Source organism: Nocardia nova NBRC 15556 (genome assembly GCF_001613005.1).
In the GTDB taxonomy this organism is placed as follows: Bacteria; Actinomycetota; Actinomycetes; order Mycobacteriales; family Mycobacteriaceae; genus Nocardia; species Nocardia nova.
This window is the reverse complement of the sequence record NZ_BDBN01000062.1, coordinates 1-57,671: the sequence shown is the minus strand read 5'-3', so window position 1 is coordinate 57,671 and position 57,671 is coordinate 1. Positions and strand designations below refer to the sequence as shown.

The following is a 57,671-nucleotide window of genomic DNA, read 5'->3' as shown; positions in this document are numbered from 1 at the left end:
ACCCATTATTTGCACCTGTCTGCCGGGGCTACGACCATCGGCGTATCGGCGCCCCCTTGCGGACCGGGGTACCGGATGGCCAAACCACATACGAAGAAGTTCACGAAGTTGCCGTAACTGCTTGCACGAGAGATCTTTTGGTACGCGTGCGGCAGTCCGCTGAGCAACGCGTTCAAACTGTCGGTCTCAGCGTTGAGATTGGCCGCCGTACGCCCCAGTTGTGTGATATCGGCGGCCAGCGGCGCGCGCGCTTCGGCGAGAACGCTGCTGAGTGTGGAAGTCGCACCGTCGAGCTGGTCCACCGCGCCGGTGACCGTCGCCTGGTCCTCGTTAAGACCGCTGACCAACTTCTGCAGATTGGTCACCGCGGCGGACAGATCCTGCCCGCGTTGGTCGGCGGTGTTCATCACCGCGCCGAGGTTGGTGATGATCGCCCCGATCGCCCGGTCCTTATCGGCGAGCGTGCCGCTCAGCGTCGCGACCTGCCGCACGATATCGGCGATCTTGTCCGACCGGCCGTTGATGACCTCGACCAGCGAGGCGGTCAGCCGGTTGGCGGCATCGGGATCCAATCCTTGTAGCAGGGGGCGGAATCCGTTGACCAGCTGATCCATTTGCAGTCCCGCGCCGGTCCGGCTCACGGGGATCACGGCACCGGCCGCCAGCGCCGGCGCCGACGGTGAACTGTCGGTCAGCTCCAGATAGCGGTCGGAGATGAGGTTCTTGTACCGGATCTGCAGCTTCGTCGCGGTGGTCAGCGGCCGCTGGGAATCCACGTCGAATTTCACCAGCGCTTCCCGCGGTCCGGTCAATTCGACCGAATGGACCTTCCCTACCGGGATTCCGGCCACCTTCACATCGTCGCCCACCTTCAGACCCGACGCGTCCGTGAATACGGCGCTGTACGAGGTCGCCGGAGTGAATCGGATATTGCCGACGGTGGAGGCGACGAGAAAACCGGCGAGGGTCGTGACGACGACGAATACGAGAAGCTTGATCAGTGGTCCACGTATGGTCATTTCGTCCGTCCAAGCAGTAGTTCGGCGATATTCGCGGCCGAGGGAGAAGGATGGGCGGGGGTCTCATAGGCTCGGCTGCCGTCGTCGAAATCGGTGTGGCCCGGATCGGCCCCCGTCACTCCGTCATGGGATCCGTAGCAACTCGGCGGATTCGACACCCCACCGATATGTGGCAAATTCTGTTGCGTATAGGGCGGGTCGCCCATGGGGACCGTTCCCAGAATGTTGAGGCCCGGCCGGGCACCGCCCAGCGTGCGCTTCAAATAGGCGTCGGACTGCACGAGCCCCGACAGCAGGCACTGGTACTCCGGCGAGTAGTCGGCCAGCACGCCGGTCACCGGATCGAGCGCGTCGACGGCTCCGGGCAACGGCCTGCCGGCGGCATCGAAGAAGGTGGTTCCGACATTGCCCAGTCCGGTGAAACTCATCAGGAATGCCGCCAGCATCGACTGCTTGTCGGTCAGTGTCTGCCCGGTCACGCTCGCGTTGTCCAAGACCGCGAGCAGGTCGGGCGCCAGTCCGGACAGGGTGTCGGCATTGTCGGCCAGTTTGGGAATGTCGCGCTGCAATGTCGGCATGGTGCCGTTGAATTCACGCAGGTACGCCGACAGGGTTTGCAGGCTCTCGCCGAGTCCGCCTCCGCGACTACGCACCGCGGTCGCGCTCTGCGTCAGCACGGTGTCGACCTGTGCGGGGTCGACCTGTTGCAGAACACCCATCAGTTTGCCGAGGACGTCCTGGAATTCGACGGTCACCTGCCGCGCATCGATGACCGCGCCGTCGGCCAGCCGTTTCGGCGACGGATCGGTGGGACGGACCAGGGAAACGTATTTGCGGCCGAACAATGTCGAGGTGCTGAGATCGGCACCCACGTTCGCGGGTATCCATTTCAGTTGGTCCGACCGGACCGCCATGTCGATGGTGGCACTGCTGTCGTGAAAGGACACTGCGGTCACGCGACCGACTACCTTGCCGCTCATTTCCACCTGGGAGCCGACGTCCATCATCAAGCCGGTCCTGCCGGTTCGGATGGACACCTTCGCCGTGGAGGTGAACGCGTCCTTGTACACCGCGACCGCCAATGCCGTCAGTGCCAGCAGGAGGGCGATCATCGCGACACCGACGCCGGCGTCGTGCACGCGGGATCGGTTGGGTGTGTTCGTCATATCGTCGTCACCCCGAAATGTGCGCGCCGGAACTGGGACCGCCGAATACTGCGATGCCCACCAACAGGTCGATCACCATCACCGCGATCAGCGAGGTCCGGACCGCCCGACCCACGGCGACGCCGACGCCGGCCGGACCGCCCGAGGCGTGAAATCCGTAGTAGCAGGTGACGCACATGACCACGATCGCCATGACGATGACCTTGAACAGCGACCACCAGACATCCGCCGGAATCAGGAATTCCTTGAAGTAGTGGTCGTAGGTTCCGCTGGTCTGGTCGGTGAAGACGAGGGTTACGGCGCGGGTGGAGAAATATCCCATGATCAGCGCGATCGCGTACAGCGGGATCACTGCGATGACACCGGCGATCAGTCGCGTGGTCACCAGGAACGAAATCGGCGGCACCGACATCACTTCCAGTGCGTCGATTTCCTCACTGACCCGCATCGCGCCCAGTTCGGCGGTGAATCCGGCGCCGACGGTGGCGATCAGGGTGAACGCGGTCATCAGCGGTACCGCTTCGCGGGTGTTGAAGAATGCGGAGACGAATCCGGAAAGCGCCCCGATGCCGATCCGGCCCAGCGACGTATCGCCCTGCTGACCGACCTCGTACGCGCCGGCCATCGCCATGAACCCGAGAATGACCATCGTGCCGCCGACCCGCGCCAGCGCGCCAGTCCCCATACTCACCGCGGCAATGAGTTTCAGCACTTCGCCCCGGTATTGCCGGAATGTATGGGGGGCGTAGGAGATGCTGCGCCCGTAGAACTTCAGTTGCCCGCCGAGATCGGCGAGACTGTCGACCGGTGCGTTCGCGACACCGGCAATTTTGGTTGCCACCCGAGCCTCCTACGCCTGCAGGGAAATAGTCGTGATGATCGAATTCGTGAGGAAGAGCAGGACGAAACTCACGACAACGGTTTGGTTGACTGCCTCGCCGACACCTTTGGATCCGCCCTTCGCCCGCATTCCGAGGTGACAACCGACCAGGCCGGCCAGCAGGCCGAAAACACCGGCCTTGATCTCGCCGACGACGAAGTCGCCGAGACCGGTCAGCAGCGACAGGCTGTTCACGAACTGTCCGGGCGTGGCGCCCTGGACGTAGACGCTGACGACGTAACCTCCGGTGATGCCGACCGCGGTGACCACGCCGTTCAGGAACACAGCCACCACCGCGGCCGCCGCGACGCGTGGAACCACCAGTCGCGCAATGGGATCGATGCCCAGCACCTCGATAGCGTCAAGCTCCTCGCGGATCTTCCGCGAGCCCAGGTCCGCGCAGATCGCAGTCGCGCCGGCGCCCGCGACGACCAGTACCGTCGTCATGGGGCCCATTTCCCGGATCACGCCGACACCGGCGCCACTGCCGCTGAGGTCGATGCCGCCGATCTGATCCAGAATGAGATTGATCTCGAAAATGATCATCGCGCAGAACGGAATCGCCATCAATATCGATGGCGCGATCGAGATCCGGCAGATGAACCACGCCTGATGAATGAATTCGCGCCACTGCACCGGCCGCTGGAACATACACCGGAATGTTTCCCAGGCGGTGGCATAGAATTCGCCGAGCGCGGTGGCACCGCCCTTCATAAAGCGCAGCACTTCGGCGGCGAATTTGTTTCTGCCGCGCGAAGGTGCACGGCCATCTATTACGGCCATTTCTTCCTCACGTATCGGATAGGCGGGCGATCGAACGCGGCAACCGACCGAGGCCGAGCACGGCCGGGTGGTGGATCGTCGTCGAACGACCGACGTCCACCACCCCGGCTCACACGCGTGACTTCGATCGACCCGGAACTCGGCCCTCGAGGGACCGAGCACACCGTGTCGATCAGAGATAGATCGACTTCGTTTCCAGATAGGCGGACAGCGCCTCGGGACCGAGTTCGCGTCCGAGCCCACTGGCCTTCACGCCGCCGAAAGGCGCGGTCGGATCGGGCAGATAGTTGTTGATGCCGATGGTGCCGGACTTCACGCGTCGCGCGACTTCGACGCCGCGGTCGTGATCGCCGGTCCAGACGCTGCCACCCAGCCCGTAGGCACTGTCGTTCGCGATCCGGATCGCGTCGTCGTCGCCCTCGTAGGGGATCAGCGACAGCACCGGGCCGAAGATCTCCTCCTGGGCGATCGCCGAGCGATTGTCCACATCGGCGAAGATCGTGGGCTGCACGAACCAGCCGCGATCGAGCCCCTCGGGCCGGCCACCACCGACGGTCACGCGTGCCCCGTCGCCGATGCCCTTCGCGATGTAGGACTCCACGCGTTCGCGTTGCCGGGCGCTCGCCATCGGCCCGATCTGAGTCTGCGGGTCGAGTGAATCGCCGACCTGCAGCGAACCCGCCAAAGCGGTGAATACGTCGACGATTTCCTGATACCGCGATTTCGGTGCGAGCACCCGGGTGCCCAGGAAGCAGGTCTGCCCGTTGTTGAGCAGGGTGGCGCCGAACAGTTGCTCACCGACCGCGGCCAGATCCAGGTTCGCGTCGTCGAGGATGATCGCGGCCGACTTTCCACCGAGCTCCAGGGTCACCGGCCGCAGTAGCCGCCCGCAAGCCTCGGCGATACTGCGCCCCGCAGCCGTCGAACCGGTGAACGCCACCTTGTCGATATCCGGGTGCTCCACCAGGTAGGCACCGACTTCCCGGCCGCCCGGCACGATATTGATCACGCCCGCCGGGATGCCCGCCTCCTCGACCGCCTCCGCAAGCACATAACTGTCGAAAACGGTCTCCGGTGACGGCTTGATGACGAAGGTGCATCCGGCGGCCAATCCGGGCGCGTATTTGAACGCGGCCAGCGCCTGCGGGAAATTCCACGGGACGATGGCGCCCACGACACCGATCGGGGCGCGGCCCACGAGGGTCGATCCGCCGAGCAGCCCGGGGCGGGTCTCCTCGAACGATGCCTCCCGCAGCATGCCCGCGTAGTAGCGCAGCAGCAGCTGCGGGAATACCGCCTCCAACTTCTCCGACACCGCGACCGGCATGCCGTTCTGCGAACTGACTGCCTGGACCATGTCCGGTACGCGCTTGTCGAGGGCGTCGGCCAGGCGATCCATGGCGTCGGCCCGCTGCGCCGGCGCCCAATGCGACCATCCACGGGGATCATCGAATGCCGCCCGTGCCGCGGCGATGGCGGCGTCGATATCGCTGGGTGCGCCGTCGGGAACCTGGCCGATCACCTGCTCGGTGTTGGGCGAGATCACCGAGATCTTCCCCGACGACGCCGGGGTGCGCCACGTACCGCCGACGTAGAAACGATCGCGTTCAATAGTCATGATGTAATCCTTTGCGCGCTTTGATATTTCGGATCAACGGGTGGTCAGGACGACCTTGACGGCCTCGCCGCGATGCTGCGCTTCGACCGCCTCGTTGATCTGCGCCAGCGGCATGGTGGTGATCAGCTTCTCGAACGGGAACCTGCCCTGGCGGTGCAGGTCGAGCAGCTGCGGAATGAAGGTGTGCGGATCGGCATCGCCCTCGGTGATGCCGCGGACCGAGAGGCCCTGAATCAAGAGCGGGATGAGTGGGACCGGTAGCGCTGCCTCCGGGTTGGAGGGCACGCCGATCAGCCCCAAGGCGCCTCGAGCGCCCAGTGACAACACCAACTGCACCAGCACGTCCGGGATCGCGGTCGTGTCGATCGCATAGTCGGCGCCTTCGGGCACGATGGCGCGGACCTGCTCCGCCACCGGGCCGGCGCTCGGATCGATCGCGTGGGTGGCACCGAGATCGAGAGCGAGCTCGCGCCGGCTTTCATGGGGTTCGACGACGATGATGACGCGGGCTTCCCGCACCACCGCCGCGAGCACGGCCGACAGGCCCACAGCCCCGCCGCCTGCCACCACCAGCGAGGAACCGGCCTGCACGTCGAGTGAATTCATGACCGCGCCCGCACCGGTCTGGATCCCGCAGCCGAGCGGTCCGACGATCTCCACGGGGGCGTCGGCCGGCAACTTCACCACATTGCGCTCATGCGCCACCGCGTGCGTCGCCAGCGAGGACTGGCCGAAGAAGTTGGAACCCAACGTCTTTCCGTCTTGCGCCAACGCGGAGGAACCGTCCGGCCGCACGCCGCCGAAGTTGTATGCCATGAAGTTCACGCAGTAGGCCGGCGCTCCGCGGTCGCACTGCGCGCAGGAACCGCAGCTGTTGAAACTGACGGCGACCGCATCGCCGACAGCGACCGAGCTGACTTCCGCGCCGACCGCGACCACGGTTCCGCTGCCTTCGTGTCCGACAACACCGGGAAGCGGGAACGGCAGGTGGCCTTCCCGGATGGCGAGATCGGTATGACAGATGCCGACGCCGACGATCTCGACGACCACCTCGTCGGCAGCGGGGGCACCGAGTTCGACTGTCTCGACGCTGAATTTTTCGCCTACCCCACCCAGCACAGCGGCCTTGATTTCCATGTCCTACTCCCTGACGATGTCGATGTTCGGACCGATGTTAGGAAGCACACAGTGGGAAAAACCGCAGTTCAGACGGTAAATCACTCGAATACCCCCCGCCGCTCCCCCTTCAGGGGGAGAATCCGTGCATCGGGTCGGATTCCGCCCAGCAAATGTGAACAGCACGTGTGTTTGACGTCACAGCTGGGTTGTTTTATGGTCTAACCATTCAGTGGTTATAGGGTCATCGCCGACCCGAGGGGTGCGCAAGGAGGCCTCTGTGGTTCCAACTGCATCTTGGACTTCGGCCGTGGACGGACCGTTCGCCGAAGCGATGAGGGATGTATTCCAGCACGCGAACGATCTCATCGGAGCGGAATCCGCTGTCGGTGCCTCGGCCCCACCCGACGCACCGCTCACCTCCCTGCGCACGCGCCTGCTGGACCTGATCACCAGCAGCGAAACCAGCTCCCCTCGTCGCACCGAGGCCTGCGAAGTGCTGTCGACGCTGTACCGGTTACACCATGCCGAGCTGGAAACCGCTCTGGCGCAACAACTGTCCTCGCTCTCCGAGATCCGTGACAGCATCGGCGCGCTGGCCGGATTGTCGCCTCGGCAGCTGATCGACACGGTGCCCGCGCAGATGTGCCGCGACCTGTCGTTGGGCCGGGCGATGGTCTCGACAATCAGTGGTTCGGTCTGGCTGCCCCAGCACCTGCACATCGAAGAGCGCACCGCCGAGTCCGTCGCGTTCGAGCAGTTCGTGGACGGTGCGCGAATTCCCCTGTCGGACGCACCACTCGAGACGGAACTGCTGGTCCGGCGGCGAACCGTCGCTCTGGTCCCCGACCCGGCCTCGGACAAGCGGACATACAAGCAGATCGTCGACGCCGCCCAGACCCGCGCCTATGTCGCGGCCCCGATTACGGTGCGGGGCAGAACCATCGGGATGCTGCACGCGGACCGTCCCGACGATCCGAACAGTCTGTCCGACGACGGACTCGAATTGCTCGGCGCGTTCGCCGAATGTCTGTCGACGGTGTTCGAGAGTGCGTGCCTGGCCGACCACATGGCCAAACAGTTCAAACGTGCCGCCGACACCTATGCCGAGGTGGTGGCCATGTTCGACAGTTCCGACGACACCTTCGCGTGGACCTCACCCTTGCCGCCCGCCGCCGCGCCCCGGCCGGCACGGCGGCCGCATCCGGCACCCACGGGCACCGCGTCGCTGACCTTCCGGGAGCGCGAGGTCCTCACTCACTTGGCAACCGGTGCCACGAATATGCAGATCGCCCGTAACCTCACGGTTTCCGAGGCGACCGTCAAGTCGCACCTGAAGCAGATCTCGAAGAAGCTCGGAACCTCGAGTCGCGCGGCCGCGGTCGCGGCCTATGCCCGTATGACGCAGGAACCGTGCGGAATCGCACAATGAATGCCGGCTCGGCACACCGGGTACTGGACACCCTCCTGGCGCTGGACGGCGAGTTGCGCCGGACCCTGCGCCTGGGGCAGCAGCCGGATGTGCCGACGCTGGACGCGGCGATCGTCATGTCCGAGAAGACAATCGACGTCGCGCTGTCGGCTCGGCCGGAACCGGATTCGAGCGCCGATATCGCGCGCGCGAGCTTGATCGCGGCAGTCCTCGACGCCCAGGCCCAGGTTCAGGAGCTCATCCTGCAGACACGGTCGCGGCGGATACCGGCACTCGCACGAGTGGTCACCCGCATGCGTAGTGCCGCCTCGGTCGAAGCGCTGATTCGCCAGACCTGCTCGGAACTCACCGGCACGCTGGAATTCCGGCGCGCGAGCTACTCGGTGGTCGACGGTACCGATTGTATCCTGCGCTATGCGCATCCGCATGCCGAATCACCACTACCCGACGGCACCCGGCACCGGAAACCCACTGCGGCAGAGAGGGATTGCATCGCGCAGCGCCGGTCGGTACTGGTCGACGCCGGCGCTCCCGGACACCGCCGCGACCACATAGCCGAGATAGTGGGCGCCACGCGGTATGTGGTGGCGCCGGTGATCGTCGGTGGTGAGGTCTGTGCGCTGCTCCACGCCGCCCGGGAGCTGCCCTGGGCCGTCGACCGAACCGATATCCAGCTGCTCGATATCGTCGCCGCGACGTTCGCGGTGATTCACGAGCGTGAGGTGCGATCCGATCGGATGCAACGACAGCGGCAGAACATCCTCGCCGCCGTGCGGCAGCTGGCCACCGAGACCGACTCGTTCGCCGGTCTGGACGTGGACCTCGGACTCGACGGAGCCTCGATACGTCCGGGCAGCGCCGCACAGCCGCTACGAGCGGCAGTACACGAATTGCTGACACCCCGTGAGGCCGAGGTGCTGGGCCTGATCGTCGACGGCGCGTCGAACAACGAGATCGCCGAACAATTGGTGATCACCGTGGAAACCGTCAAGTCGCACGTCAAGCAGGTACTGCGCAAACTCGGCGCGGTCAACCGATCGGAAGCCATTTCGCTGTATCTCGAGGAGCAGCGCCGGGCCGGAAAAACGCCCTAACCATCGAATAGCCGGCTGTCTTCCACAATCCCTCGAACTGCCCCTGTCACCACCCGTCAGGGGGATGTCACGACGGCGGAGCCGCACCAGAATCGTTTCCTGAGGGGATCAATTGTCGGCATATCGCCGAATTGTTGCGGAAACGAATGTAGAAGGGCGGCTCACGATGTCGGACCCGATCACCGTGATTTCCACCATCGTCTCGGTCGCGACCGGCGCGGTCGACAACTCCGGATTGCCGGGCCCGGCCGCGAACTCCGCCCACGCGGCGGTCGAATCCACGGGCGAGGCGGCCAAATCCCTCACGGTGCAAATGGACAACGCGATCGCCCGCCTTCCTGAGCCTGCCCAGCAGGCGGCGCGGCAAACTGTCGATGACGCGTCCGAACGGGTGGCAAACCTGCTGCCCGCGAAACCTGATATCGGGGACGGCGACGTAGTCCCCGGAACGGCGACACAGCCCGGCCACGACGGCGAGGCGACAGTGCAATCACCTCCGCGAGCCGACGTCGATTCGACACCTCGATACTCCACCGCCCCAGAGAGTTTCGCGATCGTCCCGGTGAGCCCGGCCGCGGCGGTCCCCGCGCCCTTCACCGGTGACATCGCCGTCTTCGTCCCGTGGTTCCGGCAGGCCGGCGCCCTGTGCTCGGGTATTCAGGCGCCTACGCTGGCAGCGTTGTATCAGGCCGAGAACGGGTTTCGTTACGGACCGAGTGCTCCGATCTCCCCCGCCGGGGCCATGGGCCCCGGGCAATTCATGCCCGCCACGTGGGCGAAATACGGCCGGGACGTGCACGGTGACGGGGTCCCCGACATCTTCGACGTCGGGGATTCGGTGATGGCCTCGGGTCATCTGCTCTGCGACACCTACCAGCAGATCGAGGGCTGGAAACACGCGGGCGTAGTCTCCGGCGACACCCTCGCGCTCACCCTCGCCGCGTACAACGCGGGTGCCGGAGCTGTTCTGCGGTCCGGCGGAATGCCCAGCGGCAGCCCCGCCTACGAGCTCGAGACGAAACCGTACGTCGCGCGAATCCTGTCCGCTCGCAAGCAATTCGAGTGGTTGTCGGCGAACGACTACAACTTGCCTGCCGCTGATCATCGACCTCCGGAAGACCTCGGCCGACGAATCATCGCGCAGGCATTGAAATATTTGGGACTGCCTTATGTGTGGGGCGGAGGCGACAGCACCGGCCCGTCCTCTGGAGGTTTCGATTGCTCAGGACTGACCTCTTTCGCTGTGCACGCCGCGACCAGCGGCGCGGTGACATTGCCGCGAACCTCTCAGAACCAGTGGCACGTCGGCACCGAAATTCCCTTGTCACAGGCAGTTCCCGGTGATCTGCTCTTCGGAAATTTCGAAGCGGACGGGGACAATCCTGGGCACGTGGCCATCTACCTCGGCAACGGCCGAATGGTTCACGCACCGACAACTGGCGATGTTGTCCGAATCAGCCCGGTTATGACGGGCATGCGCGCCCGCCACATCGGCACCGCGCACTCGGCGTCCAACTGAAAGCTGCTTCGCGCCGGGGCTTTCCCGATGGGTGCCCCGGCGCGGTGACCGCCTCCGCCAGCGCGACCGGATCGGGCCCGCGTCCGAGCACCATGGTCCCGCCCGACAACATCGCGGGCAGCACGGTCGCATTGTGGCCGCAGTGGTAGAGGATCGGCAGGAATGTGGAGTCTCAGATCGACCTCGTCGGTCGATCGGCGATCCATTCGGCGAATGCGCGACTGCCCTGCGGCACCGGACCACCGATTGGGATGGTGACGCCCGCGCGCAGGCCGGCCCGATCGAACACCTCCGAGACCCGGTCGGCGAACTCGGCTCGGCGGCCGTGCAACGTGGTGACATCGACATCCATTGCGCTCACACCAGCTTCCGATCGATCCAGGCCAGCAGATCGGCGAAGACCTCGTCGCGGTTGATCTCGTTGAAGATCTCGTGGCGAGCGCCGTACCACACCTTCAGCGTGATGTCGGTCAGACCGGCCTGCTCGTATCGCTGCCCCAAGGCGTTCACCAATGCGAGTTCGCCGTTCACCGGATCCTTGTCGCCCACCGCGATATACAGCGGCAGATCCGAGCGGATCGAGGCGACGCGTTCCGCGGCGGCGACCGCCACCGCCCCGCCGACCATGCCCTTCATTCCCGCGATATCGAGCCCGAACCCGCACAGCGGATCGGCGAGATAGGCGTCCACCTGCGCCTCGTCGCGGCTGATCCAATCGAATTCCGTTCGCGGCGAGGGAATTCCCGCGTTGAACATCGACAGGTCGACCGGTGCGTCGAGATCCAGCGGGAGCAGGTCCAGCGCGGCGGTGCCCGACAGCGCCACCGCATCGACCTCGGCGCTGTGCTCGGGCAGGAATTGCTGGGTGGCGAACGAGCCGAGGCTGTGCGCGATGAGCACCAACTTCAGTCCCGGATTCGCGTCACGGGCGTTGCGCCCCATCCGGCCGACGTCGGCCACCAGCTCGGTCCAGCCGTCGGCGCCGATGACTCCGGGTTCCTGACCGTCGAGCAGCGTCGCGCCGTGGCCGCGATGATCGTGCGCGTAGACGACGAAGCCGCGGGCGGCCAGCACCTCGGCCAACGGCGTGTAGCGCAACGCGTGCTCACCCACGCCGTGCACGATCTGGGCGATCGCCCGAGGGGTCCCCTGCGGGTCCCAGCGATAGGCGGCGACGGTCAGCCCGCCGCTGCTGGGAAAAGCGACACGGGTGGGCTGCTGAGACATGTGCACTCCTCTCGAGCCGAGCACTCGGCTCGGTATTCCTGGCAGCCGCGCACGCGACCGGGATGAAAACGTCTGACCGACAACCGATATCGGTCAGCGGTCGTAGGGCGCCGCATACGCCGGCAGCGGCTTCTCGGCGGGAACCCAATTCCTGGTATCGAGCAGTCCGAACATCAAGGCCGACACCGTATTGGTGAACTTCGTGTAGCCCGCCGGGTCGAATCCGGGCAGTGTCGCCTGCGCGCACACCCCACGGTCCACCCGGCTCGGATCGGCGGGGCCGGGATGGCCGAGCGCGTCCAGGACCAGGGCGTAGGCCACCGGATCGAAGACCAGCATGCCGTGATCGGCCAGATGGCCGGGGCACACCTGCTGAACCATGATCGTCGGTCCACCGCGCATCGAACCGGCCTGTGGCTGCGGCAACACAAGTTCGTCCTGCATGGTCTGGATGGAGGTGAACGCAGGTCCGTCGGGCACGGGAGCATTGGCGAAGGCCCGCGTCACATGCGAGCGAGTGCCCATTTGCCAGGCGATCGGCGCACACGCGCCGCCCGCGCACAGACTGTCTGCCACCGCACTGCCACCCAGCGGCCCGGCGATCGGGATCACGTCGGAGGTAACGGCGGCGACCTCCGGCCAGAATTTCGCGATCCACGCCGCCATCGCACCGCCCTGGCTGTGCCCCACGATGCCGATCGGCCGGCCGGAGACCCGATGAGCCTGCAGCGCCGCATAGGCCGCGTACTCGGCCGAGATCGCGAAATCGCCCAGCGCCCCATCCGGTAGCGCGACCGTGCACCACCCGTAACCCGCTGCGGGAAGCGCCTTTTCATAATTCCAGGACCAGATCTCGTCGGGCGTGCCACCGGTGCCGGGAATCAGCAGCACAGTCGGCCGCCCGGACTGGGCACCGGAGTCGCACTGGACTGCGGCGGCCAACTCGTCCTGGGCGACGGTGAACTCGTGCGCCGCCACCGCGGGGAACCCGGCCCCCGGTTCGTCGGCCGAACCCGGCGAAGTGGTCACCCAGAGCATTCCGAGCCCCGCGGCCACAGTGGCGATGACACGAGCCACACGCATATTCACTCCACACTCGTCGGTCGGACCGGCGACGACCTTCGATCGAGCTCAGAACGCCTCGCCCGCCGTGACCGCCGTCACATATTTGTCCTACTATATGTATGGTCAGACCGAACAGTCAACGTTTTGCGTGAAGCCGGTTCCGAGGCCCGGAACAACCGCTGGCAAACCGGCGCGCCCATCGCCACAGTGGGGAAATATCCGATCTGAGGAGAACCGCCGTGGTTGATGTCCCCGCGGCGTCATCGGCTACCGAGTCGATGACGCTCTGCCACCGAGTCGAGCAATTCCTGTATTACGAAGCGGCGCTGCTGGATTCGTGGCGGCTGCCCGAATGGCTCGAGTTGTTCGCCCCCGACGGCCGCTATCTGGTTCCGGCCACCGACAAACCGGACGGTGATCCGAACCGGGACCTGTTTCTGGTGCAGGACGATCGGTTCCTGCTCGAACAGCGGGTCAATTCGCTCATGCGGCGCGCCGCGCATGCCGAGTACCCGCATTCGCGCACCCGGCGCACGATTTCGAATGTGCGGGTGACCGGCCGCGACGGAGACGAGCTGAGCATCGCGGCCAATTTCACGGTCCACCGGGTGCGGTCCGGCGCGCTCGATACCTATGTCGGCCATTACGAGCACGTGGTCGAACCGGCCGGCGACGGATTCCTGTTCCGGATCCGCCGCTGCGTGCTCGACCTCGACGCCCTGCGGCCCCATGGGAAAGTGAGCATCATCCTGTGAATCGCTTGCAGGGAAAGGTGGCCATCGTCACCGGGACCAGCCCGAACATCGGCGGGACGCTCGCGCGCGGGCTGGCCGCGCAGGGGGCTCGGGTGCTGTGCACCGATCTCGCGGCCGAGGTCGCCGAAGGCTGTGCGGCCGAGATCGTCGCGGCGGGCGGCGACGCCGCGGCCATCGCCGGTGATGTGACCGATCCGGACCACGCCGACGCGGCGGTGGCCGCTGCCGTCGAACGCTGGGGAAAGGTCGACATCCTGGTCGGCAACGCCGTGTTCTTCCACCAGCAGGGCTTGCTGACGATGGGGTATGCGGATTTCCGCCGTCAACTCGACGTCATCCTGGGCGGCTCGTTTCTGTTCACCAGGGCCGTCGCGAAATCGATGATCGAGACGAAAACCGCGGGCAGCATCATCCTCGTGTTGTCGACCGCCGCGTGGCAGGGCCAGCCCGGCAATATCGGCTACTCCACCGGGAAGAGCGGTCTGATCAACTTCACCCGTTCGACGGCCATGGAACTCGCGCCGCACGGGATTCGGGTCAACGGCTTCACCCCGACCGCGACCGCGCCGAACCATCCCGCCGCGCGCGAACAACTCGACGAATTGCTCAGCGCCCCAGGCGAATACCGGATGGACTTCACCGGCCAGCTGCCGCTGTCGAGACTGCCCACCCCGGATGATTACGTCGGCGCCGTGGTCTACCTCGCCTCCGACGAGAGCTCGATGGTCACCGGTACGAATATCACCGTGGACGGCGGCGCGACGGCGAAGTACTGGCCGTGGACACCGCACCCTATCTGAGGACCCCATGAACGAGCCGGTGTTGATTCAGCCCGCCACGTCGCCCCTGTTCGGAGCCACGAAACCGATGCCCGCACTGGAGATTTCACTCGGTGGCACGCCGCGCGGCCTGGTAGTGCTGATCTGCGAGCGAGGTACGTTGAACCGCGACGGCCCCGGACTGATGAACCGGCTCGCCGAACACGGGTACGAATCGCTCGCGGTCGAGGCCGGGAGCGTCGATGCTTCGGACCTGGATGTGCTGATGGCCCGAGCCGACGACCGTGACTGGATCGACGAGCAGATCGGGCTGGTCGGTGTGGGTCACGGCGGTTCGGCGGTGTTCGAGGCCGCGGCGCAGCGCGAACTCGCCGCGGCGGTCAGTATCAGCCCCGCTGCCGACGGGCCGGGTCTGCTCGACTTCGACGACGTGGTGCGTACGCCGTGGCTCGGCTTGTTCGGGGACGCCGATCCGAGCGTGAGCGCCGATGATCGTCGGGCACTGGCGTCACGACTCGCCTCGCGGTCGCAGATCTACACCGAGGTCGTCTCCTATCCGGGCGTGGGACGGGACTTCTATCGGTGCGGTGACGATGGACCCGGCTACGCGGCGTACTACGACAGCTGGCAGCGCACGGTCGAATGGCTCGACGCCCGGGTGGCCCCGCGACCGACAGCTCGCGCCCGCCGCTGGCAACGGCGCCGACTGGAAAACGGTATCGAGTAGGACCACACGTAGGGTCTTGCGCCCGAGAGTGAATCGGTAGTGATAAGAGGCGGCCGGAGGAAATTCCCTCGGCCGCCTCTCGTTTCACAACGCCGATGCGGCGTTTTCCGGGGTACGCCTGGGCGCCCGGAATGCCTCGCCGAGCGGATCCTGCTCCTCCGGGGGCAACACCTCGCCGGTAATCAGCTCGTTCCACCGGCGCCACCACGCCCGCATCTGCAATTCGTCGGTACTGGAATTGACCCGCTTGTTCATCCCGCGCGAGATGTCGGAAAATCCGAGTTCCTTACGGGCGCCGTATCCGACCTGACAGGTTTCGAGCGCTTCGACGTCGTCCGGCGAGGCCAGCCCGCCCGGCCCCCAGAAGGTCAGGAAGTTGTCCAGACGCTGCTTGCGCAGTTCGTCACCTTCCTCCGGCGGCGCCAATTCCCAGGCGGTGACCTCCATGTAGTCCGGGCTGATCGGATCGATCTTGCGGACCAGCACACCCATCACCAGATCGATCACGACCAGGTTCGGGAAAATGACCATATTGCGGTTGCCGCGCATTCGGTCCACCCAGCCGTCCCCATATAGTTCCCTCAACCGGTCGAATCGAGCGGCACGCTCCGCGGCGCCCGCATCCGAGAGCGGCCGCCCGAAAAGCCCCTCGGTGGTGGGCGCACCAGCCATGACGGCATGACCGTTGCCCAGGTCGACCCCCCGGGATTCGCCGAGGGCGTTCGGATCGAGCTCACCACGGGCAGCGAGCACCATCTCGAAGTAGCGCTGATGTGTCGAGACCGCGTGGTAGCCGTCGATGCTGTTCTCCACCAGCAACTTCCAGTTCGCCTTCACCGAATACTCGTGGGTTCCCGCCAGCACCCGCATCCCCTGTTCGGATTGATCGCAGACCAGGTCGAGGTATTCAGCCGCGGCGCCGAGATAGGTTCGCAGGTCGATGATGCCGGGATCGAAGCTGACGAAGACGAAGCCGCGGTAGGAATCGACTTTGGGGGGTGCGGCGAGATCGGGCCTCTGGAAATCCTCGCCGTAGGAATCGTCACCGGGCATCGAGACCATATTTCCGGCCGTGCTGAAGCTCCAGCCGTGATAGAAGCAGGTGAGGAAGCGGGCATTGCCCCGCCGCTCGCGGCACAGCATCGCACCGCGGTGCGGGCACGAATTGATCCAGACCCGGATTTCCCCCTTGTTGTCGCGGGCGAAGAGCAGAGGACGTCCCGCGACCGTCCGCGTCGTGAAGTCGTTCTTCTTGCTCAGTTCCGACTCGTGGCCCACATACAGCCAGCTGCGTTCGAATATGCGGTCCCGCTCCTTGGCGAAGACTTCGGGATCGACCATCACCCGCCGATCGACGCGGAACCTGGGCATCTCCCGGTCATCGATCACGTACTCAGACACCACAGAACTCCTTCGGTCTCCCGGACACGGATATCGAAGAACCGTGCACCCATCGAGGCGGAAACGCACGAGCCGGTTCCGATCGACGGAACCGAAGCGACGCCGGAAGGGCGAGGTTTCCAGCGAGTGAAACCGCCCCTGGGCACATTCCCGACGACGCCCCAGACTTCGGTCGACGATCAGGTCGCAGCCAGGCGGCCGAAAGACATGTCTGTGAGGCGCATATGGAAAGCACCCGGACGACCGAGCGGCGATTCGTCTGCACGGTGGACCACCTGGACAGGGGCGAATCGATGACTGTCGCGGGCGATGTCCCGATAGCCCTGTTCCGCAACGACGACGGCGACTTCTACGCCACCGCCGACACCTGCACTCATGAGGACTGGTCCCTCGGCGAGGACAGCGATCTCGAGGGTAACGAGGTGGTCTGCCCACTTCATATGGCCCGCTTCGACATTCGGGACGGCCGGCCGCTGTGCTTCCCCGCCACCGTCGCCCTGGCGACCTTCGAGGTGGAGGTCGCGGACGGAAACGTCTACATCCTGTCCTGAACTCGAGCACGACGAGGAAAACATGCGAATCGTGGTAGTCGGCGCCTCGGTCGCCGGAGTACGAACCGTGCAAGCATTGCGCGCCCGTGGGTATCGCGGCGCGATCACGGTCATCGGCGAGGAACGGCATCTTCCCTACGACAAACCGCCGCTCTCGAAGGAGATGCTCGATGGATCCGCGGATGTCGTGCCGCCACCGCTGCTGACACCGGCCGATATCGACACTCTCGATGTCGAACTGCGGCTGGGCGTGCGCGCGACCGGCCTGGACCCCGTGCGCCGGACGGTGGCGACCGCAGCGGGCGCGGAGATCGGTTACGACACCTTGATCATCGCCACCGGCGTGCGGCCGCGGAGTCTGCCCGGCGCCGAATCACGTGACAATGTCCACACCCTGCGGACCGCCGACGACGCGGTCGCCCTGCGCCGGGAATTGGTGCCCGGCAGGCGGGGCGTGATCATCGGTGCCGGCTTCATCGGCGCCGAGGTCGCCTCCGCGGCGCGAGCCCACGGGGTGGAGGTAACCCTTGTGGAAGCGCAGTCGACACCGCACGCACAGCAATTCGGGCCCGACATCGGGCGCGCCATGGCCCAGCTCCACGCGTCCCACGGCGTCGATCTCCGGTTCGGAACCGGGTTCGCCGAATTCATCGGCTCACCTCGGGTGCAGGCGGTGCGGCTCACCGATGGGACCGAACTCGCGGCCGACTTCGTCGTGGTGGGCATCGGTGCGCGGCCGGCCACCGACTGGCTCACGACGTCCGGACTGCCGGTCGAGGACGGGATCTGCTGCGACGAATCCCTCTGTGTGCCAGGCTTTCCCGACATCTACGCGGTCGGTGATATCGCTCGCCGCCGGCACCCGTTCTATGGCGAGGCGCTGCGCATCGAGCACTGGACCAACGCCAACGACCACGCCTCGATCGTGGCCGCGGCGATCCTCGGCGAACCGCTGCCTCGCGCCACCCTGCCCTACGTCTGGTCCGACCAGTATGGCAACCGCATCCAGATCATCGGGCGTCCCGCCCTGGGCACTGCCCGGATCCTGCGCGGCGACCTGATATCCGGCGATCTGGTCGCCGGATACGCCGATACCGACGGCGTCCTCGTCGGGGCGCTTGTCGTGGACAACCCCCGGCTGCTGGGCGGGTTCCGCCGGGCGATCACCGGCAGACAACACATCGATGAGTACGAGCAGACCGCCGCGACCGCGTCCCGGCGGACGAAACAACCGAGGTGAGGTAGTGGCAGAAGTAATAGGTGTGGGCCTGACCCACTATCCGCTGCTGGCGGGCACGGACGAGCATATGGCCGATCTGCTCAAAAGTGCCCTGAAAGATCCGGACATCCCGCCGGAGGTGAAAGATCGGGCGTCCTGGTCCGAACTCGCGCGCCGGGAATGGGGCGAGGATGGAGGCACCGCGGCCGCCGCCGGCCATCGACGCCATCTGCTCGCCGACCTCGAACGGTGCCGGGCCGCGATCGATGATTTCGATCCGGACGTCCTCATCGTCTGGGGCGACGACCAGTACGAGAACTTCCGCGAAGAAGTGATTCCCTCCTTCTGTGTGCTCGCCTATCCGGATACGGTGGTGCATCCCTTCGGGGTTCTCGACATGCTGCGCGTGCCCAATGTCTGGGGGCTGCCGTCCGACACGTCTTTCGTCATGCGCGGCGCGCCGGAATTCGCCAAGGCCGCGGCGAGCGCGGTACTCGGCAGCGGTGTCGACGTCGCCTATTCGTATCAGCCGCGGACCGGCATCCACTTCCCGCACGCATTCGGCAACACGCAGCTGTTTCTCGACTACGACGAGGTCGGCGTGCGATTCCCCTATCCGATCGTGCCGATGGCGGTGAATTGCTACGGCGAACATGTCATCGCCCGCAAGGGCGGGATCGCGCGCTTCGCCGATATCAACGTCGGAGAGAACCTCGACCCGCCAGGGCCGACACCGGCTCGCTGCTTCGAATTCGGCCGCGCCGTCGGGCGTTTCGCGCGGCAGAGCGACCAGCGGATCGCACTGGTCGCCTCATCGAGTTGGTCGCATGCGTTCCTGCACGACAAGGGCTGGCATCTGCGCCCGGATACGGAGTCCGACCAGGAGCTCTATCGGGGCATGTGCGCGGGCGATTACGACCTCTGGAACGCGCGCACCAGCAGGCAGATCATCGAATCGGGCCAGCACGAGATGCTCAACTGGTACTGCCTGCTCGGCGCCGTCTGCGAACTGGATATGCGGCTGGACTGGTCGGATCTGGTCGTCACCGAGATCTTCAACTCCAACAAGGCCTTCGCCGTCTTCCGCTGAAGCGGCCCGGCTGGGTTACGCACCTCGGTGCGGTCAGATCTCCCTGGGAAACCAGCGCTCCCGCCCGCCCCCCAACCCCGCATCGACATCGCTGCCGATCTGCGCGGCGGTCGCGCGCAACGCACCCGCCAGGTTGGGGGGCGGGGCGAACTCCACGGGAAAACCGACCGAGATCGCGCCCACAGCGAAACCGTTCATACAGATCGGCGCGGCCAGGCAGGCCAGACCCAGCTGGGCTTCCTCACATTCCCGGGCCACACCGTCGGCGCGAATCTGCCGCAGTTCATCTATCAGCACCTCCACCGCGGTGATCGACCTCGGCGTCAACGCCGGCAGCGGACGCGGCAGAAAGTCGCGCAGATCGTCGAGATTCTCATGCGCCAGCAGCGCTTTACCCAGCGCGGTGCAATGCGCCGGAAGCCGCGCGCCGACCGAGGTGATCGACGTCGGCGACTCCGATACCGACAGCTTTTCGAGATAGACCACGTCGTACTGCCGCAGCACCGCCATATGCACGGTGTGCCCGCACCAGCGATGCAGTTTCGTCAGATACGGCATGGCCAGATCTCGCATATAGCCGGCGGGTGTGGACGCACACAGCTGCAGCATGTCCAAACCGATCTTGTACCCACCGCGATGGTGCTCCACCACGCCGAGTTCGACGAGCCGCGCCAGCAAGCGGTGAACCGTCGACTTCGGCAACCCGGAGGCACGCGCCAGTTCGCTCAGGTTCATGACCCGGGCATACGGGTTGAATGCGCGCAGCAGGTCGAACGCCTTCGACAGAATCGAGGGCGGATCGCCCGCACCGGATTCGCGCGGTGGTGTATCGGCAGACGTCATTGTGTACCTCGAGCCTCGGGTGAGGCGATTCGATTTCCTGTGTACTCCCTATCGTGACTGTCGTCACCCCGCGGGCGATCGCCCGGTTCCGGCCCCCGGAACCGGCCATACCCGCCGCGCACGCATCCGATTAGTTTCCGAACCGCCAGGACAGCCTCCCGCCCCAGGATTCGGATACGACGTGGACCTGACCACCAAGCACACGATTTCGACCGCCGGTGTCGATACACACGCCCATTACTTCGGTCTCGACATGACCGAACGCCTGCCCGGTCTCCGCGATCCGCGCTGGCCCACGCTGCACCGAGATGCCCGTGGCGGTGGCTCGGTCATGCTGGGAGACAAACTGTTTCGAAGGGTTCGCTCGGTGTTGTGGGATGTCGACGAACGCATCGGCGAACTCGACGCCGCGAGTATCGGGGTGCAGCTCATCTCGCCGGTACCGGTGATGCTGGCCTACTGGGCCGACCAGACCGTGGGTGTGGCCTGCGCTCGGGCCACCAACGACTCGATCGCCGCCGCTGTCGCCCGATCCGGAGGGTCGCTCGCCGGGCTGGGCACCGTGCCGTTACCGCATACGGCGGCGGCCGTCGCGGAGCTCGAGCGTGTGATGGTCGAACTCGGCCTGTCCGGCGTCGAGATCGGCACCCGGATCGCCGGCCAGGATCTGGACTCCCCCGGCTTCCTGCCCTTCTTCGAGGCCGCCGAGTCGCTGGGTGCGGCGGTGTTCGTGCATCCGACCGACGGCGGGGGTGGGGTGATCCACCGTGGCGGGCAACCGTACGACTTCGGGCTCGGCATGATCACCGATACGGCCGTCGCCGCGACGGCCCTGATATTCGGTGGTGTACTCGAACGCTTCCCGAAGCTGCGTGTAGCGCTGGCGCACGGGTGCGGAACGTTTCCGTGGGCATATCCCCGCCTTCGTCTGGGTGCGAAGATCTGGCTCGACGCGGATGAGGACCGGGTTCAGGAGCTGGTCCGCTCGCTCTGGGTCGATTCGCTGGTCTTCGATCCCGCGCACCTGAGCCTGCTGGTCGAGCGGTTCGGCTCCGATCACGTCATGCTCGGTACCGATTACCCGTTCATTCCCGGCCAGCTCGAGGGGGCCGCCGGCTTCCTGCGCTCCGCGCAAACCATGGCAGCGATCGACGCGCCGACCGCGCATGCCATCCACGCCGCGAACGGTTCCGCATTCCTGCGGGCGCCGACCGGAATTGCCACTTGCACAACAGTATTCGACGCCAGTGGGTGTCCGTATGAATGACGTGCAGGTGGTGGTTGCAGGAGCGGATCTCACCGGATTGACCACCGCCTTGGGATTGGCGCGCGCGGGTATCGACGTGATGGTCGCCGACACCGGGTGCGACGACATCGCGGCGGCGCACTGCGCCCACGACTGGTCGGTCCTCCCGGGCCTCGACCGGCTCGGAGTCCTCGACGATGCCTTGCGAACCGGATTCACATCCGCACGCTGGTGCCTGCGGGTGTTGCGCACCGGCGAGCGGCTCGACTTCGACCTCGGCGCCTTGGCACCCGTCACGCCTTTTCCGTTCACCCTGCACATAGACCAGGCCGCGCTGTGCCGGATTCTGGTACGGCATCTGGCCGGGCAGCCCAGCGTCCGAGTGCTGCGCGATGTCCGGCTGTCGGAAATCACTCGATTCGGCGACGGCGTAGAGCTCGCCTTCGACGATGCCACGGGCGCGCACCGGTTGCGCGCCGACTGGGTGGTGGGATCCGACGGCACGCGCAGCGCGGTCCGCCGCGGACTGGGGCTGGGATTTCCCGGATACACCTGGCCGGAGCGCTGTGTCACGGCACTGGTCGAGGCGGACTTGGCACGGCAGGGATACGCCGCCACCACTCTCCAAGTGGACGCCCGCTACGGCGCGGTCGTGCAGCGCGCCGACGACAACTGCTGGCGCTATACCTTCGCCGAACCATCGACACTGCCGGAAGCCGGTGTCGCCGACCGGCTTTCGGATGCCCTCCGCAACATCCTGGGCGATGCCCCCGCCCGCATCCTCGAAAACCGTTGCGCGCGCATGCATCAGCGCACCGCGCCGACCTACCGGCTCGGTCGCGTTCTGCTCGCGGGCGAGGCCGCCCACGTCACCAACCGCATCACCGGTCTCAGCCCGATCACCGCATTCTTCGACGCCTTCCACCTGATCGACGCACTGAGGGCGGTGGTCACCGGACAGGCCGGGGACGGCGTACTCGACGAGTACGCGCGCGACCGCAAGCGCGTCTTCGACGACCACGCCGCACCCATGAGCGCCGCGCGCCACCACCTCATCTCACAGATCAGCGACCGCCGGGAGCTGGAGACAGAACTGGCGTACTACCGCCGCGCGGCCGCCCACCCCGACGACCTCCGGGATCTGATGCTGCTCAGCAGGGACCTCGAGGGCCGCTCACCGATGAAGGAGACAACGAACTGATGACCGCGACAACGACACTCGAAACCGGCCGGTTCATCGACGTCGACGGAGTATCGACGCACTATCACGACGCCGGGGACGGGAAAACCGTTCTGCTGCTGCATGGTTCGGGCCCGGGGGTGTCCGCGTGGGCGAATTGGCACCACGCCCTGCCGGCGCTGGCCCGCTCGTCGCGAGTCGTCGCGCTCGACCTGGTCGGCTTCGGCCTGACCGAACGCCCCGCGGATGTGCGCTACTCGCTGCGCACCTGGACCGACCACGCGTGGAAATTCCTGGACGCGCTCGGCATCGAGAAGACCTCGGTGGTCGGGAATTCGCTCGGCGGCCGCATCGCGATGCAGATGGCCGAGGACGACCAGAGCCGCCTGGACCGCCTCGTCCTCATGGGCTCACCGGGCGTCGGCATGACGATGACCGAAGGGCTCGAGGCACTGCGCGGCTACGAACCGTCACATCAGGCGATGCGGGACCTGCTGCGCGACTACTTCGCGGTCGACAAGTCGATGATCACCGACGAGCTCGTCCGGATCCGATACGAAGCCAGCGCCGCGCCGGGCGCACACGAGGCCTACCGCACGATGTTCTTCCACCCCGACCACGCCGGAAGTCAACTCGGTATCACCGAGGAGCAGGTCCGCGCCATCACCGTTCCCACCCTGCTGATCCACGGCCGCGAGGATCGCGTCGTGCCCGTCGATGTCTCGTGGAACATGGTGCACCTGCTGCCCGACGCCGATCTGCACGTGTTCTCCCGATGCGGTCACTGGACCCAGATCGAACGCGCCGACGAGTTCAACCGCCTCGTGGCCGATTTCGTCTGAGCCGGCCGTCAGTCTGTGACCGGCGTCAACGACGACGCCGGGACCAGGCGCCCCGAGGCGATATCGTCCTGGACACGGAACTTTTGAATCTTGCCCGAGGGCGTCATCGGAAGTTCGGTGGTGAAGTACCACAGCGATGGCGTCTTGTGTGCGGCGATTCGTTCGCGGCACCAGAGCTTCAAATCCGCGACGTCCGGCGGATTGTCCGGATCCTCGGCGCGCAGCACCGCCCCGATCTGCTCACCCCACTTCTCGTCGGGCACACCCACGACGACGGCTTCGACCAGCGCCGGATGCTGAAAGAGCAGTTCCTCGATTTCGCGCGGGTAAATGTTGAGGCCGCCGCGGATGATCATGTCCTTGAGGCGGCCGGTGATTCGCAGGAATCCCCGGCCGTCCATGGTGCCCAGATCGCCCATGTGCAGCCAGCCCTCGGCGTCGATCGCGGCGGCGGTCTCCTGGGGCATATCGGAGTAGCCGAGCATGTTCTGGTAACCGCGGCAACAGATTTCGCCCGACTCACCGATCGCGACAACGTCGCCGGAGACCGGATCGATGATCTTGACCTCGAGTTCCGGCAGCGGCTGGCCCACCGTGCCGGCCTGGTCGACCGGATCGTCGGTGATGCGGGTCTGGCTGATCACGCCATGCATCTCGCTTTGCCCGAACAGGATCGTGAAGCAGCAGCCGAGCCGGGCGATCACGCGCTCGACGAGAGCTTGCGGGACGGCGGCGGCACCGGACATGATCGTGTGCACACTGGACAGATCGCGCTTGCCGAAATCCGGATGTTCCAGCAGCGCGATGAGCATCGTCGGAACCATCAAAGAGTGTGTGCCCCGGTAGGTTTCGAGCATCTCGAGCATGAGCGCGGCATCGAATCCGGGCAGCACCACATATGTCCCGTGCGCGGCGAACGTACCGAGTTCGGTGACTCCCCCGCCTCCGATGTGATACATCGGCATCGCGTTGACGCACACCACCGGTCCCGCCCCTCCGGCGCGTTCGAAGACGAAGGTCGCCTCGTTGACGATGCCCTTGTGGTGCAGCAGCGCACCCTTGGGGAACCCGGTCGTGCCGGAGGTGTATTGGATCTGCACCGGGTCGGTGGGTGACACGGCGGGAAGTTCCGCGGCCGGATCGGCGGTGGCGAGAAATTCCTGCCACTGGCCGGTCTGCACCACCTTGCGAAGGTCGGGCAGGGCTGCGGCGATGTCGCCGAAGACGCTGCGCAGGTCCGTCCCGCGATAGCTCTCACGGAAGAACAGCCCGGCGGCACGCGATTGCCGCAGGATGTATTCGAGCTCGTGCGCCCGGTAGGCGGGGTTGATGCCGACCACCACCATCCCGGACATCGCGATCGCCTGCTGCAGGATCACCCAGTCCGCACTGTTGGGGGCCCAGACCGCGATCCGCTCGCCGGGGGCGAAATGCGTGATCAGCGCCCGGGCGACGGCCTCGACGTCGGTGAGCAGTTCGCGGTACGTCCACTCTCGGCGACCGGCCGGATCGGGGGTGCCGTCGACGAGTGCCATTCGGTCGGGCACCGTGGCCGCGGCCTCGCGAAGCAGATCACCGAGCGTGATGTCGCGAACGCCCGTGCTTGTCGAAGCCGGCCAGAAGGATTGTGTGAGGGTCATCGTGCGATCCGCCTTCGGCTGTGCGGTGTGAATGATGCTGTGAATCCGTATGCCACCGAGGGTGGCGCGGCGCTGACGAGGTATGGCGCCGGTCACATCGAATGTAGTACGAATTCGGCTCTACTATCAACAGAATTGTCAAATATTTTTAATGTTCAGACCAAAACACCGGGCGGTTCGTCATCCCGCCGAGATGCCCCCGTTGGGACTCACCGCTTGGCCGGTGATCCGACGAGCTTGGGGACTGCAGAGAAAAATGATGAGCTCGGCGAGATCGATCGGTTCCGCAACGCCGAGAGATGCCGCACGAGCGGCCTTTTCGAAGAGTTTGGCGCTGAACGGCTCGGCCATCACACGGTCGTAGGCGCCGGTGTCGCGGATCAAGGACGGTGTGACGGCATTGACACGCACACCGTCGCGTTTGGCCTCCATGGCCAACGTCTTGGTGAAGGAGACAATGGCCGCCATTGCGGCGCCCAGGACCGACTCACCCGGCGTCGGCACCTTGGCGGCATCAGACGCCACATTGACGATGGCGCCGCCGCGTTGCGCACGCATATCCGGCAGCACCGCACGGCACATGTTGATCGGCCCGAGCGCCTGCTGCAGCAGCATGTCGGGCACGTCTCCCGGAGCCGTGTCGTGGAAAAGCCGCGGCGTGAACGAGCTGGTCGTGCTGTTGATCAGAATGTCGGCGCTCCCCAGCCCGGCGCGCAATTCGTCGGTCACCCGCCCGGCTTCGGCCGGATCGTTCACATCACCGGCGACGAACAGCGACCACACACCCGGTGCGAGGGAGCGGATATGATCCGCGGCCTTCTCGCCGCGTTCGCGATTGCGGCCGACCAGCCCGATCCGCTGCGTGCCGGCCGCGACGAATCGGCGCGCGACCTCGAGGCCGACACCGCCGGTGCCGCCCACGATGTACACCGTCGACTCGGCCGTAGCCGGTACCTGGATCTCGGTCGTCGCCTGATTCATCGGATACTCCTTCGCAGTTCGAGTGTTGTCGGCCCGCGGTGCGATGCGTGATCGAGTTGGCCGTCACATTCCAGACAGTGCGGTGTAGCGGCGGAAGCCGTTGCCGCCATGCGCTTTTCAGCCGCTCCGTCGCGAGGGGCGGGCGATTCGGCGGCGCCGAGATATTCATCGCGGGCGAGCAGGCCGGCCCCGTAGGCACCGGCGATCTGAGGCTGTTCGAGTAGTTCGACCGGCCCGCCGAGGGCCCGCGAGACGTAGTGCAGGGCGGCCGCGTTCTTCGCCACGCCACCGGTCATCACGGCCGGGATCGCCTTTCCCACCTGCGCCACCAGTCCGAGGGTGCGCGCCGCGACAGCCTTGTGCACCGACGCCGCGATATCGGTTTTCGCGCGACCCTGCGCCAGCAGCGAAATAACTTCCGTCTCAGCGAAAGTCGCGCACATGCTGCTCACTTCGAGGTCGTCGGAACCGGAGAGCGCCAGCTCCCCCACCTCGCCGACGTCGACTTCCAGTGCCCGGGCCAGCACATCGAAGAAACGCCCGGTCCCGCTGGCGCAGCGGTCGTTCATGGCGAACCGATCCACCAGCCCCTCGTCGTCGACGATGATGGCCTTGCTGTCCTGTCCGCCGATATCGATCACCAGCCGCACTCCCGGCCGCAGCGCCGCCGCACCGCGGGCGTGACAGGTGATCTCGGTGAAGCTACGGTCGGCGCCGGGAACCAGTTTGCGGCCGTAGCCCGTACTTATCGTCCGGCGGATGGCATCGGACCGCACCCCGGCGGCACCCAGCGCGCCATCGATCGCGCGGGCGACCGCGGCCGGACTCACCGCGCCCATCTGCACGACATCCGCACCGCAGAGCGCTCCGGTCGAATCGACGACGACCGCTTTGGCCGTCGTCGAGCCGAGGTCGACGCCCATGACGAACCAGTTGCCGGTAGTCACGACGCACTCCCGCACATACCGGTCATCGCCTACACCGCCGACTTCATTCGCTGGACGTCGATGGCTTCCAGCATGGCCTCGAGCCGGCTGTCGAACAGTTCGTCGTTGTAGAACGAGGCGTCGGCGACGTCGCCTTCGAAGAAGAACGACTTCACGCCGCGCTCCTGTTCGGCAGTGCGGGCGAGCATCGCCTGCGGGTTGGTCATCGCGCGGCAGGTGCGGGTCGAGTGGAAGGCGATGCCGTCGATCGCGTATTCATCGAGACGGCGCAACAACAACTCCTGCAAATTCTTCAGGCCGTGGTTGAGCGGGCACAGCAGATAGTGCTGCGCCATTCCGAGCAACGGATTATCGGGATCGATGAGCTGCGGCTCCTGCCAGAAGGATTCGTGGGTATAGCGGCCGGCGACCACGGCCACGTCGTACTCGGCGAACTTGCGGGTGAGGAAACCGAGCTTGTTCCAATTCATGATGCCGTCGAAGTACACGCGATAACGCTCGTCGGCCACCGCGCTCACACCGTCGGCGAGCCGCTGTTCGATTTCGGCCTTCACCCCGGCGAAATAGTCGACGAGAGCCTGGTTGCCGGGCAGGAAATTGATCGGCGCGATACTGGCCACCCAATCCCAGTAGGTCGCCGGAGTCGGCGCCTGCGCGCACAACGCCATCCCGTCCAAACGCAGCTCGGAGGCGCGCTTGATGTAGAACATGCTCTCGCTCAACGCATCCCAATCGAACTGGCGGCCGGTCTGGTGTTCGAGGAAGCCGATCAGCTCCCGTAGCTGCCCTTCCACATACCGGCTCACCTCGGTCCACTCTTCGCCTCGCATATATCCGGCGTCGGGCTTGTTTCCCCACAGCATCGGCATCGACACGTTGAACAGCGGAAGTTTGCGGTCGAAGACACGATAGGTCATCGCATCCCACTGCTGACCGGTGCTGCAGCCGGCGTAACCGTTGACGAAGAAATCCGGCGCGGGCAACTTGGCCGCCAGCTCCTGCTGATCGACCATGCCGACCACACCGGTCGACTGCCCGCTGACCGTTTGATGCGTCAGCACGGCACACCCCAGATGCGTTCTCGCATAGGAGCACAGCTCGCCGATGTAGCCGTATTCGGCGCCCGCCGCCTGCGCGGGCCCCTCCAGGTGTTGGGCGGCCAGGCGGGCGGCGAACGCCTCGCCGTGGCACCATTCCAAACCGGCTGCTTGGAACAACGGGTTCATCGCGGCGCCGTTGTACCAGACGACATGTTTACCCCGCTCCTTGGCGGTGAAGATGTTGTCCCAATAGTCGGCCACCATGCGGCCGCCCGCTCGGGTGCTGCTCAGCCGGTTGGCCTTCTCGGTGCTGGATTGTTGAGTCGTCATGGCGAATTCCTTTGTGCGTAATGAATATTCAGGACCCGACAGCCGCCGGTTGGCGACGAACGCGTTCGACGAACGTCTCCACCCGGGTGCGCAGCGTTTCGACCGGATTGCCCTCGTGTTCGGTTTCCAGCAGCAGCAACGGAATTCCGTGTGCCTCGAGGGCCTTGCGCAGCTCGGGGTAATAGAGCATGTGCGGCTCGCAGAATTTCGCCATCAGCACGACGACACCGTCGCTGCGGCTGCGGCGGAGCGAGTCGATCAGGTAGGTGTCCCAGTCGACGTCGGTGGTCACGCGGGTCGGGCAGGGCGCGGTCCGGTTACGGTCGAGATACCACTGCGACAACGCCTGCAGCGGATCGCCGGCCTGCGGCACATCGGTGGAGATGTAGCGGAACCCGGTGTAGAGATCGTCATCGACGACGAGGGCGCCCGATTCCTCTATCACGTCGAGGATTTCCGGTCGCGGAGCGTGACAGAAGTGTCCCGACAGATGAAGACGAACCAGATCGGCGCGGGGTTGCGCGGCCGGATCGAGCTGTGTCAGTAGCCGTTCCAACAGCGCCGTGTGTTCTTCGATATCCATCACCATGCTGGATTTGATCAGCACCTGCATATCGGAAGCGGTGATACGGGCGCGGCCGGACCGGCGCAAGTCGTAGAGGCCGCGAAGCAACCCCCGGTTCTCATTGAACAGCGCGATACTCGCCGCCAGCGCCGATGTCGTGATCTCGGTACCGAGGACTTTTTCGATCTCCTGTTTCAGTTCCTCGATTCGACCCTCGACCCGCGGTTTGGTCCACGCATCGTCCATCGCGCTGGTGAACTGGGCGAAATGCACCGGCTTGTCGGGCCGCGCCCAGCGAATCACGTCGACCGCGCCGAGCAGTTGCACACAGTGATCGGCGGCGACGAACGCGTCGAAGACATCGAGGCTGCCGCGCGCCGCCTGGTCGGCGACGCTGCGGGTATAGCCGCAGTAGAACTCGGCCAGCAGGCTGCGACCCCCGGTGATCGGGGTCGGATCGTCCTGGACGATCACCGGCAGCGCGCCGGCCGCGTGGACGAGTTCGGCCGGAAAGTTCATCGGGAACGAAGCAATCGCCATCTTCCCGCATCGCGCCTTCCACCCCTGCACGTACGTGGTCGGATCGTCGGCCACCGCGCGCAGTGCCGACATGACCGTCGGATCCAGTTCGCTCATATTCAGCCCCTCGGCCTCGTGGACGGTCGCACCGCAGACGCTCGACGGGCGTCGCCGCAACCTTGTTCAGATGATACGTTATTTGATAGATCGTAGACAGAAGTGTCAAACGATGGAAGAGTTTCAGGAGGATTCGATGGAGCGTGTACTCACCGGACTACGTGTGGTCGAACTGGCCGGCATCGGTCCGTCACCACACGCCGCCATGCTGCTGGCCGATCTCGGCGCCGATGTGGTACGCGTCGAAAGGCCCGGCGGCGTAACACAATTGGTTCCGGTGGACAAGGACGCGGTGCTACGCAATCGCCGCTCCGTCAGCGCCGATCTGAAGGACCCCGACGACTTGGCCACAGTGCTGAATCTGGTCGAGAAGACAGACGTGTTGATCGAGAGTTACCGGCCCGGTGTGGCCGAACGACTCGGGATCGGCCCGGATATCTGCGCCGAACGCAACGCACGGCTGATCTACGCCCGGGTCACCGGTTGGGGTCAGGATGGGCCACTGGCATCCCGAGCCGGGCACGACATCAATTACCTGGCCCTCAGCGGTGCGCTGAACGCCATCGGGCGCCCGGGCGAGCGGCCGCTCGCGCCGCTCAATCTGGTCGCCGACCTCGGCGGCGGTTCGATGCTGGCGGTGCTCGGCATACTCGCGGCACTGCACTCTCGCACCCGGACGGGAACCGGCCAGGTGCTCGATATCGCGATGGTGGACGGGGTGAGCGCGCTGATGTCGATGTTCTGGACCCTGACGGAGAACGATCTGTGGTCGCCCGAGCGCGGCACGAACGTCATCGACGGCGGGGCCCCGTTCTACGACACCTACGAATGTGCCGACGGGCGGTATATCGCGGTCGGCGCCGTCGAACCGGTCTTCTACGCCCGTCTGCTCATCGGCCTCGGTCTCGACGCCGCCGACCTTCCTGACCAGTACGACCGGAGCGAATGGCCCAGCGTCCGAGACTGTTTCGCACGTATCTTCCGCACTCGCGAGCGGGACGCGTGGGCGGCCACCTTCGCTGATCTCGACGCCTGCGTAACACCGGTGCTGTCGCTGGCCGAGGTTCCCCATCACCCGCAGATCGCCGCGCGCGGCACCGTGGTCGAGGCCTTCGGTCAGCGACAGCCCGCGGCGGCACCACGATTCGCCGATATGCCCGGCGCGACGTATTCAACGCCCCGAATCCCCGGCGCCGATACCCTGTCCGTCCTTCGAGACTGGTGCGGAGACCACGGCAACAGATCGAGACGTTGACGACGGACGTGTGATCGCGCGAGAACCGGAGCCCCGCACGATGGGTGGGCCTCGCTCACATCACATCGCACCGTTGCGCAACGATGGGCCCTATGACCGACGCCGATCCGCCGACCTCCGCGAAAGACGCTCCATCGACCCGCAGCGCACGGTCGGTGCTCATCACCGTGCTCGGTGAGCTCGTCGAACCGTATGGGCAGCCGGTCCGCACCGCCGCGCTGCTGTATGTCATGAACGGGCTGGGTTTCGGCGCGCACGCGGGCAGGCAGGCCATCGCGCGCACAGGATCGTCGGGGCTGATCGCCGCGCGCCGCGACGGACGCGAAACACTGTGGACCCTCACCGACAAGGCGCATCGCCTGTTCACCGAGGGAGATGTGCGCGTGTTCTCCACCGATATCGACACCACCCAATGGGACGGCCGGTGGCTCGTCGTCAACGTACCGATCCCCGAATCACACCGCTCGACGCGTAAGAAACTCTATGCCGCGCTGCGCTGGGCGGGTTTCGGGAACCCGACGCCCGGCGTGTGGGTCACCCCCCATACCGGACGCGCCGCCGAGGCGGCGAAGGCGATCGATGCCCTCGGCTTGACCGCCAACACGGTGTCGTTCATCGGAACCACCGCTGCCGCAGGAATTTCCGAAGAAGAATTGGTGCGGCGGTCCTGGGACCTTGACGCTGCGGAGGACGCCTACGACGCGCTGCTCGAACGCTTCGATTCGCACACCTTCGGATCGGATGACGAACTGCTGTTTAACCACGTGGAACTCGCGGACGCACTGCGCCGCATGACCTATGTCGATCCTCGGCTACCAGAGGTCCTGCTGCCCGACTGGCGCGGACAACGCGCAGCCAAGCGGCTGCGCGACCTCCGGGCCGAATGGACGTCGGCCGCACATGCTCGCTGGCGTGATATCGCCCGTCTCGAGTGATGGGCACGGCCGCAAGCAACCCCGCATTTGCCCGATCACCCGGGCAGTGCGTGCGCCTGGAAGAAATCCCAGGCGATGCGGGTGGTGGCGTCGATGGAGGGGGTAGTGGCGCCCACGAACGGTTCGGGAGAGCAGGCGGAGGTGGTGCCTGGCCAGGAGTGGCCACCACCTGTGACGGAATGGCTGACCGCCGGCACCGACGAACCCGGCGCACTCGAGTTGACCGACCGATTGCTGGCGCTGGCCGCAGCATTCACCCAGCTGCGCCCCACCTGACAATCCGTCGAAGGGTTACCGATCAGCTGTGCGGGGCAGTCCTACAGCGGCCGGGCGAGGCGGTCGAGAAATGCGCGCGGCAGCGAGAAACTGTTCGGCGCGTGTCGGTCTCGGGTGAATTCGACGGTAAGGCGGCGGATTTCGGACAGCACGTCGGGACCTTCGTCGAACAACGGTGCGACGATGTTCGCTTGCGCGCAGCGGCGCAGTGCCCCGGCCAGTAACGGTTCGGCTGCGTCGCGTTGGCCGGTCGCGAGCAGGCAATGCGTGTACAGCACAGTGGAATACAGGGCAGCACGGGGGCGAGCCTCGCCGTCGATCGATTGGCGCAGCGCAGCCGCTCGCACGGTCGCGCCGACCGGATCGTCGCGCAGTAACGTACGAATCGCGGCCTCCTCCAGCAGTTCCCGGGTCACGATCGCGATGCCGTCGTCACCCGGTGCACCAGGGTTCTCGGCAGGGAGTACCGCGGCACCCAGCCGAGCGTGCTCCAGGGTGATGCGGGCCGCCAACCGCGGCAGGCCGTGAGTTTCGGCGACTTCCGCGCCCTCGGCCAGCCGCTCGCGGGCCTTCGTCCGATCCCCGCGCGCGGCCGCGAGCCGGGCGGAGGTTCCGTAGGCGGCCAGCAGGAAATCGACTGTCCCACCCTCGAATCCGACTTCGATGCTCGCCTCGAGCAGTCGCTCCGCCTCGTCGATATCGCCCTGTTCGTAGTGAAAGTCGCCCAGGATCGCCGACGCCAGCCGCACCGTCAGCGAATTCTCCCCGGCGGTGGTGCGCGCCACCTGCAGGGCAGTGCGGAAATGGTCCTCGGCGGTAGCGGTGTCGAGCTGTTCGCGGGCCGCCATCCCGGCGAAGCAGTGGCTGTACATCACGCTCAGCGCGCCGGCGACGTACTGGAAATAGGTCCGGCCCCACCGATGCCATTCGTGGACCCGGTCGTAGTCGAAACGGTGCAGGGCGGCGAACGCGCCCAGGTCGGCGGCCGCGCACAGCACGAACGGGTCCAGGGTATTGGCGCGTGCACAGCACTGCTCGACGATGGCGTCGACTCCTTCGAGATGGTCGGAGAGGGCCCTCGCGACGCACCGCACAAGATTCGCCTCTACGACGAGGTTCGAATCTCGCTGTGGCAAATCATCGTTCGCCGAAGCGCCTGCGATCGCCAGTTCGACGGCAGTATGCATCCGGTGCGGCCGGCGCAGGAGCACGGCCGCCCACGCGAGCGCCAGTTGCAGATCGGTATCGACGTCCGCCTGCGTAGGCGGGAGTTTGTCGGCGAGTGCGGTCAGGGTGGTCAGCTGGGAATGCTGGATGGCATCTCGCGCATGTTCGGACACCAATCGCACCGCCAGCTTCGGCTCGCCGGCGGCCAAGGCGTGATCGACGGCCTCGCTGAGCATGTTGTTGTCGGCAAACCAGTGTGCGGCCCGAGAATGCAGTTCCGGGATACGTTCGGGCCGATCGCGTTCCAGCCGCTGCCGCAGGAAGTCGGAAAACAGATGGTGGTAGCGGAACCACCGCCCGCCCTCATCGATGCGGCGCAGAAACAGATCCCGGCGCTCGATATCCTCCAGCATCGCCTGCCCGTCGGGTCGTCCGGTGGGCGCGGAGGCCAACGGTCCGCAAATCCGCTCGGCGACAGCGGTTTCCAGGAGGGAGGTCAGCAATTCGGGCGCGAGCGCATCGAGAACGCTATCCGTGAGGTATTCGCCGATAGCCTGATGCCGCCCCGAGATCTCCGAGATCGCGGCCGCCGGGTCCCGCGTCCCGCGCAACGATATCGACGCCAGCTGCAGGCCCGCGATCCAGCCGTCGGTCCCGGAACACAACCGGCCTACCTCGCGATCGCCCAATGTCAGGCCGTTGAACCGGGAGAGGAATTCAGCGGCCTCGGCATCGTCGAAACGCAATGTCGTAGAATCGATTTCGATCAATTCGTCACGAACCCGCAACGCGGACAGCGGAAGTCCGATCACCTCCCGGCTGGTGACCAGCAGCTGCAGATGATGACAGCCGTTGTCGAGCAGCAGCCGCAGCGCCGCCGTGGTGTCGGTGTCAGTCACCAGGTGCCAGTCCTCGATGAACACGACCAGACGTTCACCGCCGGCATGGATTCGATTGATCAACGTGGTCAGCGCATATCGCGCCACGCCGGCACCGTGTTCTTCGACGATGCGGTCGAGATCGGCGGCCAGTGCCGGGCGTGCGTGGCGGACGGCCTCGATCAGATGCAGGAGGAACCATGCCGGGTTGTTGTCGTCATCGTCGATATTGAGCCAGCACGCGGCGACCCCGCGCTCGATCAGGCGCTGACCCCACTGCGCGGCCAAGGTCGATTTGCCGAATCCGGCCGGTGCGTGCACCACGATCAGCCGAGGCCACGGATCGGCGTCGAGCACCTCCAGCAGCCGCGGGCGAGCGACCAGCCGGCGCGGTGAGCGCGCGGGGTAGAACCTGGTCTCCGCGGTCGGAGGCGTGACCGACGTTCCGGTTCGGGCGAAGGGAACCGAGACCGTCGCCCGGCCGGTATCGGCGGCACCTTCCAATGTGATGCCCGGACCGAGCTGCGGTATCGCCATCTCGTCGACAGGCAGTTCGTGATCGCGTTGCAGTTGACGCACCTGGTTGCCGAATGCGAGCGCCGACTCGGGCCGGGTCGCGGGGGCAGCGGACATACTCGCTTCGATCAATTCGCAGATGTCGCCGGGCATTCCGGTGGGACGCAGATCGGGAACCGGCTCCTCGGCGATGCGCAGGAATTGGGCAATCAGCCGCTCCCCGGAGTGCCGCTGATAGGCCGCGTGCCCGGTGAGCATGCAGAAAAGGGTCGCGCCCAGACCATACACATCCGAGACCACTGACGGCGTGCCGTCGCGCAACACCTCGGGTGCGGTGAAGGCCGGCGAGCCGGTCACCACACCCGTCATGGTCGCGAAGCCACCCTCCATGCGCGCGATGCCGAAATCGGTCAGCTGCGGTTCGCCATAGTCGGTGAGAAGAACGTTGCCCGGCTTGATGTCTCGATGCAAGATCCCCGCGCGATGCACCGTCTCCAGCGCACCCGCGAGCTTGACCGCGACGCGCAGCGACTGCGCCACCGACAACGGTCCCGACTGCCGGATCCGCTGCTCCAGGGATCCCCGGGCATAATAGGGAACGACCAGGAAGGGGTGCCCGTGCCCGGTCGTGCCCACCTGCAGGATCTGAACGATGTTGGGGTGTTCGGGAAGCCCACCCATGGCCTGCTGTTCACGCAGGAACCGGGCGAGATTCTCACCGCCGTAGTCGGACACGGAGGTGAGCACCTTCACCGCGACGATGCGGCCCAAAGCCTTTTCCCGACACCTGTATACGACACCGAATCCGCCCCGGCCGATCACCTGTGCGTCCTCGAAGCCGACCGCTCGCAGTTCGGCGATCATCGCCGCGGGAGGATCGCTCCCCGCTACCACAGAATCCTTCTCGGCCATCGGCGCCGTTCCGACACGTCGATTTTTCGCGGAGCCCCGTCGCGCTGGCTCCTCCAGTATATGGCCCGAAGAGCCTTTAGTGACCGAGTCGAGCATCCCCCGGAACCGGGAACTCGAGGCCGGGACAGATGAACTCGGCCGGCGGCCGACGCCTTCAACCGCGCGTCCGGCTGCCGTGCCGGCCGCCGAGGCGGGCCGCCCGCGGGCAATAACGCCTTGGAACCTCAAGAGCAAGGTGGACACCGAACTTGCCGGACGGTGCCCCATGAACAGGGAACCGGCCCCGTACCGTCCGCTCCAACCGACTCTTGGGAGAGGGACGGCCAGGCGCTCGATCACTCTCCTCAGGCGCCGACGGACGTTCTTTTCCGTCACCGCGGCGGCAACGCGCCCGCGTAAGCCGCGACACCGTCCGATGAACTATCGCCGACGGGCCGCTACCCACCATGCGAGACCCGGTAGCAGCACAATCGAACGACTTGACTATCGCACGATGTTGCACTAGGCGTGACCGGAGTACACAAAACGACTGCTGACCTGCACAAATAAAGTGGTCCCAGCTGGTTTCGAACCAGCGACCTCTCGTGTGCGGTTACCGCTCTATCGCCTGCGGCGCGGCGGCCCTTGTAGTACAAGCGGCGCCGAGCCGCGCGGTCGCCGGGGACGACAGTCGGGAATTTGACGAGCGCCGAGTTGAATCGATCGCCTGAGGGTCGCCCAAGAAGGCGGCCCAGATCGACAAAACCCCTTCCCTTTTGGAAACACCGATGGAATCCTCAATCTCATCTGGCGTAGAGCGAGGGACTCGATCAGAACCGAATCGAGGCCTTTCTATGTTGCGACTCCAGGATCTTCGCTGTGTAAATTGCAGCACCAGTCCCGAATGCACACGCACGCGTCATTGCCTGAGCACGATCGCCGCAGGCTTCCGCTCCAAGACCGCCGATGAGCCACCCCGCGGCGCCGCCTTCGGGAGCCTTCCCCATTCCGTCAAGCGCCGGCAGCGCGAGGTCACGTCTCAGGGACGTTCCGCACGCGCCATTCCTCTCGATCCCTGGCTTTGCCTGGCCGGCAGAGTTTTTCATTCGAGTGATGCCGACCGAGGCGACCATGGGAGATGACGAAGTATGGCTCAGCACCGATGAGGTCGCCGAGCGTCTGAAGATTCCCAAGAAGACTTTGGCCAGCTGGGCAGCCGCGGAACGCGGCCCACGCTTCGCACGCATGGGCCGATACAGACGTTATCGCCTGTCGGATCTACTGCGCTGGGAGCAAAGCCGAGTAGACGAGGGCGGAGGCCAGCGCCGATCGCCAGGTTGATCGCATACCGCTGGACCCTCCCCTACCTGACGACACCTGGCGTACAGCTATCTCATAGCAACTTTCGCGTGCTTGCAGAGCGTCGATGCTGTCGGCAGGCTTCTGCCCATGAATTCTTCGGTGTCTCAGAGCTTTCCACGTTGACGAGCTGAGGACGCCGATTGTCTGCCCCCTCGGGCCGACGTTTCGAAAGTTCACTGACTGATCGGTCAGCTATGCGCGCCGATCCTGATTTGCGGAGGTGAAAGTGGGAGGCCGGTTACCGAAGCCGGTAGGCACGTTCGGTGTGCCGACCAAGCCGAAAAGGCAGCCGAACGGTCGCTGGCGCACGACGGTTCGCTTCTACGGCGCGAGCGGCTCGACTCAGATCGAAAGGATCGGGCGTAGCTCCGACGACGCGAGCAACCGACTCGCCGAGGCGATGCGCGACTATAGAGAGCAACTCGGATACCGCCGCATCACTCGCAGTACGAAGCTGATCGAGCTTGCAGCCGAGCTTCTTTCGGACCTCGAAGCCGATGAGGCCTATACCGAGGGCAACGTGGAGGACTATCGGCGAGAGATCTATGTGTCGACCGACAAACGCGCGGATCCGAAGACGATCAAGATCGAGAATTCTGTCGGGAACCTGCAGATGTGGCAGGCCACGTCAGGCGAACTGGACCGCCATCTCAAGCGCCTCGTCGGAGCCGGCCTGCGCCGTAAGGCCAAGCAGCACAAGATAATCCTGCGCGCGATGATGCAGATCGCGGTGCGCCACGGCGCCATCGACACCAACCCGATCGACGGCGTGAGCGCATTCACCCGGCGCACCACGCGCGCCCGCGGCAAAGTTTTGGACCAGGACGCCCTGCCGGGCTTTCGGGCACAGGTGCGCGCATGGGCGTCCGGTGAAGCGATTCCCGGCACTCAGGCTTACACCTGCGGCCCACCGCGCGACTGGTCGGTGGTGTGGGTCGTGGATCTGATCTGCGGCACCGGCCTGCGACCGCACGAGGTCTTCGCCGTCCGCCTGGAGGACATCAATCTCGACGCTGACATCCCCTACCTCGACGTCACCGGAACACTGGTCGAAGTGAAGGGGTCCGGCACGGGAGGATGGGCGCGCAAACCCTTCCCCAAGTCGGTGCACGGCTGGCGCAGGATGCTGCTACCGGAGCATGCGGTGCAAGCGTGCCGGGAGGCGATGAAAGACCTCGAGGTGACCGGTCAGCCGAACCCGCACGCGGTGCTGTTTCCGGCCCGCAACGGCTCACTGCGCAACCCCAACAACTTCGGACGAGCGTGGCGGGCCGCACGGGGCGAGAACTACGCCTGGGTGACGCCACGCACGTTCCGCCGAGTGGTCGCCACGGTGGTCGACAACGCCTACGGTGACCCCGAGCGGGCCGCGCGACAGCTCGGCAACACCGAAGCGGTGGCCAAAGCCCACTACATCGACATCCCCGAGACCGCCCCCGACAACCGGGAAGTCCTCGAGCGGTGGGCGCGCGGCGACGGTCCGAAAACGTGAGATTTCTGTGAGATCGGCTCGAATTCCGGACATGTCCCCACCCACAAAAAATCCCCTCCGACGCTGGTCGGAGGGGATTTTCTCGGTCGGGCTGACAGGATTTGAACCTGCGACCACTTGACCCCCAGTCAAGTGCGCTACCAAGCTGCGCCACAGCCCGTTGCTCCCGCTTGCGGGTGCTCGAAGAGATTACCTCACTACCCCCTTGTTGGAGCAAATCGGCTGCTTGTGGGCAATCCCGCCCCCGGGCGCGGGCGGTGCGCGGTCCCTGAAGCGGCTCGTCTCTCCGGCGCCAGCCGAGGCGGACGGCGGCTACAAGTCAGTGGCGGCAGGGTCACTATTCGCCGATGCGCCGGCAGAGTGAAGAGTCGAAACAATCTGCCGCTCTTCCGAAGTCGCCGTGTGGCAGTCTGGAAGTTCGTTCCACGAGCGTCGCGGGGAGCTGCCATGGGCTACTGGTTCGTCGCTATGGTCTTTCTCTGGGGCGGGGTGGGTGGTCTGCCTCTGAGCGCCAAGGCGGCTCGATTCGGTCTGTGCTTCGCTCGGGGCGGTGTCGTGGTGGTGGGGCGGATCGTCGACGTCGAGCGAAGTCACCGGACGGTTCCCGACAGCGATGGCACCGAAACGATCGTGAGTATTCGTCTCCGGTGGTCGCCTTCCACGCCGCCGACGGCCGGGAAATGCGGGAGTCGGCGATCGTCGCGCGAGCGCGCACGATAGCCGGCCGCTAGGAGGACCGGTTCGTCGCCGTCTCGCAGCGTGGCCAGTGGCAGGACCGGACGTGGACGCCGGGCCGCAATCGCTACCTGGTGACACATGTGACCGACGCGGCGAAGGCCTGCCCGAACCAGCGCTTCGTCCTGGTCGGTTGCTCACAAGGCGCGAACGTGGTCGACGATTCGATCGGCATCAGCAGCGTGGGCGCGAAGGTCGGCGGGCCGATCGTGGCCACCCTTCCCGCGTCGGTGGCGCCGAAGATCGCGGCGATCCTGTTGTTCGGCAACCCGATTCGCGGTATCGGTCACAGCGTCACCGGCCCCTATGCGGACCGCACTCACGACACCTGCACCGCGAACGACCCGGTGTGCGACCCCCATGGCACGAGCTGGAAAGTGCACCGGACCAGCTACACCGCCATAGCGGATGAGGCTGCGGACTTCGCCGCCGCCCACCTGTGAGGCGCCGAAGACGCTCCGGAAAAGGTCCCCGCGTCCGAAACGGCTTGTGCTGGTGGGTTTTCCGATCTCGACAGACCACCACCCGCCCAACCGCATCCCATGCGGTTCGGCGGGTAGGTGAGGGACCGGGGTCAGATGCCGATCACGCCGCGCATCTGGCCGAACCAGCCCACGACCATGTTCACGATCTGAGACAAATCACCGATAATCATCGGGTTCCTCCTTTCGGTAACAGTTGCGGACTGCGCTTTTCGTCATACCCAAGAGGTCCGGGAATTAACGTCTTCTATCTGCTCTCGTCGGCACGGGTTTCGTCCTACTCCACGGAAACGGATAGACGGCAGTTGGACATTCGAACACCCGTCATCGAGCGTCCGCGCCGGTGCCGGCCAGAACCGCGGAAGAACAACCACTTTCGCGCCTGGCCGGAAACGTTGCCGCCGCGCTCCCACCCGAGGGTGGCTTACCGATCCGGCACCGCGACGGTGACACTGGACGGTATGCGTCTGAACCAGGTCACCGTCGGCAGCACGGACCTCGATCGAGCCGAGCACTTCTATCTGCTGCTCGGTCTGCGCCTGATCGTCAAGACCGAGCACTATCTGCGATTCGAATGCCCCGCGGGTGAGAGCACCTTCTCGGTCGACCGCGTCGACGCCGTACCGGGTGTCGAGGAAGTCACCGTCTATTTCGAGACCGACGACCTCGACGGCGAGTACCGGCGCCTGTCCGATGCCGGCATCGCATTCGAGCAGTCACCCGCCGATATGCCCTGGCTGTGGCGCGAAGCCCGGTTACGTGACCCCGACGGCCACCGGCTGTGCCTGTTCCATGCCGCCGGCAACAGGCGCAATCCGCCGTGGCGGCTGGCCGACTGATCGGCGGCGGCGAACAGCTCGGCACTTTTCCTGTTTGCTAAACTCTGCAATCAAGAGCGACGGGGCAGGCCGTGGGGCCGCGTACCAAAAGGAGTGATTGCGTGCCCGGACTGAGCAGACCCCTCTATCAGATGAAAGCGGAGTTCTTCAAAACACTGGGGCATCCGATCCGGATTCGCGTGCTCGAACTGCTCAGCGAGCGCGAACAGGCGGTCTCCGAGATGCTGGCCGAGATCGGCATCGAGCCGGCGAATCTGTCCCAGCAGCTCGCGATTCTGCGCCGAGCCGGGCTGGTCGTGGCCCGGCGGGAGGGACTGTCGGTGACCTACGAGCTCACCTCCCCGCAGGTGGCCGAATTGCTGGCGGTGGCGCGGGCGATCTTGACCGGTGTGGTCGCGGGCCAAGCGGAGGCGCTGGAAGAGCTCGCCTGACGATCCGGGCACAGGGCGCCGGAACCAGCGGAGCGGGGGGCCCGAATGCGACCACTGTTTGCAGGTTTTCTAAACTAACTACATTGCAGCTTTATCAAGGAGGCAGGTCTCGTGTCCGACAGTTCACGTGTCATCGCACAGCTCGACGAGGTTCCGGTGGCCCACGAGAGCGTTCTGGCGTGGATCGCCGAGGTCGCCGAGCTGACGGCCCCCGAGCACATCGTCCTGTGCGACGGCTCCCGGGCGGAATGGGATCGGCTGACCGCACGATTGGTCGACAAGGGAACGTTCGTTCCACTGACCGGTAAGCCGAACTCGTTCTGGTGTGTCTCCGATCCCGACGACGTGGCGCGGGTGGAGGATCGCACGTTCATCTGCTCCGAGCGCGAGACCGACGCCGGTCCGACCAACAACTGGGTCGACCCGGTGGATATGCGCACGGTGATGACCGAGCACTATCGCGGCGCGATGGCCGGCCGGACGATGTATGTCATCGCGTTCTGCATGGGGCCCCTCGATGCGCAGGACCCGAAATTCGGTGTGCAGATCACCGATTCGGAATATGTCGCGGTGTCGATGCAGATCATGACGCGGTCCGGCGACGCCGTCTGGGAAAAGCTCACGACCGGAACGGAATTCGTCAAATGCCTGCATTCGGTCGGCGCACCGCTGGGCGTCGGTGAGCCGGATGCGGCGTGGCCGTGCGATCCCACCAAATACATCTCGCACTTTCCCGAGCGCCGCGAGATCTGGAGTTACGGATCCGGCTACGGCGGCAACGCGCTGCTGGGCAAGAAGTGTTTCGCACTGCGCATCGCCTCGGTACTCGGCCGGGACGAAGGGTGGCTGGCCGAGCACATGCTGATCCTGAAACTCACCTCCCCGCAGGGGAAGACGCACTACGTCGCCGCGGCGTTCCCGTCGTCGTGCGGCAAGACGAACCTGGCCATGCTCGAACCCGCACTCGACGGCTGGACCGCCGAGACGGTCGGTGACGATATCGCGTGGCTGCGCTTCGGCGCCGACGGGCGGCTCTACGCGGTCAATCCCGAGGCCGGATTCTTCGGTGTCGCCCCCGGCACCGGCGCCACGACCAATCCCAACGCGATCGCCACCATCGCGAAAGGCAATTCGATCTTCACCAACACCGCCCGCACCGCCGACGGGGACGTGTGGTGGGAGGGATTGACCGCCGAACCGCCCGCCCATCTCGTCGACTGGCACGGCGAGAACTGGACGTCCGACTCGGGAACGCCTGCCGCGCATCCGAATTCGCGGTACTGCACACCGATTCGACAGTGTCCCTCGGTCGCTCCGGAATGGGACGATCCGGCCGGCGTGCCGATTTCGGCGATCTTCTTCGGCGGCCGTCGCGCCACCACTGTCCCGCTGGTCGCCGAGTCCTTCGACTGGGCCCATGGGGTGTTCACCGCCTCGGTGCTGTCGTCGGAAACCACCGCCGCCGCGGCCGGGACGGTCGGCGTCGTACGGCGCGATCCGATGGCGATGCTGCCGTTCCTCGGCTATCACGTCGGTGACTACTTCGCCCACTGGCTCCGGCTGGGTGCCGCCGCCGACCCGGCGAAACTGCCGAAGATCTTCCAGGTCAACTGGTTCCGACGAGGTCCGGAAGGCGAATTCCTGTGGCCCGGCTTCGGCGACAACGTGCGCGTGCTGCAGTGGGCGCTGGAGCGTCTCGACGGCACCGCCGAGGCGGTCGAGACGCCGATCGGCTACGTGCCGGCGGTCGAGGCCCTCGATCTCACCGGCCTCGACGACGGGCAGCGCGCCCGGACGGCGGCATCGCTCGCGGTCGACATCGACGAGTGGGTGGCCGAGGTGGCCGACATCGACCACTGGTACGCCACCATCGGCGGCAATCGCCTGCCCGACGTGTTGCGGGAACAACTTGCCGCGCTGAAACTGCGTCTGGCAGCCCGGTTGTGAACATCGCAGCACTGCTCCCCCGCTGGTCGGATTGGCGTCCGGCCCTCCGCACCCCGGGCCCGGATCTGCTGTCGGGCCTGATTGTCGCCCTGGTGGCGTTGCCGCTGGCACTGGGATTCGGCATCAGCTCCGGACTCGGCGCCGCGGCCGGACTGGCCACCGCGGTCGTCGCGGGCATCGTGGCCGCGATATTCGGCGGCTCCCGTTTCCAGGTGTCGGGGCCGACCGGCGCGATGACCGTCGTGCTGGTTCCGATCGTCCACCAGCACGGCGGGGGCGGGGTGCTGGCCGTGGGCCTGATGGCCGGCATCGTGCTGGTGGCGCTCGCGGTCGCCGGGGCCGGGCGTGCGGTGCGATACATGCCGGCCCCGGTGATCGAGGGCTTCACCGCCGGCATCGCCGTGGTGATCGCCTTGCAGCAGTTCCCCAACGCTCTCGGCATCGCGCACGCGCACGGGGACAAGGTGTGGCAGTCGGCCTATGACGCTGTGCGCCAATATATTTCGCAACCCCATCTCGCGCCGGTCGTGATCGCCGTCGCGGTGGCCGCGGTGATGCTCGTCGGCGGGCGGTTCCTGCCGAAGCTGCCCTTCGCGCTGCTGGCCGTGGCCGGCGCGACCGTCGTGGTCGCGCTCTTCGACATCCCCACCGCGGCCATCGGCGCCCTCCCGTCGGGACTCAGTGCTCCCACACTGAACTTCCTCGACTGGGGCAGCCTCGGATCGCTGGTGGCGCCCGCGCTGGCGGTCGCTGCGCTGGGCGCCCTCGAATCGCTGCTGGCGGCGACCGCCGCGGATGCCATGGCCGTCGGCACCCGCCACGATCCCGATCGCGAACTGTTCGGGCAGGGGTTGGCCAATATCGCCGCACCGCTGTTCGGCGGCGTGCCGGCTACCGGTGCGATCGCCCGCACGGCCGTCAATGTGCGCTCCGGGGCACGCACACGCCTGGCCGCGCTGACCCACGCGGTGGTGCTCGCCGCCATCATCTACCTCGCCGCACCGCTCGTCGCCGATATCCCGGTCGCGGCGCTGGCCGGGGTGCTGCTGGCCACGACGGTCCGCATGGTGGAAACCGCGTCGCTGACCGCCATCGCGCGTGCCTCACGCGGCGACGCACTCATCATGGCCGCGACGTTCCTGGTCACGGTCGCCATGGACCTGGTGACCGCGGTCGGTGTCGGCGTCGCGATCGCGATCGTCCTGGCGCTGCGTTCGGTGGCGAAAGAAGCTCGGCTGCAACAGGTTCCGCTCGACGAGAGCGACCACCTCAGCGAGGAACACCGCCTGTTGCACGACCGTATCGTCGCCTACCGCATCGACGGACCGCTGTTCTTCGCCGCCGCGCACCGCTTCCTGCTGGAGCTGACCGAGGTCGCCGACGTCCATGTGGTGGTCCTTCGCATGGCGCACGTCACCGCCCTCGACACGACCGGCGCACTGGTCCTCAAGGACGCCATCGCGAAACTGCAGCACCGCAACATCACGGTCCTGATGTCGGGCTTGCGCGACGAGCATCGCCGTCGGCTCGCGGCGCTCGGCGCCCTGCCCGCGGGCGGCGAGACGCAGATCTTCGAGCAGACGCCCGAGGCCCTCGCGTACGCGCGCGCCATGTGATCGCCGCGCGGCGAAACCGCCCAGCGCTGCGGCGATCTCGCCCGGCAGCCGCAGGGCGCGCGTAGCATCACCTGCCGTGAGTGGTGATCCGGGGCCGGGCGCACCGGCCGAAGGCGGGGACACGTCCTTCACCGGATCGATCCCGCAGATCTACGACACGCTGCTGGTTCCGATGATCTTCGCCGAACCCGCCCGGTTGCTCGCGCAGGCGGTGGCCGCGACGGACGCGGTCGACATCCTCGAAACCGCGGCGGGGACCGGGGTGCTGACCAGAGCGCTCGCCCGGCTCGACGGTCGCGAAATCGTGGCGACCGACCTGAACGAACCCATGTTGACGACCGCCGCGAACCGCACGGCATCGGATCGAGTGCGGTGGCAGGTCGCCGACGCCCGAGACCTGCCGTTCGCCGAATGCTCGTTCGACCTGGTGGCATGCCAGTTCGGCGCGATGTTCCTGCCCGACAAGGTCGGCGGATACGCCGAGACCCTGCGAGTGTTGCGCCCGGGCGGCGTGTTCGTCTTCAACGTCTGGGACCGGCTCGAGACCAATGTGGTGACCCTGATCGTCACCGAGGCGCTGTGCGCGGCGGCACCGGACGAGCCGCTCGAATTCTTTCGCCGCACGCCCCACGGATACTTCGACATCGATCGGATTCGCGGCGAACTCGCGGCGGCCGGCTTCGAGCGGATCACCGGTGAGTACATCGACGGGTCGAGCCGCACGACGGCCGAGACCGCGGCGGTCGCCCTCTGCCAGGGCACCCCGCTGCGCGGCGAGATCGAACGGCACTCCTCGCTCGATCTCGAATCCGCGACCGCGATCGCTGCCGAGGCGCTGCGTCGGCGGTACGGCACGGGCGAATTCGACGCGCCGATGCGGTGGCTGCAGGTGAGCGCGCGGCGACCGGACCGAGTCCCCGAGACGCGGTCCGGCCGGCGCGAGATGTCAGATTCTGCGCGGATCCCAGGTGGCGATCGCCCAGATCACCACGATGTCGAGGGCGATGACCAGGATCGACCACCACGGATAGTGCGGCAGCCACAGGAAATTGGCGATGATCGACAAACCCAGTAGCGCGATCGCCAACATCTGCCCCCAGGTCGAACGCGTGAACAACCCGGCGGCGGCCGCCACCATGAGGATGCCGAGGATCAGGTGGATCCATCCCCATCCGCTGATGTCGAACTTGTAGATGTATTGCGGTCCGGAAACGTAGACGTCGTCCTTCACGATGGCCGAAATGCCCTGCAGGATGGACACGATTCCGGTGACGGCCAGTAGGGCCGCCGCGGCCAGCGAGGTGCCGGCCGCCACCGCATTGCGGGTGTCGTTTCGCCCGTTGCGTGTTCCGTGTTCCGTAGCCGTCACGACGGCTCACCCCTTTTCGTGAACCTCGCCGGCGGATCCGCCGGCGCGTACCGACATGCGTCGGTTCCGGTGGGTTGTGACATGCGGCCCTGCGCTGCCTCCTGACCAGCCGCCGCGGCGGATGATGGTCCCGGTTCGCTCATCGACCTGGTACATCGCTCGATGGACGAATTCGGCGAGCCAACCGGGCATCTAACGATTCGTCGCGGAAAACCTCGCGGATAATCACGAACCGATGGACCGTGCGATCGACCCCGAAACGTAACCGAATCGCCGTATTCCGCGTCACCCGGTCGCCGTGGGCTCGGTCTCCGCGGTGGTTTCGGGCGCCGCCGCGGGCCGCGCGAGAATTTCGACGATCAGCAGCAGCGCTCCCGCGACCAGCACGATCCCCACCACGACCAAACCGGTCGCGTAGGGCCACAGCACCAGCACGAGCACCGCGCCGGCGAGCACGGCGAGGCGCAGCGGTGTGCGGTAATGCGCGACGAACGACTCGACCACGTTGGGCGGGCGCCCACGCCGGCCGCGGACGGCGACCATGAGCCGCCCGAAGCCGGCACGCACGGACTGCGCCGAATGAGACGACCCCGCCAGATATCCCACCGCGGCCACGACCAGGCTGACGACCGCGACCGCGCGCAGTGACACCCGCATCGGGTGGATCACGGTATCGAACAGCGCGGAGGCGGCCGGCGGCGACAACGCGTCGGGCGGAACGGAATCGAGGTAGATACTGCGAGCGATCACCACCCCGACGGCCAGCAGCACCATCGCGACCGCACCGGCGACGCCGACCAGTGCGAGGGTCCGCAGCCGCCGGCCGCGGGGAGCCAGCCACACCGCACCCGCCGCGGTGGCCAGCGCCACCCACGGCAGGATGTTCGCCGCGCGGTCGAGCGTGCGCAGCCATTTCTGGTACTTGGGCAGCTCGGTGGCATGGAAGATGACGAATTGCGCGTCGACATCGGGAATCTTGTCGGCGAAGCTGATTCCGCGTGCGTCGAGCCGTTCGCGCACGGTCGCGAGGATCGGCTTCAGCGAAATGCTCACGGTGCCGTTGTCGCTGACCTCGATTCCGGGTCTGGTCTCACCCTTGACCACATGGACCAGTGCGTCGTGCGCGCGGCGGTTGGCCGTGTCCCACGCCTCGCGGAACTGATCGCTGGTCACCACGGCCGTCGCGGCCTGGTGGATGTAGTTCTCGGCCTGGTCGGCCACCAGCGCGGGCAGACTGTTCAACGCCGCGACGGCACGGGGGCGATCCGACAATTGCCCGACGTTCTGCGTGAGCGCGTTGACCGCATCCGCCGTGTACGCCTTGATGTCGACGCGACCGACGATCGCATCGGTGATCTTGTCGGCCAGTTCCTTCTGGATCGCCGGATCGGTGGCCAGCGGTGCGACGGTCGTGACGTAGCGGTCGGTATCGAAGATCTGGCTGCGCACGAACCGCGTCGTCACCGATCCGATGATCAGTAGCGCGGTCAGGACCAGCAGCAGCACGACGCCGGTCCAGCGCCAGGCGTGCCGATGAGATGGGCGCGGTGGATGCGCTGCGACATACGCGCGCAACCGCTCGAGTTCGGCGCGATCATCGGTGGACAGTTCCGCATTCGACGCCGGCGGGCGAGCATCTCGATCTTCGGCGGACATGATGACTCACACCCTTCCGGGCCGATCGACACGGCCCAGAACTGATTCGGCGCCGCTGCCCTCGGGGGGACAACGCATTCGCCGCCGACCGCGGATCGATCCCACACCGTGACCCAACGGTGCTGCCCCGGTACGGATCAGGCGGGTCGCTCGCGAGAAGCACCGCCCGCGAACCGCGCCTTATTCGTGGGGCAGCTCGCCGGTGACGATGTGGTCGGCGAGATTGAGTCCTTCCCGGACGAGGCGGGCGAGGTGGCCGTCGCGGATGCGGTAGATGATGCGGCGGCCTTCGCGGCGAGTCTCGACCATGCCGGTGAAGCGGAGTTTCGCCAGGTGCTGGCTGACCGCGGTGCGGGAGCCGCCGCAGGCCTCGGTGAGGGCGGTGACGTCGGCCTCGCCGTCGGCGAGAACCCAGAGGATGTGCAGCCGGGTCGGGTCGGCGAGCATCCGGAACACCGAGGTGGCGGCTTCGAGACGGGCCGGGTCGGGTTCGACGATGTGCACCAGGCTGGGCGGCAGGGCGTCGACTGCGGGGGTTTCCTCACCGGTCATGGGCTGGTTCACCGACTTCCTGCTGTGGCCATCTGCGCACCCGACGATACGTGCACCGGCCACATTCGCGCGGCAACCACGGCGGCCACGGCCGCCAGGACCATCAGGGTCAGCGCCGCGCCGGCCTGTCCGGCGGCGGCGCCCAGCCAGCCGGCGATCGGATAGGTCACCAGGAAGCAGGCGTGCGAGAGCGAGAACTGCGCGGTGAACACGGCCGTGCGGGTGCTGCCGTCGGATTGGGCGCGCAGCAGTCGCGCCGAGGGCGTGTTGATCAGCGAGGTGCCCACCCCCATGATCGACCAGGCCACCCCCAGCAGCACCCAGCCCGCGCGTGGTCCGGGCTCGAGCGCCGCGAGCGTCGCGGCACCGGCGAGGCCGACGGGCAGGATCGCGCAGCCGACCAGCATGAGACGCCGATCGGGAATGCCGGTGAGCAGTCGCGGGATCGCCAGCGCGGCGATCATCGAACCGCCGCCGAAGCAACCCAGCGCCACCGCCACCACGGGTGCCGGCCCGTGCAGCAGGTCGCGGACGTAGACCACGGTATTGACCACGACCAGCGAAGTCGCCGCGGCGACAGCGACATTCATCGCCAGCAACCCGCGCAGCACCGGGCTCGCCGCCATGAGCCGTGCGCCCCAGGTGATCCGGGCCGGCAGCGAGCCGGAGCGGTCGGCGGGCACCGATCGAGGGAGCGAGGTGCGCACGACCATGATCGCGGAGGTCGCGAAACCTGCGGCGGTGCCGACGAACAGCAGGTGGTAGCCGACCACGGTCAGCAATGCCGCCGCCAGTACGGGACTGAGCAGCGATTCCAGGTCGTAGGCCAGCCGTGAGAGCGACAGCCCGCGGGTGTAGTCCTCCTCGTCCGGCAGGATCGACGGGATGACCGCCTGGAATGCCGGGGTGAAGGTCGCCGAGGCCGCCTGCAGCACGAAGATCAGGACATAGATCTGCCAGACGTGCGTGACCAGCGGCAACAGCAAGGCGATGACCAGCCGAACCACATCGGCCGAGACCAGCAGCATCCGCCGCGGCACCCGATCGGTCAGCGCCGAGACCACCGGTGCCACGCCGACGTAGGCGACCATCTTGATCGCGAGTGCCGTGCCCAGCACCGCACCGGCATCGGATCCGGCCAGATCGTAGGCCGCCAAACCCAGCGCGACCGTGAGCAGACCGGTTCCGACGAGGGCCACCACCTGTGCGGTGAACAAGCGCCGGAAACGGTCGTGTCGCAACACCTCCAGCACGTCGGGCCTCCAGAATCCGCGGGACGCATCGAACACGGCCAGTTTAAGACAATAGGTGCGCAATTGCGAACTTATTGTCTCTTCAACGGGCTGCGCCCGCGCCGCGCCACGATTCGATCTCCGCCGAGAGGTGGAGGTAGGTTCGGGTCGACAGGCCGGAAATTCGCCGTCGGCGAGAGCGCAAGGAGGTCCAGCGTGCAAGGGATCTCGCTCGAGGCGGATCGGTGGCGGGAACGGCTGCGCACCAATCTGTGGTTCGTCCCGACGCTGGAAGTCCTGGCCGCGGTGGCGCTGTTCGCACTGACCTTCACGCTCGACCGCGCGGCCTACCACAACGGCACGAGCCTGCCCACCTGGGTGCTGGGCGGCACGCCCGATGCGGCACGCCAGGTTCTCACCGCCATCGCGGCCGCGATCATCACCGTGGTCGGTGTCGTCTTCTCGATCACGATCCTGGCGCTGACGCTGGCCTCCACTCAGTTCGGGCCGCGCATGCTGCGCAACTTCATCCGCGACCGCGGCACCCAGCTGACGCTCGGCACCTTCGTCGCGACCTTCGTCTACGCCATCGCGGCACTGGTGTCGGTCGGCGAGAATTTCGTCCCGCACATCAGCGCGACGGTGTCGATCGGCTCGCTGGTGGTGGATCTGGCGGTGCTGATCTACTTCATCAATCACATCGGCGGGCAGATCCAGCTGCCGAATGTGGTCGCCGACATCGCGCGCGAAGTGCGCACGGCGGTCGACGCCAATGCCGATACCACCGCGAGCGGGGCGAAACACGGTCCGTCGGCGCGGGAACTCCGCGATCTGCTGGCCCGCTCCGGTGGCGAGGTGCGCACCTCCAGCAGCGGATATCTCCAGTACATCCGCTACGAGCGGCTGGTCCGGCTGGCCGCCGAAGCGGATGCGGTCATCCATTTACCTTATCGCCCAGGACATTTCGTGACCGAGGGGCAGGTGATCGCGCGGGTGTGGCCGGCACAGGCCGCGAAGGGGATCGAGAAGAAATTCTCCCGCGGCCACGTCACCGGCTCGATGCGCAGCCTGGTGCAGGACGTCTCCTTCGGCGTCGATCAGATCGTCGAGATCGCACTGCGTGCGCTCGCCTCCGCGACCAACGACACCTTCACGGTGCTGACGTGTATCGATTGGCTCGGCGACTGCCTGTCGCGGATCGCGGTCACCTGGGAGCCGAATCCGGTGCGCCGCGACAAGGACGGTCATATCCGGGTGCTCGCCGCCCAGGTCAGCTACGAGCGGCTGGTGCAGCGCGCGTTCGAGAAGATCCGCCAGGCCGGTGCCGGGCAGCCGGCCGTGATGATTCGCCAGCTCGACGCGCTGGCACAGATCGCCGACCGCGTCACCGACCCCGATCGGCTCCGGGTGATCCTCGAACAGGCGACGATGATCGAGCACGCCGTCCCGCTCATCCCGGAAGAACCCGACCGCGCCGACGTCCTGCGCCGCTGCCACGCCCTGCGCGGCCAGATCGCGGCGGAGCGCTCGGCGCTCGCCACGCGATCGCGAAAGACCACGCTCACACCGAATCCGAAGCCGTAGCTCGGCGGCGCTCAGATCGGATCGCCGCCGGCGACTCGACAATTCTTCGCCCGATGTCGATTCCGGCGGCGGCCGTTCGTATAGGAGGTGAGGGGCGCGATCGTGCGCGTTCCCGGAATCGAGAGGAGCAGGGCGATGCGAGCGATCACGGTGACCATGAATGCCACGCTCGACGGTGTCGTACAGGGGCTGGGACGCGTGGACGAGGACACCCGGGGCGGTTTTCCGTTCGGCGGCTGGGGGCAGCGATTTCAGGACGAGGTGCTCGCCCGGGAGATGGGCGGGGATATGGCCCGGCCCGGCGACATGCTGTTCGGGCGGCGCACCTGGGAGGACTTCACCACCGTGTGGGGACGGGCGGACGACAACCCCTACAGCGAACATATGAACGCGGCGACGAAGTACGTCGCATCGACCGGCCTCGACGACGTCGACGCGTGGCAGAACTCGATTCTGTTGCGCGGCGACGCGACTCGGACCGTGCGCGAACTGAAGGCACGTCCGGGAAAGGATCTGTCGATCATCGGCAGTGCGGCCCTGGTGCGCAGCCTGCACGCCGCCGGGCTGATCGATCGGTACACGCTGGTGATCCACCCACTCACCCTCGGTGCGGGGACCAGGTTGTTCGAGGGCGCGGCGCCGTTGACCGAATTTCGCCTCCTCGGTAGCGTCGCGACCACCGCGGGTGTGATCATCGCCCGCTACGCCCGGCGCTGAGGAGAGGGCCGTGCCCGAGTATCTGCTCTCGATCTACCAACCCGACAGTGGTGCGCCCGATGCCGAGACCATGGAACGGATCGTCGCCGAATTGCACCGCCTCAACGAAGAATTGCGCGAGAGCGGGTCGTGGGTGTTCACCGGCGGCCTGCACGCGGCGGACAGCGCGACCGTGGTGCGCGCCGACGGGCTGATCACCGACGGGCCCTATCTGGAGGGCAAGGAACATATCGGTGGCATCTGGGTGATCACCGCGGCCGATGTGGACGCGGCGCTGGCCTGGGGACGCAAGGCCGCGGCGGCCACCACGTTGCCGATCGAAATCCGCCCGTTCCGGGATGTTCCGCCGTTCTGACGCGATGACGCCGGATCGGATCGCCGCCGTCTTCCGCGCCGAATACGGCCGGGCCGTCGCCGTGCTGATTCGCACGCTCGGCGATATCGACCTGGCCGAGGACGCGGTCGCCGACGCCTTCGCCACCGCGCTGCGCCGCTGGCCGCAGGACGGACCGCCGCCGAGTCCGGCCGGATGGATCATCACCACCGCCCGGCGCCGAGCCATCGATACGCTGCGCCGCGAATCCGCCAGGGCCGGCAAGTACGCCGAGGCGGCGATCGTGCACGCCCCGCCCGACGACGCCGAGGAGACCGCCGTGCCCGACGAGCGCCTCCGGCTGATCTTCACCTGCTGCCATCCGGCACTGAACCGGCCCGCGCAGGTCGCGCTGACGCTGCGGCTGCTGGGCGGGCTGACAACGCCCGAAATCGCGCGCGCGTTCCTGGTCCGGGAGGCGACGATGGCGCAGCGACTGGCCCGCGCGAAGGCCAAGATTCGCGACGCCCGTATCCCCTACCGGGTGCCCGGCGAGGCCGAGTTGCCCGAGCGGCTCGATTCGGTGCTCGCGACCCTGTTTCTCATCTTCAACGAGGGATATGTCGCCTCGTCCGGCACGGAACTGCTGCGCGCGGACCTGTGCGAGGAGGCCGTGCGGCTCACGCGCGCACTGGTCGAGTCGATGCCCGAGGAGCCGGAGGCGGCGGGCCTGCTCGCCCTCATGCTGCTCACCCACGCTCGCCGCGGCGCCCGCACCGATGCGACCGGCGCCTTCGTCCGGCTCGCCGACCAGGACCGCGGCCGCTGGGATGCCGCACTGGTCGCGGAGGGCCGGGCGATCGTCCGCACCTGCCTGCGCCGCAACCGCCCCGGCCGGTATCAGCTGCTCGCCGCGATCAATGCCGCGCACACCGATCCGGTCACCGACTGGACGCAGATCCTCGCGCTCTACGACCGGTTGGCGCGCCTGGACCCGAATCCCGTTGTGGCACTTCATCGAGCGGTGGCGGTGGCCGAGGTCGACGGGCCGGCCGCGGCACTGAGTCTCGTCGACGGCCTGGACCTGACCGAGCACTACCTGTTTCACGCCGTCCGCGCGGATCTGCTTGCCCGCCTGGGCCGGACGGACGAGGCGAGGCGCAGTTTCGATACCGCGGCCCACCTCACCGGAAACCAACGCGAACGCGACTACCTCGCCACCCGAAGTGCCGCGCTCACACCCCGCTGACCGGTCACCGCGCCCGCGCCACCGCGCGAATCGCGCGCAGCCGCCCGTCGGCCAGCGCATCGGTGAGATGTGCTGCGCGCGTGGCGAAGTCGGGCACGAAGGCGTGCAGGCCCAGCGGGCTCGGCGGTAGCTGGCGCACCATGCGCATCACGGCCACGGCCTCGTCGGTGCGGTCGTCCCACCGCTCGACGGCGAATCCGGCCGCCTCGATCGTCGTCCGCAGGGTGGCGGGCGTGGTGAGGTGACCGAAGCCGGGGCCGTCGGCCCACGGGAGCGGATAGTCGGGTTCACCGGCGCCGGAGGCGGTGATATCCCAGAGTGCGAGCCGTCCCCCACGCGCCAGAACTCGGCGCATTTCGTGGTAGAGGCCGTTCTTGTCGGCGATATTCATCTGGACGTGCTGACTGAATACGACCTGGAAGGCGCCGTCCGGAAACGGTAGTGCGGTGACATCGGCGCACCGCACGGTGATGCGGTCGTCCAACCCCACGAGCCGGTCGAGCCAGCGAGCGATCTCGCAATACTCCTCGACCAGATCGACTCCGGTGACCCGGCAGCCGAATCGGTCCGCCAGGTATCGGGCGGTGCCGCCGATGCCGGTGCCGGCGTCGAGAACCTCGGTGGCGGAAGAGATGTCGACCAGATCGGCCAGTTCACCGGTGGCGATGCGCCCACTGGTGTGGAAGTCCTCGAGCATCGCCAGATCGTCGAGCCGCAGGCGGCCGAGATCCTTTCCGGCGGCCAGCAACGCCCGTTCGATATCGGCCCGGGCCGCGCCGGTGGCGTACTGGGCGGGGATCTGGCTGCGAGTCATGCGCTTGCTCCGATACAGAGGGAATTCCCGGCCACTCGGCGACCGACCTTGCCATTTCATGCTAGGACGAGAAAGTAGAGTTTTTCAACTAACAAATTCAGAATCTCTACTTCAGGCCGGTATAGTGGACGCATGCGAAGCTACGGCCAGTACTGTTCGATCGCCCGCGCGCTGGATGTGGTGGGCGATCGCTGGACCCTGCTGATCGTGCGCGAGCTGCTGATCCAGGGGCCGTGCCGATTCACCGATCTCAAGAACGGGCTGCCCGGCATCGCCGCGAATCTGCTGTCCACCCGCCTGCGCGAACTGGAGGACGCCGGATTGATCGCCCGCGACGACGCGCCGCCGCCCGTCGCATCGGCTCTCTATCGGCTCACCGATGCGGGCCGGGAACTGGAACCCGCACTGCGAGCACTGGGACGCTGGGGACTGCGGTACATGGATACGGTCGACCCGGACGACGCGTTCCTCCCGCAGTGGCTGGCCTACGCAGCCGGATGGTTCACCGCCGACGCCGATCCCGCGGCCGCACCGGTGGTGATTCAACTCGTCGTCGACGAGGTGCGTGCGGTCGTCGACATCGGCGCAGGTCGCGTCGAGACCCGCGTCGGCAGCACCGACGCCGCCGATCTGACCCTCGACGGACCCGCCAATGCGGTCCTCGGCCTGCTCACCGGCGTGATCGATCTGAATGTGGCACAGCAGCTCGGCCTCGCCGCACGCGGCGACCACGACGCACTCACCCGCCTGCGGCCCGTCGCGCAAGACTCATAACCTCCGCACAGGCGAGACCGCGGACGCGGACATCGGCACAACAGCGCAAGACCCGCGCCGCTACATCGTGGCGCGGGTGTTGCGTTGTCTCCCCGCGGGTTTCAGAGATGGTCGGCGTCGATCACGGCCTGCGCGAAGGCCGCGGGCGCTTCCTGCGGGACATCGTGGCCGACCCCGGGCAGCGTGCGGTGTTCGTACTTGCCGGTGAACTTCGCGCGGTAGCTCGTGCCGTCGGCATTGGCGCCGTCGAAATCGCTGCCGATGGTGACGGTCGGGACGGTGATCGCCGGGCCCTGCGCCAGCGCGGTCTCCTCCGCGGCGTACTGCGGTTCGCCGGGGACCAGGCCCAGACGCCAGCGGTAGTTGGAGATCACGACGTCGACATGGTCGGGATTGTCGAACGAGCCGGCGCTGCGGTCGTAGGTGGCGTCGTCGAAGTTCCACTTCGGCGAGGCGGTCTTCCAGATGTACTTGTCGAAGTCGTGGACGTTGCGGCGATAGCCCAGCACACCGCGGTCGGTGGCGAAGTAATACTGGTACCACCAACCGGCCTCCGCGGCCGGCGCGAGCGGCTGCTGGTTGGCCGCCACATCGGTGATCAGGTATCCGCTCACGGCAACCAGCGCCTTCACCCGCTGCGGCCACAGCGCGGCGATAACATCGGCCGTCCTTGCCCCCCAGTCGTATCCGCCGAGGATCGCCTTGTCGATGTGCAGCGCGTCCATGAGCGCGACGATGTCGTGCGCGACCGCCGCCTGCTCACCGTTGCGCGCGGTATCCGGGGACAGGAATCGCGTCGGACCGTAGCCGCGCAGATACGGCACGATCACCCGGTAGCCCTGTGCGGCCAGCCGCGGGCCGACGTCGATGTAGCTCGCCGGGTCGTAGGGCCAGCCGTGGATCAGCACGACCGCCGGGCCGTTCTCCGGACCGTATTCGACGTAGGCGGTGTCGAGGACACCGGCGGTGATGTGCTTGATCGGCCCGAGCGTGGTGTGTTCACCGGCGCCGACGCCCGCGGCGCTCGCCGGAGCGGCGGGAGCCTGCGCATCCGTACCCGACGAGCACGCCGCCAGCGACGCCGCTACCGCTGCCGCCGCGATGATCTGCGCGAACCGCTTCTTGGTGAACATCTGCTCATCTCCCGTGTTCTCGTCCGCCGCGCCCACTGCCACGGCTGCGATACGAGAAACGGTAGGCGGCACGGGTGTGCTGTCGCGCCCGTCGGATGACGGTATGTGCGTACGTCATCGCGCGCGGGCTACGGCACCGGATCCGTCGCGGTGCGCAGTGCGCCGGCCAGTTCGGCACGGGAGGTGACACCGAGTTTCGGGAAGATGCGGTGCAGGTGGGTGCTGACGGTGCGATGCGACAGATACAGCCGCTGCCCGATCTCCCGGTTGGTGAGCCCTTCGGCGGCCAGCTGCGCGATACCCAGTTCGTGCGGGGTCAGGCTGTCGCGTGCGTCGGGGTCGCGGCGCGGGCTGGTCTCCCCCGCGCCCCGGAGTTCGCGCCGCGCGCGATCGCCCCAGGGCCGCGCGCCCAGCGCGTCGAAGGTGTCGCGGGCCGCTCGCAGCTGTGCCCGCGACTCGACGATGCGCCGCTGCCGGCGCAACCACTCCCCGAAGGCGAGCTGGACGCGGGCGCGTTCGAACGGCCACCCGTCCGGATCGGCGTCGAGAGCAGCGGTGAACAGGTCTTCCGCGGACTCGGCCGACGCGAGCAGGGCGCGGGCGTAGCGCAGGCCGACATGCAGGGCCGGTGACGGACTACACCGGGCCGGCTCCTCGAATTCACGCACGACCTCCTCCGCCTCCTCGACGCGCCCGGCGCGCACCGCGGCCTCGACCAGATCGCCCACGACGTAGGCGCGCAGGGCGAGCTGATAGGCCGGGTCGGCGGGGTCGAGAATTCGGCGCAGGTCGGCGAGCGCGTCGTCGTAGCGGCCCTGTCCGAGTGCGACGAGAGCGCGGGCCCGTTGCACGGTGGCCAGTACCGGTCGCGCGCCGGCGGCCGCGCCGATCCGTTCGGCCTCCTCGGCTCGCTCGACCGCTTCGTCGAAATCGCCTCGTAGCGCGGCGATTTCGGCTCCGACAGCGACGGCGAGACCGTACATGAAGTGCTGGCCGGTTTCCGGTCCGAGGCGCCCGGCCTCGGCTGCGGCCGCCGCACCGCCCACCAGATCACCGGTGCGCGCACAACTCCAGGCCCGCACCGCCAGCGCTCTGGTCAGCAGGCCGAGCCTGCCCTGTTCCCGCAGGCCGGTGATCGCCGTGGCGGAGAAGCGGCCGGCCAGCGCGAAGGCGCCGATCTGCAACGCCGCGCTGCCGAGATAGCGGTCCACCTCCGGATCGGCGCCGGTGCGCCCGGCCAGTGCGCGCAGTTGCTCCGAGACCGTCGCGCCGCGCTCGAACGGGGCCACGTAGGCGGTGATCGCCACGATCCGCGGATCGCCGACGGGCAGACCCGTACCGTCGGCGACGGTCAGCAGGGCGCGGCGCGCGTCCGGACCCGGCTCGGACCAGAAACAGCGCATGGCGGTCCCCCACAGGATGCGCATCGCGAGGTCGCGATCCCCTTCCACCGCAACGGTTTCGGCCAGTTTCGCGAGTTCGGCGGTGCGGGCCGGATCCTCACCGACGCCGTCGTCGAATCCGCTGACCAGCCAGGTCGCCAAGGCGCGCTGACGCTGGTCGAGATCCTGGCGACCGGCGTCGCGCAGCAGCCGATCCACGGTGTCGCGCTCGCCGGATTCCACCGCCAGCTCGGCGGCGCGCAACAGTCGTCCCACCCGCGCCGCCGGCGTGTCGGTCAGGCGCGCGGCGTCTTCCAGGGTCGTGATCGCCGCCGCCACCCCGCCCCGGCGCAACGCCCGCTCGGCCGCGGCCTCGAGTTCGG

General features: G+C 66.7%; 52 protein-coding genes, 1 tRNA gene and 1 pseudogene (1 of these 54 running past the window's edge). 28 read left to right on the top strand and 26 right to left on the bottom strand.

The window, feature by feature from the left end:
- The 7 genes from NN2_RS23850 to NN2_RS23820 form a co-directional block, all read right to left on the bottom strand.
- Positions 1-6 carry the 5' end (the start) of an MCE family protein gene (locus NN2_RS23850; RefSeq protein ID WP_245658834.1) on the bottom strand. It extends 1,035 nt beyond the left edge of the window, so only the first 6 of its 1,041 coding nucleotides appear in the window; its start codon is at positions 4-6; its stop codon lies off the left edge, out of view.
- On the bottom strand, positions 6-1,019 hold the full coding sequence (locus NN2_RS23845; RefSeq protein WP_063016067.1) for an MCE family protein: 1,014 nt from the start codon (positions 1,017-1,019) through the stop codon (positions 6-8). The genes NN2_RS23850 and NN2_RS23845 overlap by 1 nt, the downstream gene beginning before the upstream one ends.
- Entirely contained in the window at positions 1,016-2,185 is a 1,170-nt protein-coding gene (locus NN2_RS23840; protein ID WP_063016066.1) for an MCE family protein, read from the bottom strand. Before NN2_RS23840 ends, NN2_RS23845 begins: the two co-directional genes overlap by 4 nt.
- 7 nt (positions 2,186-2,192) lie before the next feature.
- Positions 2,193-3,026 carry an MlaE family ABC transporter permease gene (locus tag NN2_RS23835; RefSeq protein WP_082857209.1) on the bottom strand — a complete coding sequence of 278 codons (834 nt, stop codon included), beginning with the start codon at positions 3,024-3,026 and terminating at the stop codon, positions 2,193-2,195.
- A 9-nt stretch (positions 3,027-3,035) separates the two neighbouring features.
- Positions 3,036-3,779 (bottom strand): MlaE family ABC transporter permease, encoded by a 744-nt coding sequence (locus NN2_RS23830; protein ID WP_156511442.1) that lies wholly within the window; start codon positions 3,777-3,779, stop codon positions 3,036-3,038.
- 241 nt (positions 3,780-4,020) lie between these two features.
- A complete protein-coding gene (locus NN2_RS23825) occupies positions 4,021-5,466 on the bottom strand; it encodes an aldehyde dehydrogenase (protein ID WP_063016064.1) in 1,446 nt (481 codons plus the stop codon).
- Positions 5,467-5,499: 33 nt separating this feature from the next.
- A complete protein-coding gene (locus NN2_RS23820; protein ID WP_063016063.1) occupies positions 5,500-6,603 on the bottom strand; it encodes an NAD(P)-dependent alcohol dehydrogenase in 1,104 nt (367 codons plus the stop codon).
- Positions 6,604-6,892: 289 nt separating this feature from the next.
- Here NN2_RS23820 and NN2_RS23815 point away from each other — a divergent pair, with 289 nt between their 5' ends.
- The 3 genes from NN2_RS23815 (at position 6,893) to NN2_RS23805 (ending at position 10,627) form a co-directional block, all read left to right on the top strand.
- Positions 6,893-8,014: a LuxR C-terminal-related transcriptional regulator gene (locus NN2_RS23815; RefSeq protein WP_063016062.1), complete on the top strand. Its 1,122-nt coding sequence runs from the start codon at positions 6,893-6,895 to the stop codon at positions 8,012-8,014.
- Positions 8,011-9,108: a LuxR C-terminal-related transcriptional regulator gene (locus NN2_RS23810; protein ID WP_063016061.1), complete on the top strand. Its 1,098-nt coding sequence runs from the start codon at positions 8,011-8,013 to the stop codon at positions 9,106-9,108. Before NN2_RS23815 ends, NN2_RS23810 begins: the two co-directional genes overlap by 4 nt.
- Positions 9,109-9,274: 166 nt before the next feature.
- On the top strand, positions 9,275-10,627 hold the full coding sequence (locus tag NN2_RS23805) for a C40 family peptidase (protein WP_063016060.1): 1,353 nt from the start codon (positions 9,275-9,277) through the stop codon (positions 10,625-10,627).
- 172 nt (positions 10,628-10,799) lie between these two features.
- Here the strand turns inward: NN2_RS23805 and NN2_RS23800 are convergent, their stop codons facing one another.
- From NN2_RS23800 to NN2_RS23790, 3 genes are all read right to left on the bottom strand, one after another.
- A complete protein-coding gene (locus NN2_RS23800) occupies positions 10,800-10,988 on the bottom strand; it encodes a hypothetical protein (RefSeq protein WP_156511440.1) in 189 nt (62 codons plus the stop codon).
- The gene (locus NN2_RS23795; RefSeq protein ID WP_063016058.1) at positions 10,985-11,854 is read right to left on the bottom strand and encodes an alpha/beta hydrolase; all 870 of its coding nucleotides are present in this window, start codon (positions 11,852-11,854) and stop codon (positions 10,985-10,987) included. The genes NN2_RS23800 and NN2_RS23795 overlap by 4 nt, the downstream gene beginning before the upstream one ends.
- Before the next feature lie 93 nt (positions 11,855-11,947).
- Positions 11,948-12,937 (bottom strand): esterase/lipase family protein, encoded by a 990-nt coding sequence (locus NN2_RS23790; RefSeq protein WP_156511439.1) that lies wholly within the window; start codon positions 12,935-12,937, stop codon positions 11,948-11,950.
- Between the two features lie 221 nt (positions 12,938-13,158).
- On the opposite strand from NN2_RS23790, the gene NN2_RS23785 reads away from it, so the two are divergent.
- Genes NN2_RS23785 through NN2_RS23775 form a run of 3 tightly spaced genes read left to right on the top strand, consistent with a single transcriptional unit; the run spans position 13,159 to position 15,180 of the window.
- Positions 13,159-13,674 carry an aromatic-ring-hydroxylating dioxygenase subunit beta gene (locus NN2_RS23785; protein ID WP_245658833.1) on the top strand — a complete coding sequence of 172 codons (516 nt, stop codon included), beginning with the start codon at positions 13,159-13,161 and terminating at the stop codon, positions 13,672-13,674.
- Positions 13,671-14,474 (top strand): SDR family NAD(P)-dependent oxidoreductase, encoded by an 804-nt coding sequence (locus NN2_RS23780; RefSeq protein ID WP_063016055.1) that lies wholly within the window; start codon positions 13,671-13,673, stop codon positions 14,472-14,474. The genes NN2_RS23785 and NN2_RS23780 overlap by 4 nt, the downstream gene beginning before the upstream one ends.
- A 7-nt stretch (positions 14,475-14,481) precedes the next feature.
- Complete coding sequence (locus tag NN2_RS23775; protein WP_063016054.1) at positions 14,482-15,180, top strand: dienelactone hydrolase family protein; 699 nt, start codon at positions 14,482-14,484, stop codon at positions 15,178-15,180.
- 84 nt (positions 15,181-15,264) lie between these two features.
- On the opposite strand, the gene NN2_RS23770 is transcribed toward NN2_RS23775, so the two are convergent.
- Entirely contained in the window at positions 15,265-16,581 is a 1,317-nt protein-coding gene (locus tag NN2_RS23770) for an aromatic ring-hydroxylating oxygenase subunit alpha (protein ID WP_063016053.1), read from the bottom strand.
- A gap of 224 nt (positions 16,582-16,805) precedes the next feature.
- Here NN2_RS23770 and NN2_RS23765 point away from each other — a divergent pair, with 224 nt between their 5' ends.
- The 3 genes from NN2_RS23765 to NN2_RS23755 are packed head-to-tail and all read left to right on the top strand — an operon-like array spanning position 16,806 to position 19,441.
- Positions 16,806-17,132 carry a non-heme iron oxygenase ferredoxin subunit gene (locus NN2_RS23765; protein WP_063016052.1) on the top strand — a complete coding sequence of 109 codons (327 nt, stop codon included), beginning with the start codon at positions 16,806-16,808 and terminating at the stop codon, positions 17,130-17,132.
- 22 nt (positions 17,133-17,154) lie between these two features.
- Positions 17,155-18,372 carry an NAD(P)/FAD-dependent oxidoreductase gene (locus tag NN2_RS23760; RefSeq protein WP_063016051.1) on the top strand — a complete coding sequence of 406 codons (1,218 nt, stop codon included), beginning with the start codon at positions 17,155-17,157 and terminating at the stop codon, positions 18,370-18,372.
- A 4-nt stretch (positions 18,373-18,376) separates the two neighbouring features.
- Positions 18,377-19,441 (top strand): DODA-type extradiol aromatic ring-opening family dioxygenase, encoded by a 1,065-nt coding sequence (locus NN2_RS23755; protein WP_063016050.1) that lies wholly within the window; start codon positions 18,377-18,379, stop codon positions 19,439-19,441.
- A gap of 33 nt (positions 19,442-19,474) precedes the next feature.
- Here the strand turns inward: NN2_RS23755 and NN2_RS23750 are convergent, their stop codons facing one another.
- On the bottom strand, positions 19,475-20,284 hold the full coding sequence (locus NN2_RS23750) for an IclR family transcriptional regulator (RefSeq protein ID WP_063016049.1): 810 nt from the start codon (positions 20,282-20,284) through the stop codon (positions 19,475-19,477).
- Positions 20,285-20,303: 19 nt separating this feature from the next.
- On the opposite strand from NN2_RS23750, the gene NN2_RS23745 reads away from it, so the two are divergent.
- From NN2_RS23745 to NN2_RS23735, 3 genes are read left to right on the top strand one after another with little or no spacing between them, the layout of a single operon-like run.
- A complete protein-coding gene (locus tag NN2_RS23745; protein ID WP_245658832.1) occupies positions 20,304-21,551 on the top strand; it encodes an amidohydrolase family protein in 1,248 nt (415 codons plus the stop codon).
- Positions 21,544-22,731, top strand: coding sequence for an FAD-dependent oxidoreductase (locus NN2_RS23740; protein ID WP_063910855.1), 1,188 nt, complete (start codon positions 21,544-21,546; stop codon positions 22,729-22,731). Before NN2_RS23745 ends, NN2_RS23740 begins: the two co-directional genes overlap by 8 nt.
- Positions 22,731-23,552, top strand: a complete 822-nt coding sequence (locus tag NN2_RS23735) for an alpha/beta fold hydrolase (protein ID WP_063016046.1) — start codon at positions 22,731-22,733, stop codon at positions 23,550-23,552. Before NN2_RS23740 ends, NN2_RS23735 begins: the two co-directional genes overlap by 1 nt.
- A gap of 8 nt (positions 23,553-23,560) precedes the next feature.
- Here the strand turns inward: NN2_RS23735 and NN2_RS23730 are convergent, their stop codons facing one another.
- The 5 genes from NN2_RS23730 to NN2_RS23710 form a co-directional block, all read right to left on the bottom strand.
- Positions 23,561-25,192 carry an AMP-binding protein gene (locus NN2_RS23730; protein WP_063016076.1) on the bottom strand — a complete coding sequence of 544 codons (1,632 nt, stop codon included), beginning with the start codon at positions 25,190-25,192 and terminating at the stop codon, positions 23,561-23,563.
- A gap of 180 nt (positions 25,193-25,372) precedes the next feature.
- Positions 25,373-26,173: an SDR family NAD(P)-dependent oxidoreductase gene (locus NN2_RS23725; protein WP_063016045.1), complete on the bottom strand. Its 801-nt coding sequence runs from the start codon at positions 26,171-26,173 to the stop codon at positions 25,373-25,375.
- Positions 26,170-27,096 (bottom strand): acyl-CoA dehydratase activase, encoded by a 927-nt coding sequence (locus NN2_RS23720; protein ID WP_063016075.1) that lies wholly within the window; start codon positions 27,094-27,096, stop codon positions 26,170-26,172. Before NN2_RS23720 ends, NN2_RS23725 begins: the two co-directional genes overlap by 4 nt.
- Positions 27,097-27,149: 53 nt before the next feature.
- Positions 27,150-28,490, bottom strand: a complete 1,341-nt coding sequence (locus tag NN2_RS23715; protein ID WP_063016044.1) for a 2-hydroxyacyl-CoA dehydratase subunit D — start codon at positions 28,488-28,490, stop codon at positions 27,150-27,152.
- A 28-nt stretch (positions 28,491-28,518) separates the two neighbouring features.
- A complete protein-coding gene (locus tag NN2_RS23710; RefSeq protein ID WP_063016043.1) occupies positions 28,519-29,691 on the bottom strand; it encodes a 2-hydroxyacyl-CoA dehydratase subunit D in 1,173 nt (390 codons plus the stop codon).
- A 136-nt stretch (positions 29,692-29,827) separates the two neighbouring features.
- Between NN2_RS23710 and NN2_RS23705 the strand changes: the two genes are divergently transcribed.
- From NN2_RS23705 to NN2_RS37395, 3 genes are all read left to right on the top strand, one after another.
- Entirely contained in the window at positions 29,828-30,946 is a 1,119-nt protein-coding gene (locus tag NN2_RS23705) for a CaiB/BaiF CoA transferase family protein (RefSeq protein ID WP_063016074.1), read from the top strand.
- Between the two features lie 92 nt (positions 30,947-31,038).
- The gene (locus NN2_RS23700; RefSeq protein WP_063016042.1) at positions 31,039-31,881 is read left to right on the top strand and encodes a PaaX family transcriptional regulator; all 843 of its coding nucleotides are present in this window, start codon (positions 31,039-31,041) and stop codon (positions 31,879-31,881) included.
- Positions 31,882-31,986: 105 nt separating this feature from the next.
- Positions 31,987-32,157 carry a hypothetical protein gene (locus tag NN2_RS37395; protein WP_156511436.1) on the top strand — a complete coding sequence of 57 codons (171 nt, stop codon included), beginning with the start codon at positions 31,987-31,989 and terminating at the stop codon, positions 32,155-32,157.
- 41 nt (positions 32,158-32,198) lie between these two features.
- Here NN2_RS37395 and NN2_RS23695 read toward each other — a convergent pair whose 3' ends face one another.
- On the bottom strand, positions 32,199-35,612 hold the full coding sequence (locus NN2_RS23695) for a serine/threonine-protein kinase (RefSeq protein ID WP_169812443.1): 3,414 nt from the start codon (positions 35,610-35,612) through the stop codon (positions 32,199-32,201).
- Positions 35,613-36,575: 963 nt separating this feature from the next.
- Between NN2_RS23695 and NN2_RS39125 the strand changes: the two genes are divergently transcribed.
- Both NN2_RS39125 and NN2_RS23690 read left to right on the top strand, forming a co-directional pair.
- The gene (locus NN2_RS39125; protein ID WP_369689968.1) at positions 36,576-36,950 is read left to right on the top strand and encodes a helix-turn-helix domain-containing protein; all 375 of its coding nucleotides are present in this window, start codon (positions 36,576-36,578) and stop codon (positions 36,948-36,950) included.
- Positions 36,951-37,371: 421 nt separating this feature from the next.
- Positions 37,372-38,463: a site-specific integrase gene (locus NN2_RS23690; protein ID WP_156511434.1), complete on the top strand. Its 1,092-nt coding sequence runs from the start codon at positions 37,372-37,374 to the stop codon at positions 38,461-38,463.
- Positions 38,464-38,549: 86 nt separating this feature from the next.
- On the opposite strand, the gene NN2_RS23685 is transcribed toward NN2_RS23690, so the two are convergent.
- Positions 38,550-38,623, bottom strand: a tRNA-Pro gene (locus tag NN2_RS23685).
- 658 nt (positions 38,624-39,281) lie between these two features.
- Here NN2_RS23685 and NN2_RS23680 point away from each other — a divergent pair.
- The 6 genes and pseudogenes from NN2_RS23680 to NN2_RS38695 all read left to right on the top strand — a co-directional run.
- A complete protein-coding gene (locus NN2_RS23680; RefSeq protein ID WP_245658830.1) occupies positions 39,282-39,641 on the top strand; it encodes a cutinase family protein in 360 nt (119 codons plus the stop codon).
- Between the two features lie 500 nt (positions 39,642-40,141).
- Positions 40,142-40,519, top strand: coding sequence for a VOC family protein (locus NN2_RS23675; RefSeq protein ID WP_063016073.1), 378 nt, complete (start codon positions 40,142-40,144; stop codon positions 40,517-40,519).
- Between the two features lie 131 nt (positions 40,520-40,650).
- Positions 40,651-40,950: an ArsR/SmtB family transcription factor gene (locus tag NN2_RS23670; RefSeq protein ID WP_063016039.1), complete on the top strand. Its 300-nt coding sequence runs from the start codon at positions 40,651-40,653 to the stop codon at positions 40,948-40,950.
- A 111-nt stretch (positions 40,951-41,061) separates the two neighbouring features.
- Positions 41,062-42,897: a phosphoenolpyruvate carboxykinase (GTP) gene (locus NN2_RS23665; protein ID WP_063016038.1), complete on the top strand. Its 1,836-nt coding sequence runs from the start codon at positions 41,062-41,064 to the stop codon at positions 42,895-42,897.
- A complete protein-coding gene (locus tag NN2_RS23660; RefSeq protein WP_227463034.1) occupies positions 42,894-44,513 on the top strand; it encodes a SulP family inorganic anion transporter in 1,620 nt (539 codons plus the stop codon). The genes NN2_RS23665 and NN2_RS23660 overlap by 4 nt, the downstream gene beginning before the upstream one ends.
- Before the next feature lie 172 nt (positions 44,514-44,685).
- A pseudogene (locus tag NN2_RS38695) lies at positions 44,686-45,036 on the top strand (class I SAM-dependent methyltransferase); the annotation flags it as partial.
- Positions 45,037-45,459: 423 nt separating this feature from the next.
- Here NN2_RS38695 and NN2_RS38225 read toward each other — a convergent pair.
- From NN2_RS38225 to NN2_RS23630, 4 genes are all read right to left on the bottom strand, one after another.
- Positions 45,460-45,882, bottom strand: a complete 423-nt coding sequence (locus tag NN2_RS38225) for a DUF7144 family membrane protein (RefSeq protein WP_063016037.1) — start codon at positions 45,880-45,882, stop codon at positions 45,460-45,462.
- A gap of 285 nt (positions 45,883-46,167) precedes the next feature.
- A complete protein-coding gene (locus NN2_RS23640; RefSeq protein ID WP_063016035.1) occupies positions 46,168-47,538 on the bottom strand; it encodes a hypothetical protein in 1,371 nt (456 codons plus the stop codon).
- 180 nt (positions 47,539-47,718) lie between these two features.
- Positions 47,719-48,090, bottom strand: a complete 372-nt coding sequence (locus NN2_RS23635) for an ArsR/SmtB family transcription factor (RefSeq protein WP_062966999.1) — start codon at positions 48,088-48,090, stop codon at positions 47,719-47,721.
- A gap of 8 nt (positions 48,091-48,098) precedes the next feature.
- Entirely contained in the window at positions 48,099-49,379 is a 1,281-nt protein-coding gene (locus NN2_RS23630) for an MFS transporter (RefSeq protein ID WP_369829521.1), read from the bottom strand.
- Between the two features lie 159 nt (positions 49,380-49,538).
- Here NN2_RS23630 and NN2_RS23625 point away from each other — a divergent pair, with 159 nt between their 5' ends.
- The 4 genes from NN2_RS23625 to NN2_RS23610 all read left to right on the top strand — a co-directional run bounded on the left by NN2_RS23625 (position 49,539) and on the right by NN2_RS23610 (position 53,185).
- Positions 49,539-50,906, top strand: a complete 1,368-nt coding sequence (locus NN2_RS23625; RefSeq protein WP_063016033.1) for a DUF2254 domain-containing protein — start codon at positions 49,539-49,541, stop codon at positions 50,904-50,906.
- Positions 50,907-51,041: 135 nt separating this feature from the next.
- Complete coding sequence (locus NN2_RS23620) at positions 51,042-51,623, top strand: dihydrofolate reductase family protein (RefSeq protein ID WP_063016032.1); 582 nt, start codon at positions 51,042-51,044, stop codon at positions 51,621-51,623.
- Positions 51,624-51,633: 10 nt separating this feature from the next.
- Complete coding sequence (locus tag NN2_RS23615; RefSeq protein WP_063016031.1) at positions 51,634-51,978, top strand: YciI family protein; 345 nt, start codon at positions 51,634-51,636, stop codon at positions 51,976-51,978.
- 4 nt (positions 51,979-51,982) lie between these two features.
- Positions 51,983-53,185 carry an RNA polymerase sigma factor gene (locus NN2_RS23610; RefSeq protein ID WP_063016071.1) on the top strand — a complete coding sequence of 401 codons (1,203 nt, stop codon included), beginning with the start codon at positions 51,983-51,985 and terminating at the stop codon, positions 53,183-53,185.
- Between the two features lie 4 nt (positions 53,186-53,189).
- Here NN2_RS23610 and NN2_RS23605 read toward each other — a convergent pair whose 3' ends face one another.
- Entirely contained in the window at positions 53,190-53,999 is an 810-nt protein-coding gene (locus tag NN2_RS23605; protein ID WP_063016030.1) for a class I SAM-dependent methyltransferase, read from the bottom strand.
- 132 nt (positions 54,000-54,131) lie between these two features.
- Between NN2_RS23605 and NN2_RS23600 the strand changes: the two genes are divergently transcribed.
- A complete protein-coding gene (locus NN2_RS23600; protein ID WP_063016029.1) occupies positions 54,132-54,773 on the top strand; it encodes a winged helix-turn-helix transcriptional regulator in 642 nt (213 codons plus the stop codon).
- A gap of 101 nt (positions 54,774-54,874) precedes the next feature.
- Here NN2_RS23600 and NN2_RS23595 read toward each other — a convergent pair whose 3' ends face one another.
- A complete protein-coding gene (locus NN2_RS23595; protein WP_063016070.1) occupies positions 54,875-55,906 on the bottom strand; it encodes an alpha/beta fold hydrolase in 1,032 nt (343 codons plus the stop codon).
- A 128-nt stretch (positions 55,907-56,034) separates the two neighbouring features.
- A partial coding sequence (locus NN2_RS23590) for a LuxR family transcriptional regulator (RefSeq protein WP_218022054.1) occupies positions 56,035-57,671 on the bottom strand: 1,637 nt, incomplete at its 5' end.

Coding starts and splice junctions, on each gene's coding strand:
- NN2_RS23715 (WP_063016044.1), bottom strand. CDS start 28,490: ATGACGACTCAACAATCCAGCACCGAGAAGGCCAACCGGCTGAGCAGC.
- NN2_RS23705 (WP_063016074.1), top strand. CDS start 29,828: ATGGAGCGTGTACTCACCGGACTACGTGTGGTCGAACTGGCCGGCATC.
- NN2_RS23720 (WP_063016075.1), bottom strand. CDS start 27,096: ATGGGCGTCGACCTCGGCTCGACGACGGCCAAAGCGGTCGTCGTCGAT.
- NN2_RS23600 (WP_063016029.1), top strand. CDS start 54,132: ATGCGAAGCTACGGCCAGTACTGTTCGATCGCCCGCGCGCTGGATGTG.
- NN2_RS23620 (WP_063016032.1), top strand. CDS start 51,042: ATGCGAGCGATCACGGTGACCATGAATGCCACGCTCGACGGTGTCGTA.
- NN2_RS23740 (WP_063910855.1), top strand. CDS start 21,544: ATGAATGACGTGCAGGTGGTGGTTGCAGGAGCGGATCTCACCGGATTG.
- NN2_RS23640 (WP_063016035.1), bottom strand. CDS start 47,538: ATGTCCGCCGAAGATCGAGATGCTCGCCCGCCGGCGTCGAATGCGGAA.
- NN2_RS23765 (WP_063016052.1), top strand. CDS start 16,806: ATGGAAAGCACCCGGACGACCGAGCGGCGATTCGTCTGCACGGTGGAC.
- NN2_RS23825 (WP_063016064.1), bottom strand. CDS start 5,466: ATGACTATTGAACGCGATCGTTTCTACGTCGGCGGTACGTGGCGCACC.
- NN2_RS23735 (WP_063016046.1), top strand. CDS start 22,731: ATGACCGCGACAACGACACTCGAAACCGGCCGGTTCATCGACGTCGAC.
- NN2_RS23725 (WP_063016045.1), bottom strand. CDS start 26,173: ATGAATCAGGCGACGACCGAGATCCAGGTACCGGCTACGGCCGAGTCG.
- NN2_RS23675 (WP_063016073.1), top strand. CDS start 40,142: ATGCGTCTGAACCAGGTCACCGTCGGCAGCACGGACCTCGATCGAGCC.
- NN2_RS23760 (WP_063016051.1), top strand. CDS start 17,155: ATGCGAATCGTGGTAGTCGGCGCCTCGGTCGCCGGAGTACGAACCGTG.
- NN2_RS23795 (WP_063016058.1), bottom strand. CDS start 11,854: ATGTCTCAGCAGCCCACCCGTGTCGCTTTTCCCAGCAGCGGCGGGCTG.
- NN2_RS23635 (WP_062966999.1), bottom strand. CDS start 48,090: ATGACCGGTGAGGAAACCCCCGCAGTCGACGCCCTGCCGCCCAGCCTG.
- NN2_RS23790 (WP_156511439.1), bottom strand. CDS start 12,937: ATGCGTGTGGCTCGTGTCATCGCCACTGTGGCCGCGGGGCTCGGAATG.
- NN2_RS23840 (WP_063016066.1), bottom strand. CDS start 2,185: ATGACGAACACACCCAACCGATCCCGCGTGCACGACGCCGGCGTCGGT.
- NN2_RS23605 (WP_063016030.1), bottom strand. CDS start 53,999: ATGACTCGCAGCCAGATCCCCGCCCAGTACGCCACCGGCGCGGCCCGG.
- NN2_RS39125 (WP_369689968.1), top strand. CDS start 36,576: ATGAGCCACCCCGCGGCGCCGCCTTCGGGAGCCTTCCCCATTCCGTCA.
- NN2_RS23750 (WP_063016049.1), bottom strand. CDS start 20,284: ATGACGTCTGCCGATACACCACCGCGCGAATCCGGTGCGGGCGATCCG.
- NN2_RS23595 (WP_063016070.1), bottom strand. CDS start 55,906: ATGTTCACCAAGAAGCGGTTCGCGCAGATCATCGCGGCGGCAGCGGTA.
- NN2_RS23810 (WP_063016061.1), top strand. CDS start 8,011: ATGAATGCCGGCTCGGCACACCGGGTACTGGACACCCTCCTGGCGCTG.
- NN2_RS23700 (WP_063016042.1), top strand. CDS start 31,039: ATGACCGACGCCGATCCGCCGACCTCCGCGAAAGACGCTCCATCGACC.
- NN2_RS23820 (WP_063016063.1), bottom strand. CDS start 6,603: ATGGAAATCAAGGCCGCTGTGCTGGGTGGGGTAGGCGAAAAATTCAGC.
- NN2_RS23830 (WP_156511442.1), bottom strand. CDS start 3,779: ATGAAGGGCGGTGCCACCGCGCTCGGCGAATTCTATGCCACCGCCTGG.
- NN2_RS23710 (WP_063016043.1), bottom strand. CDS start 29,691: ATGAGCGAACTGGATCCGACGGTCATGTCGGCACTGCGCGCGGTGGCC.
- NN2_RS23845 (WP_063016067.1), bottom strand. CDS start 1,019: ATGACCATACGTGGACCACTGATCAAGCTTCTCGTATTCGTCGTCGTC.
- NN2_RS23775 (WP_063016054.1), top strand. CDS start 14,482: ATGAACGAGCCGGTGTTGATTCAGCCCGCCACGTCGCCCCTGTTCGGA.
- NN2_RS23690 (WP_156511434.1), top strand. CDS start 37,372: ATGCGCGACTATAGAGAGCAACTCGGATACCGCCGCATCACTCGCAGT.
- NN2_RS23670 (WP_063016039.1), top strand. CDS start 40,651: ATGAAAGCGGAGTTCTTCAAAACACTGGGGCATCCGATCCGGATTCGC.
- NN2_RS23610 (WP_063016071.1), top strand. CDS start 51,983: ATGACGCCGGATCGGATCGCCGCCGTCTTCCGCGCCGAATACGGCCGG.
- NN2_RS23730 (WP_063016076.1), bottom strand. CDS start 25,192: ATGACCCTCACACAATCCTTCTGGCCGGCTTCGACAAGCACGGGCGTT.
- NN2_RS23805 (WP_063016060.1), top strand. CDS start 9,275: ATGTCGGACCCGATCACCGTGATTTCCACCATCGTCTCGGTCGCGACC.